Genomic DNA, 57671 nt, shown 5'->3' with positions numbered 1-57671 from the left:
GGCGCGTTCCATGGCTTGATTCTGTTCCTGGGCTAAGCGCTGTTGCGTCGCATCTCGAAACACCAAAACCGCACCCGCGATCGCACCGTCGTTATTTTTAATCGGAGCAATGCTATCCGCAATTGGGATCGCCTTTCCCTGCTTTGGGATCAACAAAATCCGCTCTTCCAGATAAATGATGGTGTCTTTTTCCAGTACCCCTTTAATCAAATCACCAACAGGCTGCTGGGTTTGTTCATCGATAATATTAAATACTTCAGTTAATTCCCGATCCCTGGCGTCAGCTAATTGCCAACCGGTTAACGATTCCGCCTGATGATTGAGAAACTGAACTCGACAGTCTTTATCCGTAACAATCACCCCATCTCCAATCCCCTTGAGGATGGCGCTGAGTAATTGCTCTCGTTCATATCGCTGTAATGCGGTTTCAATGGCTACGTAAAGGGCTTGTTCTTTGACGGGTTTGAGGATATAACCAAAGGGAGCGGTTATTTTTGCCCGTTCTACAGTACTCTGATCTGAATGTCCGGTAACATAAATCGTGGGAATTTTCAGGCGTTCCCAAATTTGCTGCGCCGCTTCAATTCCATCGATATTACCTTTAAGCCAAATATCCATCAAAACTAAATCGGGATGGAACTCTGTGGCTTTGTCAATCGCCTTTTCTCCCGACGCCGCGATCGCGGGGACTTTATATCCCAGAGATTCTAAACTTTCTTTGAGATTAATCGCGATAATTCTCTCATCTTCAACCACGAGAATTTTCATCGCTTCCTTTAATCTAGGGGTGGGGGGGTGTCTACTAAACATAATTGAGTTCTCCTTTTTTTTCGTTTTTATCTGATTTATTTTCTAGTTTTAACTTGACTCGCAAAAATGATTTTAAATTCAGTCCCCGAATCACAGTTGAGTTCCAAGGTTCCATCGAGCTGCTCAACTAATCCCCAAACCAGTGTCAATCCTAAGGAGGTTGTTGTTTCAATATCAAAGGATTTGGGTATCCCCACACCATTATCACGCACAATCAGAGTGATCCGGTGATCACAATTGCGCTGAAATGCAATATTAATTTCTCCTTGACGATTCTCTGGAAATGCATATTTGAGGGAATTAGAAACCAATTCATTCAAGATTAAACCACAGGGAATCGCCGTATCAATAGCCAGAGCAATATCCTCAACCTGATAGGCAATACGAACTTGACTGGAACTGATGTTATAAGAATCAAACAGATGGGTAATTAAATCTGGAACATATTGGGCAAAATCAATCTGGGCTAAATTCTCTGAGCGATATAATTTTTCATGAACCAAGGCAATAGAAGCAATGCGATTTTGACTATCCTGCAACACCAACGCCACCTCTTGATCCTGAGTCCGCCGCGACTGCATTTGTAGCAAGCTACTGACAATTTGCAAATTATTCTTAACCCGGTGATGAATTTCCTTGAGCAAGACTTCTTTTTCTTTCAGGGAGGCTTTTAGTTGTTCTTTAGCTTGTTTTTGCACGGTGATATCTTGTTGAACGGCGACAAGTACGGTGCCATAATCAGGATGATCAAATCGTGATGTTGTGGCTTGACACCAGAAAGGTGTGCCATCTTTCTTAACATTATGGACTTGGTAGGTATATTCACCCTTTTGCATCACGTTATGGCTAATAATCCTTTTCACCTCTTCCGCACTGATTTCATCATCGTCGTAATTGAGAATAGATACCGATTTTCCTATGAGTTCACCTTTGTCATACCCAAGCATCTGCTCAAACTTGGGATTCGCATAAACGATCTGCCCCTCATTCACACTAACCAAACAAATGCCTTCTGCCATATTTTTAGTGATCACAGCCTGGAGATTTAGCTCTTTTTCCGCTTCCTTGCGGTTGGTGATATCAGTAACCCGGACTAAATTTAAGGCACTATCAGTTACCTGGATTCGCTTCACCGCTAAGTTTCCCCAGAAGCATCTGCCTTTTTTGGTGATATATTCAACTTCTTTACTCCAAACCCCGTACTGATTAATGGCTTGATTAATGCTGTTTAACTCTTCTAGGGTGAATCGGTATTTTTGGAGAGTATGCCCTTCAATATTAATCAGTTCAGCTTCGTTCGCGGCTTCAAATAAATTAACGGCAGGTTGATTACAGTCGATGGTTAATCCGGTTTCTGGATTTACTAAAAATAGAGCATCGGTTGATTCATTAAAAATCGCTTCTTTCAATTCTCGGCTGCGACTCAGGGCTAATTCCGTTTGTTTGCGATCGCTGATATCCACGCAATAACCCACAACCTCAATCGGGTTGCCCATTTCATCCTGAATCAGTTTCCCTTCATCGCATAGCCAATGATACGTGCCATCACCATGGAGGAAACGGTATTCAAAGGAGTAATTTCCCTGTGCTAATTTTTGGGGTAATGTCTGGAGAATTGAGTTAAGATCCTCAGGATGAATATGATTTAACCATAAATGAGACCCGTTCAAAAATTCCTGTGCAGTGTAACCCAAAACATTGGCGACATTTTCACTAATGTATGTCAGCTTGTAATTCGGATGAGGCTGGGTGCTAAAAATCACCGCAGGGCTGGAGGTGAGGAGATATTGTAGGTGTTGCTGATGTTGACGTAATCTGTCTTCAGTGGATTTGCGATCGCCTGTACTATCACCAAATTCCTGAATCACTGTAAATTCTTCACCCCTGAGCGCCTGCAACTTCGCCTCAGCCTGCTGTAAGCGATCGCGCAGATCCCGTATTTCTTGTTGGAGTTTTGCTTTGACTCGCTGGTTCATATTCCTCCCAAACTGATTGAGACTTTGACTCTTCAAGTTTGAGTTTTAATCGTTATTATAAAAGAAGAATTTCTTTGATAATAATCATGAATTTATTAATTCAATTTAGCAAATTCCTTAATCAGATCGGGGGGAAATTAATAAATATTAATTTGCTTGATGATCAAAGATTATAAAATCAAAAAAGTTATTTATTTTAACCTTAAAAGGTGAAAAAATCGTGAATGAATTGCGCCGAATTAAGGTACCATCAAGGTAACAAACCCCACAGCCCACACCTCAAAGCCGACACCCCGTCTCTTTTTTAGCTTTATTGTCACCCCTTGAGCAGTGTACAATCTGGCTATATTGGACTTATAAGCTGGGAGTGCCTTGTGTATTATTTTCAGGAACCGCCTTATTTATTGTTAGTGATGGGTTTACTGGCTGGGATTACCTGTGGTGCAGCCTTTGAAGCCACGCTGAAACAAAAGGTGCAGGAATGGGCAAAGAACCGTTCCTCACGCAGTCTGGCTCAAATGCAAGGATTCCCCTTACTCATCCCATTCCTGGGAATTTCCGCCGGAATTTGCGTATTTCTGGCGGCTGGGCTAGAAATTTTTAGCTTTCCCACATTCTTGGCTTACACCATCTCCCTACCCCTAACTCTATTCATTGGTTGGTTAGTGTGGTATCAGTTGGGTAAACTTTTAGCACAGCTAGACCGAGGCGGCTCAAAAGCCATAGACCTCGACGCCTGGGAGTAACATCGAGTCAGATAAAATTTGTCATTTGTCATTTGTCCTTTGTCATTGGTAAGGCTTTGAGAGGGGTTGACCCTTTTGTTCCCTGGAGCCTTCTGCAATAACATCTTTCCGATGAGGGAAGTCAAAATGCATCCGGCGTATCACGCTTAATGACAGGTATAACTGGGAGGGTGAGGTGCGCCAACTGTTAATTCAAGTGCCACGAGGACAAGGAGATAAGGTTCTCGATATGGCTAAAGCTCATCAGGGGATGAATCTGGCTCGGTTTGAAGCGTCTGATACTGAGGGACAGCTAGATTTTGTAATCGCCTATGTTCCCAATCGTCAGGTAGAGGGCTTTCTGGAAGCCTTAGATACGCTCCCTGACTTACATGTTACGTTAGTGCCTCGGGGGATGATGCCCCTACAACCTCCTTCGTCAGAAGCCCCTGAACAAGTGAAGGAGGTGCAGTTACGCAGCCCCCTAGAGATATTTTTAGCCGGGTTGCAGAGTATTGGCTCTTGGAGGGGATTTCTGGGGTATGCAGCTTGTGCAGGTGTGGTGGTTTGGATTGGTTTATTTACCAATACCATTTATCTACTCACAGCCGCGATGCTGATTGCACCCTTTGCCGGACCTGCAATGAATACCGCGATCGCAACGGCACGAGGAGATTTATACTTACTTAAGCGCAGTATCATCCGCTATGGTGCAGGGATTAGCGTGACTGTAGTTGTGGCAGGGGTTTTGAGTTTAATTATGCAACAGGAAGCACCAACCACGCTGATGATGGCGAGTTTTAAAGTATCTTCAGTTACCATCCTCTTACCCTTAATTGCCGGAACAGCGGGTGCATTGAATCTGGTGCAATCTGAACGCAGTAGTCTGGTTTCCGGAGCCGCCATTGGTGTGTTAGTCGCCGCATCCTTAGCCCCAGCCGCCGGATTAGTGGGAATGGCAGCCGCGATCGCACGGTGGGATATGGTGGTTAATAGTCTGTTCCTACTTGTACTTCAGTTGGGCGGGATTAATCTTTCTGGCGCCATCGTCTTCCGTCTGGTTGGGCTTTCCGCCAAGGGCGCTCGGTATAACCGGGGAAAGCGGTGGCTGTTTCCAGTGGTGTTGGGGATTGTGGCGATTATACTGACTCTTTTGTTAACCGGGCAACTTTGGCAGGAACCCTATTTACAGCGAACGACGCTAGAACAGCGTACTGCAACTGAGATTCAGCAGGTGGTACAGGAGAGTGATTTGGCACAACTGGTGCAGTCGAATGTGCAGTTTACTCCGACTAAACTCCAGGATAAAAATACGCTACTGACAGTCGTTTATGTCCAGCGTAACCCGGAGGTAACTGCCTCTACGGAAGCGATTCAGATGCAGTTAACCCAAGCGATTCAAACTCATTTACTACAACAGGAGTTTAATGCCACACCCTTAGTGCAGGTGAATGTGTTGGAATTGCCAGAGGTTCCAGGACAATAGGGGAATGGATGTACAACTATTATTCGCGATCGCACAATCTTCGGTATTAAACTCATCAATAACCACGCTGCTTTCGTTAATCTTCGCCATACTCCTAGCGCTTGTTCATCTATTGGGTGAAAAAATGCGCTTTCTTGATGCGATTCCTCGCAGTCAGTGGTTATCATTTGCCGGGGGAGCATCGGTGGCGTATGTTTTTGTGCATTTGTTGCCAGAACTTAATCAGGGACAACGAACCATTGAGCAGACAGAAGGATTTGCTCTCGCATTTTTGGAAAACCATGTTTATTTAGTTGCGCTTTTGGGATTAACAGTATTCTATGGCTTAGAACATCTGGTTAAACTGTATCGGCAAAATCAGCACAAGCTTGGGAATCTACTCTCTCAAGGGATCTTTTGGTTACACATTGGTTCGTTTTCCCTTTATAATCTTTTAATTGGGTACCTACTCATTCATCGCGAGGAACCGGGATTAGAGAGTCTCTTATTCTTTTTTATCGCCATGGCATTGCACTTTTTTGTTAATGACTACGGATTACGGGAGCATCACCAAGACGCTTATCACCGCATCGGGCGCTGGGTTTTAGCTGGTGCAATTTTGTGCGGTTGGACGATTGGACAAGCCACGGAAATATCTCAAGCCGCCCTAGCCGTACTGTTTGCCTTTCTAGGTGGGGGAATTATTCTGAATGTGATTAAAGAAGAACTACCAGAAGAACGGCAAAGTCGCTTTTGGGCATTTGCTTTGGGGGCAATTGTCTATGCTGGGTTGCTCATTTTGGGTTAGATTTTTGGGCTATTCAGGACAAATAGTCGCGTCTTGAAGTATCGATGGCTAATCAAGCACTTTCTTCAGATTTTCCATATTTTGCGTAGACCTGTTGAGGGGTGGCTGGCATTACGTTATAGTATTCTTCGCTACCGTTGCTCTTGCCAGTAGGAGCTTGATATCCACAGACAAACTCCGCTGTGCCGTCACTGAAGATATAAGCCCCACTATAGTAGCCCTCTTGGTTAGGACTTCCAAAGGTTTCTTTGACAATTTTGGTTTTGTTGCTCATCGAAAATCTCCTGCTACTACTGCCTATCATCTTAAAAGTTTGAAAATTACTGTTGTCCCACAGGGAGGGACAACAGCGTGACTGCTCTCTAGGTGTAAATAATCTAGGTTTGACACTCCTCAGCCTAAAGGCGTGAGGATTCTTCTTTCATCGAACACTCTTACTATGAAATAGTCGCCTATTTCATACCAGAGGAGCATCTCTCCAGAAGCGTTTTGCTCCATTACAGAAGCTAGTTTCGATATGCCCTATCGTACTATTGAAAACAAGAAAGAATGTGTTTTGGGCGTGCTTGTTGCTTAGACTTTTTACCTGTACAAGCCTTTCTGTACAGAACCCTCTAAGCCTAGTTTTCAAGGTGCGATGCCTCTCGGCTCTGGGTTTTTATAGAGGTTTAATACCCTTTCCTCTAAGTGAATTTTAACACAAAGTCGTCCTTTAAGGACGAGGCTTTAGACCCAATTTTTCGGTAAATACGGCAAAAATGCCATTGCCAGCCTCCCTATCTAATCCCTTAAATGTTCCTGATGACTCATTCTCATCATAAAGCCTTTTATCTTATTTAACATTAAGTTTAATGTCAAGTCAATACAACTATACTTAAAGTATGATTCATTCAGCTTTAAAAAATGCCCGCCAAGTCAAGTAAGCCGCTCTCAGGGCTGACTCACCTGGAAAAGGGTTGCAGCCGACAGGATGGAGCTAAAACTCTGAAGCAATTAATAATTAAGAAGCCTACTTGCCCTTGTTGCTCAGATACCTTACTCTGTCATATACGTTTAGGAGGACTTTACTGGCGATGTAGCTACTGTGATCAGGAAATGCCAATCTAGAAACCAGCGTCGGAAGAGAATTCTCAAGTGCTAATAGTACACCCAACCGTAAGAGCGCAAGGATAGTGCCCTGACATAAGTAACTCATTCTGGATTATCTAAACTGGTATAATATTTCTATCCTTTATAGTTGATAAATGACCCTTAGACCAAAACTTTTCTCTTTCTTTTCTGGAATTGGATTTCTTGATTTAGGCTTTGAAGCCAGTGGTTTTGATATCGTATATGTGAATGAAATTAATCCCTCCTATGTAGAAGCTTACCGTTACTCTAGACAAGTTCTGAATCTGCCATTACCCGAATACGGATGCCATTATGCCGAAGATGGAGATGTTGAGCAACTGATAGAAGGTGAACAAGCCTTAAATCTCTGGTATTTAATCCAGGATGCTCGCAAATCTAGAGACATTATTGGTTTCATTGGTGGTCCTCCCTGTCCCGACTTCTCAGTTGGGGGGAAAAACCGAGGGAAAGACGGTGATAATGGTAAACTTTCGGCTGCTTATGTTAAATTAATTTGCCAATATCAACCGGATTTCTTTCTCTTCGAGAATGTTAAAGGATTGTGGACAACTAAAAAACACCGTCTTTTTTTTGAACAGCTTAAAGATCAGCTAAATCGAGCTGGCTATCTATTAACAGAGCGTCTAATTAACGCGATAGAATACGGCGTTCCTCAAGATAGGGAGAGGATTATCCTACTCGGATTTCATCGAAGTTTAGTCAAAGATATAGGACTATCGCCAACTGCCCAATTTATGCCTGAAGGCGTTTTTCCCTGGATGACTTCTATTGTATATCCTAAGCCAAGGGTTTTCGCTTGTCCTTGGGCTGCAACTGATCCCTTTCAGGAAAATTCACACCGCCCTTGCTCTAATGATATTATTCAGGAACTAACAGTTGAATATTGGTTTCGGAAAAACGATGTACTTAACCATCCCAATGCTAAACATCATTTTAAACCGAGAGCGGGACTCAAGCGATTTCTTTCGGTGGCGGAGGGAGATGATTCCCGAAAGTCTTACAAACGTCTTCACCGATGGCGTTATTCCCCGACAGCTTGTTACGGAAATAACGAAGTTCACTTACATCCTTATAAAGCGCGTCGTTTATCTGTTGCGGAAACGCTGGCTATACAATCGTTACCGAAAAACTTTGTCCTTCCCGATGACATGTCACTGACAAATATGTTTAAAACAATTGGTAATGGGGTTCCTTACTTAGCATCTAAGGCTATTGCTCACAGTATTCTGGATTTTTTATCCACAAGGGAATTGGATGACAATCAGCCAACGCCAAAGCAATTAGAGTTATCGTTAGGATAGCAATTTCGCTAGAATCAATATCTGATGATCCGATCGCGAATCTTTTTGTGAATCTCTATAGATGCATGATTAAAATTATTTGAGAATTATCTACCGCCTCCTCCCCTAAACAATGCCAGATCATCCCAACACCAGTCAAAATAGCTTACAACTGTCCCTAACTGCCTTCAGAGAGCAGGAATTGCAACGCCTGCGGAACAGCTTACGCCAGGGACAACAACCGATGGCAGATTGGCAGGGGGGAACTCTGGCGGTGTCGGCGGTACCGGGTGCAGGGAAGTCTACGGGAATGGCAGTCGCCGCAGCAATTGCGATCGCGCGATATCAACTCCATGGTAAACGACAATTGGTCGTGGTCACGTTTACGCGATCGGCGGCGGCTTCAATTAAGGCTTCGATTAAAGCTAAAATTCGTAAGGATCTCAAGCCCCTACGCTTACCCCAAAATAGTTTTGTGGTGTATACTCTTCATGGGTTAGCCCTAAATATTGCCAACCGCCATCCTGATTTATCAGGGATTAATTTAGATACGCTGACGGTTGTCACCCCCAATCAAACCCACCGCTTAATTCGTGCTTGTGTGGAACAGTGGATTGCTGCCAATCCGCGTCGCTATTCTATTTTGTTGGAAGGGATAACGTTTGATGGGGAAGAGACGGAACGATTGCGGCGACAATCGGTATTGCGAACCGAAGTGTTACCGTCTTTGGCATATACGGTAATTCACGAAGCCAAAAGTTCGGGATTATTACCGGAAGACTTATGGGGAATCAGTCAACAAACCAATGACCCTTATGGCATTTTAGCGATCGCGGCGGGATTATACGAGCAATATCAACGAGTGACGCGATCGCGAGACTTTATTGATTATGATGATATGATTCTAGCAGCGTTGCGAGTGCTAGAAGATAACACCGTGCGTCAACTCTGGCAGCAGCAATTTTTTGCCGTATTTGAAGACGAGGCACAGGATTCGAGTCCTTTGCAATATCACTTACTACAAACTCTAGCCGCTGATCCGACTAATCCTTACACACCCCTCAATTTAATCCGGGTGGGTGACCCAAATCAAGCGATTAACTCCACCTTTACTCCCGCAGACCCAATATATTTTAATCGCTTTTGTACCGAATGTCAGGAGCAGCAGCGCCTTGCTACCATGGATCAAGCGGGTCGCAGTACACCCATTATTATTGATGCCGCTAATTTTATCTTAAATTGGGTAAATCAAACTTATACTCAAAAAGAGGATGAATCCACTCGTCCCTTTCGTCCCCAAACCATCCATCCCGTACCCCCTAATGACCCACAAACCGACGCCAATCCTCAGCCAGAGGGACGAGGGTTAGAAATTTATACCCCCAGTGATATTTATCAAACCGTAGAACTTTTGGGACAACGGGTTATAGACTTATTCACCCGCAACCCCAAACATAACGCGGCGGTATTAGTGCGGGAAAATCGCCAAGGAAACTTTATCGCCCAGAAACTCGACTATCTCAAACGCCAGCATGGGATTGAGGTGTATGATGTACAGGGGAGCGATCGCCACTCTCACATTCCCGTTGAAATACTGGCATTATTGCAATTTATTGACCGTCCCCATTCTCCCGATTACCTAAAAGCGGCATTAGAAGTTCTCGTTAAACGCCAACTCATTCCCACCCAAGACTTAAACGCCCTCGCCACCTATCCCGAACAATTCCTCTATCCAGGACCCCTTGACCCCACTCAATCCCCTGGAGTGCGTCAAGCCGCCAGATACTGTCGCAGTCTATTACGAGCGCGTCTAGAATTACCCCATTACCAGCTTATTTCCTTTTTAGCCCTCACCTTACAGTACGACCAATCCGAACTCGCCACAGCTGATAAACTCGCCGAACGAGTCGTCAAACAAACCTACAGCAGCAGCGCCATGTCTGCTACCTTAGCCGCTTTGAGTGAAATTGTCTCCTCGGAACGGTTTGAACCCGTAGAAACCGAAGACGCCGACTCTCGCTATTTACGTCAACGTCAACTCACCATTATCACCATGCATAAAGCCAAGGGATTGGATTGGGACTATGTATTTCTCCCCTTTCTCCACGAAGACACCATTCCCGGTAATCCTTGGGTACCCACGGCGGCACAGTTTTTAGGGGATTTTACCCTAGCGGAAGTCGCGCGGGCGCAAATTCGGGCAAATTTGCATGATTTCCCCCTACCCACAGCCATGGAAGCCTGGGAGAAAGCGGGACAGCTTAAAACCGCAGAAGAATATCGTCTATTATACGTAGCAATGACCCGGGCAAAGCGATTGTTATGGATGTCGGCGGCGCACAAAGGACCCTTTCGCTGGAATACATTTAGTGGTCAAGCCTCGGATAACTTGCAGATGAAAAAACCTTGTCCTGTGTTACCCGTATTGAGTCGTCGCTTCCCGGAGTCAGTTCGTTCGTCGTAGGGGTTTGGTTACCAAACCCCTATTTGGTTACCAAACCCCTATTTGGTTACTGCGTGGTGAGGATGTCAAATGGGCAACTCAATCACAAACTCTGTTCCTTCCCCTAGTGTAGAACTAAAATTTAGGGAACCTTTATGCTTTTCGACCACAATCTGACGCGCAATAGACAAGCCTAAACCAGTTCCTTTACCCACGGGTTTGGTGGTAAAAAAGTTATCAAATATGCAGTCTTTTACCTGAGTTGACATACCTATACCATTATCGCTAATCCGAATAATCACGACTTCTTTATCTTCTGGAATGTAGGTGTCAATTTTAATGTGAGGCAGATAGTCTTGATTCAATTCCTCCAACTTTTTTACCTGTAATTCATCTAATGCATCAATAGCATTAGCGATGATATTCATAAAAACTTGATTCAGTTGCCCAGGATAACAGTCGATAGGCGGTAAATTGCCGTAGTTTTTAATCACCTTAAGGGCTGAACGTTTATCATTTGCCTTAATTCGGTGTTTTAAAATCAACAGCGTACTCTCAATTCCATCATGGACGTTGAAATTTACCTTATGATGAGCATCCAAGCGAGAAAATGTTCGCAAAGAGTTGCTAAGCTGAAAAAGACGGTCAACCCCCTGTTTCATTGAAGATAGAATATTGGGCAGATCCTCAATCAGATAATCTAGTTCAATATCCTGACTTTTTTGCTCAATTTCAGTGCCGGAATGGGGAAACTTTTCTTGATACAGACGCAGCAGAGAAATCAGATCTTGAGTATAGTCCTTGGCACAACTGAGATTTCCATTAATAAACCCCACAGGATTGTTAATTTCATGGGCAACGGCGGCTACTAATTGACCCAGTGTTGCCATTTTCTCAATCTGTACAAGCTGAACTTGGGCTTGTTGTAAGTCCTCTAGGGTTTGTTTTAATTGAGCCGTTCGTGCATCGACTCGTTGCTCCAAATCCTGGGTGAGTTGGCGAATCGTCAGTTGATGATCCACACGCGCCAAAACTTCTTCAAATTGAAAGGGTTTAGTAATATAGTCAGCCCCTCCCAAGGTAAAGGCTTTGACTTTATCAAAGATTTCATCTAAGGCGCTAATAAAAATGATCGGAATATCACGAGTAACGGGCGAAGCTTTCAGGGCTGAGCAAACATCATAGCCATTCATATCGGGCATTAAAATGTCCAACAAAATCAGATCAGGTGCTACCGCTTTTGCCGCCGTTAATGCCATGGCACCGTTAACTGTACTGCGAACTTCATACCCATACCTTGTCAGTGCGGCTTCCAAAAGACGTAAGCTATCGGGTGTATCATCAACAATTAAAATAATTCCTTTTGATGTCTTTGGCTGATAACTGTTCATAAGCAAGTCTGACTGCCAAGGGGGAGCAGGGGTTGTAGAGACGTGCCATGGCACGTCTGGGAGCAGAAATTAAATTAGAGTTTATCCAAGCTGTATTGTATTGTGGTCTGTCCCGTCTCTACAATGTCAGAAAAACGGGAGGTGTTGATCACGAGATAGCCTTTTGCGCTATATCCATAATGACATCACAACGAAAGTTATTAACTAAATCGGTTAATGCCTTCGTGAGTAACGTCTGTTCTGGAGGTATTTGTTCGATAAGCTGAACAATCTGTTTACTATTAAGCTGGATGGCGGCTTGGTGCAACTGAGTAATCCAATTCGTCGGCATCACCCTGAAATCCTCAGAGGTTAATACCGATGTATCGACATCGGATGAGGGTGGGGCAGAATCGTCATAACAATAACGGATACCTAAGTGTTGTGCCATTTTCTCTAAAATCGCCTCAGTGCGGAAGGGCTTGGCGACAAAATCATCACAACCTGCTGCTAAAATAGCCGTTCGTTCTTCATCAAAAGCGCTAGCGGTTAAGGCAATAATCACGGTTGTCTTTCCCTGAGGATGAGATTTAATCATTTTAGTGGTTTCATACCCATCCATCACAGGCATTCGCATATCTAACCAAATCAGATGAGGTTGCCAATGTTCCCAGCGAGCAACAGCAACTTGACCATTCTCGGCTTCTTGCACGTCTAATCCTAAGGATTCCAGAAACTTGACCAGGGGTTTGCGATTTGCCCATTGATCCTCAACCACTAAAATGCGATAGTTGGGTTGGTTGGGTGCGATACCAATCACCTGCCGACTTAAGGGTTGACTAGGAATCTGATCTTGGGGAACGATGCCGATGGGTATATCAAATTTTACCAATGTACCTTGACCAGGAGTGCTGTTAATGGTAATTTCTCCACCCATCAATTGCACAAACCGACGACTAATGGCTAAACCTAAACCCGTTCCCGAGTGCGATTGCTGACCCGTATTGGTTTGCACAAAGGCTTGAAACAGGGTAGCAAGTTCATCAGCACGAATGCCCACCCCGGTATCTTCGACTTCAAAAAACAGACAGGATTGAGCATTGATATTCGTTGGTGGGGTCATCGTATCGGATATCCCTTGCACACGCAAGATCACCTTACCTTGTGACGTAAATTTAACCGCATTACCCACTAAGTTAATCAAAATCTGCCGCAATTTCCCCTCATCTGCAATCCCATAGCGAGGCACATTGGCAGTTCGCTCAACCATAAGCTGTAACCCTTTCGATAGGGCTTTCAGGCGCAACATTTCCGCAATAGAATCAACCAAACTGTAGAGATCAAAGCTACTTTGTGACAGGGAAATCCTACCCGCCTCAATTTTGGACATATTCAGGACATTATTGATCAAATCCAGCAAATGTTCACCCGAACGGGTAATAATGCCCAAATAATCCTGCTGATTTTGATTGAGAGAAGCATCCCTTGCCATGAGTTGGGTAAAGCCCAGGATGGCATTGAGGGGAGTACGCAGTTCATGACTCATATTTGCCAAGAACTCGCTTTTGCCACGGTTAGCCGCTTCTGCTGCATCTAAAGCCTGTTGTAGGGCGGCTTCCGTTTGCTTGCGCTGTTGGATATCCTCAACCACGCCAATAATGTAATTGGGGGTATCCATCCAGGTTCGCACCAGGGATACAGCAAGATTCACCCATTGCCATTGACCATCTTTACGGATAAAGCGTTTTTCTCTAGAATAAGTGGAACGTTGACCTGCCAATAATTGAGTTAAATCATTGAGTTCTGCGGCTCGGTCATCAGGATGAGTAATGGCGGGGAAACTAAGCTGTAATAATTCCGACTCCTCGTATCCTACCAAGTCACAAAATCGTTGATTGACCCGAATTAACTCTCCCGATGGTGTCCCCAGGGCAATTCCCACGGCGGCTTGTTCAAAAATTGCCCGGAAGCGTTCTTCACTTTCCCGTAATGCGGCTTCCGCCCGTTGACGTTCGGTGACATCACGTAAGCAAATCTCAAAAACGGATTCACCTTCCCATTCGGTTTCAACTACACTCATTTCAGCAAAAGTGAGTTTTCCATCGGCGCGAACAATTCCCAATTCTGTGGTTTGATGTATACCAATAGGCAGTCCAAAGTTATAGTTGAGTAATTCCTCCACATCCTGATTTAAGAGGTTGGCGGCGGCTGGGTTGGTGAAACGAACTTGACCTTGGCTATCGACAATCATAATCCCGTCGGAGGTACTGGAGATGATCGCATTGAGTCGAGCTTCACTGTGGCGCAGTCGTTGTTCGGTTAATTTACAATCGGTAATATCCCGTCCCACCGCCTGGAATTCCAGTAATCGACCTTGAGCGTCAAAGATAGCGCGATCGCTCCATTGTTGCCAGCGAATCTCACCACTCTCTAGAATGACACGGTGTTCGACTGTACCTACAGGGTTATCTGGAGTCAACCGGGCGATAAAGGCTTCTAGCAGGGGTTTATCTTCTGGGTGGATCAGGGGGAAAAAGCGGTATCCAATGAGTTCTTCTGGTGTTTTACTAAAATAGCGACAATAGACTTCGTTAACAAAGGTGAGTCTGCCATCAGCGCTGTAACGACAAGTTAGTTCGCTTTGATCTTCAATAATGGCACGATAGCGGGATTCAGTGTGGTGTAACTGCTGCTTTTGCTGTTTTACAGTGTTCTCCAGAGTGCGTGAATACTGTTCGAGGTGTTCGTATGCTTGAGCATTCTGTAGTGCAGATGCAGCCTGGATGCACAGGAGTGGGACAATCGCCACGCGATCGCCCGTAAATGCGTCTCTGGTTTGATTATTTTCTAGGTAAAGAATACCAATTTTCTGGTCACCCACTGTTAACGGCGCACATAATACACTCAATTGGGGAAGTGTTGAGTGTTGAGTGTTGAGTTTTGACCCTTCGTTAGGATCGAGGGTATGGTTTTGAGGGTTCAGTGCGATCGTTGACCATCGTGTAACGTCTGTCGTATCATCACAGACGACTAAAATGTCGGGATGATGCCAAACATATTCAACCAGCGTCAGGGAAATCTCTGGGCTGGATTTGATGGGAGTCAGGGGCAAAATGATTGGGTTTGTACCCCTTACCCCCCTAGCCGCTATGACTAAATGCTCCGGCTTTTGCAAAATCAGGGTAACGCTTTGAGCATCTGTCATCTCAAAGGCTATCTGGATTAAGGTTGAGAGCAATGGCTGTAGTCGAATTTCTCTAGAGATGGCTTGAGACAAATCAATAACCGTCGCCATCGATAGACTATCTGAATTATCAATGAAACAAGAGACCAATGTTCTAGGGTTGAATGTTTTAACATCAAAACGGATGAACGGCAAGCAACTTAGCCCGCTCATCAGATGGTTATTTCTGAAGAAAAATGAATTTGACTTGACTTTTTCCGTTTACTGCTTTATTTACTAACAGACCCTTGGACTCGCGATCGCGCACGTCTTAGGTGAGCATTATTCGCTCTGGCTGATTAGCTTTTCCTTACCAAAGATTAATTTGGCTTTATATTAAGTGAAGCTTTTATGCTTTTGTCCTCTAGTCTATACTAGATTTCCTTTAATTGAAAACGGCTGTACGGGGGAAATCCTAGGTGACTCTATGCTTGGCATTTGACGGGGTGAAGTAGGGGCTTGGTTACCAAGCCCCTACTGATGGTTACCAAGCCCCTACTGAGAACGTTGTGCCAACTCTTCACCACTCACGGTCGAAATTTGCCAAACCATGATTTGCCGATCAAATCCGCCAGTAGCCAGGAGTGTACCATCAGGGCTAAAGGCAACGGAATGCACCCAATCTTCATGGGCTCTCAGTAATCCCAACAGTTCACCGGTTCTTAAATTCCATAACCGCACCCCGTCACGACTAGCACTGGCTAGAGTTTCACCATCGGGGTTAATCGCCACAGCCCACACTCGCCCGGTATGTCCCGAAAGAGTCTGTGCTAATCGTCCAGTTCTAAGATTCCAGACTTTAATCGTGCGATCATAGCTACCACTGACTAATGTTTGTCCATCAGGTGTAAACGCCAAGGCATTAACTGAACCGCGATGGGCGCTAATCTGATTGAGTGACGCCCCTGTGTTTAAATTCCAGAGCTTAATTGAACCATACTTATGACCACTTGCCAGAATATCTCCATCCGGGTGAATCGCCAACCCATAGGTTTGGTTATCAAAACGCGCCAAGGTATACATTCGACGTTGTTTGGTTAAATCCCACAGTCGAATTCCATCTAAAGCCCCCGTTACTAAGGTGCGACCATCTGGCGTGATTGCCAGGGACAAGACATTGCTGGTATGATCGCGAAACTGATGGATATAGTCTCCGGTTTTCCAGTTCCAGAGATTAACCGCAGAATCTGTACCAGAACTGACCAAGGTTTCTCCATCGGGTGATAAGCCAAGGACGGATACCGAAGTTCGTTGCGCTCGCAGGCTGTCGATTTCTTGACCTGTTTCTAGCTGCCAAAATTTAATTTTGCCATCGTTATAACTACCGCCGCTAATGAGAATTGTTCCATCTAGACTAAAGAACAAAGAATCAATGGCTGTGTTATGACCTGTAAAGGTGCGGACTAGTTGCGGATTTCTCCAGGCTTCAGGTGAAAGGAGAGGTTGAGGCGGAGATAAATTATTGGGATTTGGCGAATCGATGGGTATAGGAGGCGGTGGTTGAGCTGGATTTTCCGGATTGGGTGGCGCAATGGGTACAGGTAAAGGCTGACTCATTGCCTTATGGCTCACAGTCGCCCACACTATGATCATTCCTATCAAAACTGCCCTTATTTCATTGGTCATTTGTCATAATTATCGCACTCAAAACTGGGATGGGGCGGGTTTAGTTCCATCTGGGTGAGGGAAGAAACGATAATCGTGAAACCCGCCCCTACACACAACCAGGTTTCCTTGAGTGAAACGAAGGGTCACGCGCCATTCCCTTGAACGAAGTGAAGGGTCAAAACTCATTCCTCATTCATCAGAACTCCTCCGTTGCGGGAAACCCCGTGTCTTCAGACCGGGGAGGAACGCACGGTAGCGGTTTAAGAAGCCTCCAATATTCAAAAACCATAATTGTAACCATCCTTTTGATGAATTTGTTGACAGTATTTGTGGCTAATTCCTTGAATCAACCCACCTGTTGTTGAAATATTGAAGCTACCAGTAGAGCGAACTGCAACCCTCCCGGCGTAAGTTCCAAACTTTTTCCCAGAGGTAACAACTGCTTTTACAATGTCACCAGTCTGAAAACCTTTGACTCGCTTTAATCTAGGCACATATCGACAAGGAAACCCAAACTTGTCAGTACGACACATTTGCATAGAGCCATGACCAGTCGCTTTGATGCTCAAAGGCTGGCTTGCTATCACTAAAAGTTCAGGTGTATCACCAACGCAAGCAGCATCAAAAAAGTGATTTTTTGGTAAGTTTAATTTAGTTCTGTTAAACTTTGTTAATCCACCCGAACCAATACTGACTTCTAGCGCCGTCTCTTTTAGTCGATTGAATAAAGCCCAACGGGTCGAATTAACAGCAGCAGCATCTTTTAAAGGTCTTTTAGCTTGAGCGAGAACTCTTTTTAAAACATCAGGCTTCTTGGCTAGAAATACATCGATATCTTTAGCCCCTTTTTTGATGTTGCACTTTTCGCAAGCTAGGCACAAATTAGATATCCGATTACTACCACCTTTAGCTTTGGGCTGGATATGCTCTACCTGTAGAGGGACATTTTGAATGCCGCAGTAAGCGCATTTTCTTTCCCATTTATTAAGCAGGTACTCACGAACTTCGTAACCAGCCAGCTCCCCTTGTTGATATTCAACGCCGGATATTTCAGGGTTTTCCAGTTGCTGTAAATCAAACCTGACCAACTCCTGAACAACCACTTTTATTGGCGCTAACCTTGAGAGTTTATCAACCCAACTTAGACTTGTTCCTACACAATGTTGAAGACTTGGAGCTAACCAACCTTTAGGACGTGCTCTATTAAGAAATCGAGCCTGACGATAGCGTGTATGCCGATTTCGGCGTCCACGACGTAACGAGCGACGCGATTCTAGTGACATCTTGATTGCCTGTCCACGATGAGTTAATTCGGCTACCCAGATAAGATTTGAATCGGCGAGTATCGCCAATCCCGTCACTCTTGAGCCAGGATCAATTTTTAGGGTTAAAGGTTCGGGTGTGTCAACTACCTCCTTATTCAAAATGATTGTAAATGGATACAACTTAAAGACTTTGGCTTTGCTAGCCTTCAGCAACTTCCGTGCTACTGATGGTTTGCAAGGGGTCAAGGGCTTGCGGTTTGTATCAAGAACAAAAACGTAATTGGGTTGTTTAGACATTGTTGTGTCTCTCCTTTTCAGTAACGTTAGCTTCGCCAATGTTATCGGTCGGTAACTATCCAAAAAGCACTGTTTCAGTGACCTTAAAACTGTTTAACTTTTCGGTTCTAGAGCAGGGAACTAGCTACGCATCCACGCTCTAGGTCTTGAACACTTGCCGATAACGTAGACAATAAAGTCTTAGGCTGGTAAGCACGGCTTCAACTTACTTGGCTAAAGCCCCGCGTCTTTAGACCGGGGTTGCTTACTGAATGTTTGGACAGATCGTTTGAGCTATGCGATCGCGCGGCGGCTGCTCAAGCCATCCTGAGAGTAAGCCTAAAAGCTCTGACTTGAGCAGTTCTAGGGCTTGAATTTGCTGGTTAATGTCCTCGACTTTATGCAGTAAGTGTTGCTTCACTGCACCACAGGGTAACTCACCGGAGTCGTGAACGTCGAGGATTTCGTGGATTTCACTCAGGCTGAGTCCGAGGGATTGCGATCGCTTAATAAAGGCTAACCGATTCAGGGTTGGTTCGGTAAACAGGCGGTAACCTGACTCGGAACGGGTTGTCGTTGGTGTCAGTAAACCCACCTCTTCGTAATAACGAATCGTTTTTACCGATAATCCACTTTGATTGGCAACTTCGCCAATTTTATACAATCGCTCCAATGTTAATTTGCTTGTCATTCGGCGCAAATCTGCCTTCCCTTATCTTTCTCTTCTAAAAAATTACACCTGACTTGCTTTAAACCAGCATCAGCGATGGGGGTGGCGCTTGCTGGTGCTGAGCATCGGTAAGGGTGGACGGGAAGGGCTTGCTGGCAGATAATGGGTTACGGGTTGTTCAGCCAGTTCTGTTTGGCGACGTTGACTTTGCCACCAGCGTAAACCAACGGCTAACATGACCATCATTAACCCGAATGTTAGCAGCGACCAGCGTTCACCGACACCGCCAATGACGGCATCGACAGCGCCGACAATGACAATAAAGCTAGAAATTGGCTCTTTACGGTAGGCTAACTTCCAGAATCGAGGTCCTAAAGCATTCATCACGGTTTGCTATTTATCTCTATTCCACTTCAGTCAAGTACTTAATCTACTTCTAGGTTATCCGATCAATCGCTACATTAGCTGATAACCTATTATTCTTTACCATTTATACTCACTTGTTGCAATCAATATAGCGACTGACTTAATCCATCTGCTAGTATCTTTGGGCAGAAATTAGCGGCGGGACTCCGGGTGCACAGGTACACAGGTGATATCAATGGGCGGGCGCGAGTTTAAGTTATCGGTTTTTGCCAAACGTTATCTGTCAAACCCGCCCTGATCATACGGCTAGCGATGTTTTCGCCAGTAAGATGCTCCTACTGCCAAATGTTGATCTCAGAGTGTTATTGCAAACCTAGCCAAGTTAGCAGTCCTTGACCTGTAGCATATTCAATGCCCAGTGTCAAGACAAACCCAATCATAGCGGCTCGACCATTCAAGCGCTCAGCATATTCATTGAAACCAAATTTGGGTTCGGCGAGTTGGGGAGTGGTTGTGGGTTGGGGTTGTGTCATAGTTGCCAAGGATGGTGTAATGATTTAGTTATATTTCTTTACTAAGTTTAACATTTAAACAAGCAAGGGCAGAATTTATATCGGTAGGTTATACCAATTTCAACAACGATGTTGTGCGATCGCGTAAGGAGTATATGCTTAGTCCTTATGGCACAACGTCTGAAAACTGCACTATATAAAGGAAAACGATGGAAATCGGTGTACCAAAAGAGACAAAAGACCAAGAATTTCGAGTCGGATTGAGTCCTAGTAGCGTTCGCGTCTTACAGGAAGCCGGTCATCAGGTTTGGGTAGAAACCCAGGCGGGGGAGGGTGCTGGCTTTACTGATGAAGACTATCAGCACAATGGCGCTAAGATTGTCGCTACAGCAGCACAGGCGTGGAATCGGGAACTGGTGGTTAAGGTGAAAGAACCGCTAAGGTCGGAGTATTCATATTTACAAAAAGAACAATTACTGTTTACATACCTGCATTTGGCGGCGGATCGCCCGTTGACCGAGTGTTTAATCGATAGTGGTGTTTGTGCGATCGCGTATGAAACCGTGGAACTCCCTGATCACCGCCTCCCCTTGCTGACACCGATGAGCATTATCGCCGGTCGTCTTTCTGTCCAATTTGGATCTCGATTTCTGGAGCGCCAACAAGGTGGGCGCGGGGTGCTTTTGGGGGGTGTCCCTGGGGTGAGACCTGGTAAAGTTGTGATTCTTGGTGGTGGCGTTGTCGGGACAGAAGCGGCAAGAATGGCGGTAGGAATGGGCGCTCACGTTCAGATTTTAGATATTAATATTGAACGTCTAGCCTACTTAGAAACCCTGTTCGGTTCCAGAGTTGAACTACTCTACAGTAATTCAGACCAGATTGAAGCCGTTGTTCCCCAAGCGGATTTGCTCATTGGGGCGGTATTAGTTCCGGGGCGTCGAGCGCCGATTCTTGTCCCTCGTGGATTGGTGCAACAAATGCATCCGGGTGCTGTGATTGTTGATGTGGCGGTAGATCAAGGGGGATGTATTGAAACCGTGAAATCCACCTCACACACAAATCCCACGTATATAGAGGAAGGAGTTGTCCATTATGGCGTACCCAATATGCCCGGTGCTGTACCCTGGAGTTCGACTCAAGCCTTGAATAACAGTACGTTACCCTATGTTCTCAAGTTAGCCAATGAAGGGATAAAAGCTGTCGTGTCAGACTTAGCGTTGGCGAAGGGGGTGAATGTCCAGAATCATCAGTTAGTTCATCCGGCGGTGCGGGAAGTGTTTCCCGATTTAAGTAACACGAAACCGTAGGGGCGCAGGCTCCATCATTGGTGTCAACTTAAGCGCTAAAAGCAGGGGAAGCAGGGGAAGCAGGGGAAGCTATGTAGAGACGTGCCATGGCACGTCTGGGAGCAAGAGAATGCTCTTGCGGATTGCTCTTTCTCCTGTAATAGCTTAGGGAGAAAGCTTCACGATTAGTTTGTGTCAAACTGCTCGAAACAATAATTGGCAAGGGTTGTGGCTTAAGTTGACACGGATGAAGGCTTGCGCCCAGAAAGGCTTGCCCTTGGGTACATTTTCGTTCTATCCCTTCTGCCTTGTGACCCAGATAGGAATCAGCACAAGTCAACGCGATCGCGAAACTACCCTAACCCATTCTCCCACAATCCTTACCAAAAATAACCCGCTTCCACCACGGTTTGCCGTTCTTTGGGGTCATAATTCAGGCAATACTCTTGGGCAATAGCGTCTAGTTCCCGCAGGCGTTTCACCTCAGTTTCTCCAATCTCAGTATCCGTCGATAACAGGATAACTTGATGAGACGCCGTGGGGAAATACCGTTCCACTAAATTACTACGGTGAGAGGAATCCAGCCGTCCCAAGGGTGTATCAATCGCTACTGGAAGATGGCGCCCCGAAACACGGGCAAGTCCCCAGAGGAAGGAAATCGCTAACAGTTGTTTTTCCCCAGCCGAGAGACGGTGTTTGGGAATCGGTTGTCCTTCTGGATCATAGAGAGAAAGACTAAAGCTTTGGGTGTCAATGGCGACACGGTGAACTAAGTCAGATTTATGCAGCAGATAACGGAAGCATTCGGTGACTTCGATTTCCAGTTTGTTGAGTTTTTTCAGAGTTAACTTCTCTCGAAATAGTTCTAATGTGGTTTGAACCTTGGCAATCGAATTAATAATATGCTGATTATTTTTCAGTTTAATTGTTTCATCAGCATAAGTTTCTAACTCTTTTTTCGTTTCCTTAATTTGACGATCTATTTCATCACAGCGGCGAGAAGCATTTTCGTAAGCCGCTTTAACCTTAATCATTTCATTTTGGGCGTCAGTAAATGCCTGTTTCAGGGCATTATACGCTTCAGGAGACGCGGCGGTAGCAATTTGCCGATCCAAGGCATCAATATCCGTTTCTAGGGTTTGCAGACGTTCTCGTTGGCTTTGGGCGTTGGTTTGTGCGGTTGACAGTTCATACTTTAGCAGAGTTTCTAGGCGAGTGATAGCAGGTTCATCTGCTAATAACCACGGTTCCTCTTGGGCGGCAATTTCTTGATCCAGTGCTTGGTTATCACTCTCTATAAACGATTGAATCTGATTGACGCGCTTAGGTGTCAAGGAAATCTTTTTGATATACTGAATTAACCGAGCATCCCGTTCTTTTAATACATCCCGTGTCAATTTAACTTGGTGCTGTTTTTGTTCCTGTTCCGCTTGAGATTTCGCTTGTTCTAGTAACGGAGAAATCAAAGAGAGAGGAAGCACACCAGCCGCCAAGTCTCGCATTTCTTGACGCACCTGATTTGCCTGTTCAATCAGCGTTTCCGATTGGGCTTCCAGTTGACTGCGTTCGCTGGCAAGTTTACCGCCTTCGGAGACAAATTTATCCGAAGCTAACTCTTGCTGTTTTTCGGCACGTTTTAGCTTGCCTTCTAGAGCAGATAAGTCTTGCTTAACTATTTCTTTTTTTTCTTTTTGCTCAATTAATTTTGCTTCAATGTTATCTAATGTTTCCAGTTCTTTCTTGTTGGCAATTTCTCGACGCTTACGACTGGCGAGAATATCTAAATCTGTGGACAGGCGTTCAGCCAGTTCTAACCCAAGCAGGGATTGAATCGCACTCACCACCAGAGGAGGTGGGGTTTCTAATTCCGCTAGTTCTTTGACTTGTTCACCGTCAAAGAGAAATAAGTTTGAAATACCCAAGGGAAGCAGATTTTCGATATAATCATCCCAGGTATTTGCCAGAGCTATATCGGGCCACTCTTCATCGACTAAAATACACAAAGTATCTTTACCATCTTTGGGTTCTTTCGTCCAATAGCGGATAATTCTGATAATCCTGGGTTTATCGTCTTCTACGGCTTCAAAAGCCAATTCTATACGGCTTTTTTCCGTGGGGAGAATATTACGGTTAACGCACTGGTTGAGAAAGTCGCTATAGCTTAAATTGCCTCTGGTGGAACATTGGGCACGGGAACCATAGAGGGTAAGGCGAATAGCGTCCATCAGGGTTGTTTTACCACCACCATTCATCCCGCCCAGGAGAATAATTGGACGAGTAGAATCATTGGTTTCGGGACGGAGATTGATTGCTTGTCGCCCTAAATATGGACCAAAGTTTTCCAGGATGAGTTCCAGGAATATCATTTTAATTTCTTAGTTGAGATATAGGGTTATAATCAGGAAATTTGAAGAAGTGGGGTTAGCTCACAGCACCTAGTCGCAACAAGGTGAAAAACTAACTCCCCAGCCCCCTTACAAGAAAGGTATCTATGTCCTAAGCTGTTCAGCATTTAAACCATAATGTCAAGAATTGCGAGATCATTGTAATGCGAGCATCTTGCTCGCTGCTAATACCCAATTTAAATGCATTACAGCTTAATCTTCATCTTCAATATCCTCTGAATTTTGTTCTGGAAACTTCAAGCTAGCAAACGTTAACTGTTTGGGTTGAGTCTGCTTATTCTTGTTATCCCAAAATTCCCTAACATCATGACCTACTGAATCATTATTTTCAACATTTTTGGCGACATTTTTGAGTTGGCGCTGATAGTAGGCATGTTCAATGGCATCTTTTCTCGAACGAGAACTGCTTTCAAAACATTTTTCTATCGCTTCATAAATACCCCGCCGGGATTTAGTCTGATATTGGCGTTCGGTATCGAGGAGTTTTGCCATAAGTTCCAGATGCATTTCATCCGCATCACAGATTTCTTCTAAGACTGTCCATTCATCACTACCCAAAAGTTTACGTTCAGCACTAGGGCGGGAATCTTGGAAGGGTTCGCCTGTAACTTCTTTATAGATTCGGGGTAAGCTGTCTTCAAATTCATGTTTTTCTTCTAACCAGATACGGCGAATTTCACTAAGTTCTTCTGGAGTAATTAGAGTGATGTCGCGCATATCTGGGGGCGCAGTATTCCGGACATGGGTTTGGGCTTCTAAGACGCGCCTTAACCAATGTTCCCGCCAGTATTTCGTATATGGACCATGAATCGGTTTAACTGAGGTTTTGCCATCAACATTGCGTTCAAATAGTTCGACTTTACCATAAATGCGGCGGAAGTCTCTCTTATCATGATCATCTTTAATATCCAATTCATTGCGAATATCAAGGAGAGGCTGCATCCACTCTTTCTCTTCGTCATTTTGGATCATCGCCTCCATGGACTTATCTTTATTAACCATTGTGCAAACCCAACAGCCAAACCGCGAATCACCACAGCTAGGTGTTGAGGTATCAACAACTAAAGGACATTCATTATCGGCTGTTGCCCCCTGATACATGGAAAATAAGTCTTTGTTGTTATTACCCCAAGGATTTTGCCACTGCATCAAATAAAGCCAAACTTCATCGTTGCGCCAATCTTCAATAGGAGAGTAAATTAGAGAGTTTGGTAAACTACCATTAGGGCTGAGGCGATCGCGAAGTCTACCCGCTTGATACTTTTCCATTGTGGCAGCACGTTTAGCACTTTCTGCCTTACGAGTACCCAAAACCAGAATTGTTTCACCATTCGCTCGAACAACTTCACGGATAAAATGGTTCGCCGGATGAATTTTGAGACGTTCGGTACACCAACGAAATTGGTTGCGCGGTGCTGGATATCCTTTCCCAATTAAGTTTACCCAAAAGGTTTGTTCAGTTTTCGGGTAGAGCAAATGGGGTTCTATCGGCATTTCTTGCTCTTTTGCCGCCTGCTTCATTCTTTCCAAAGATTTACGAACCCAGGTAGAGACAATCGGATTTTCTACCCGTGTGTCTGTTGTGATAACGTAAATCGTTTTTGTCCGTTTTTCCGCTGGCAACGCTGCGATCGCATTCCAGATTAATTGAAGTACGGCTGTACTATCTTTTCCACCACTCCAGCCAATAACAAAGGGTATTTCATCTTGACAGTATAAATCTTGGATTTCTGCTGTTAGCTTCTGTATATCTTCCACTAACTCAGCCACAGTACGTGGTGGGAAGAGAGAAGTCTGATGAGCTTGTGTCATAGTTCAAAGTCCGTATTTTCCCAGTTTCCTTTTCTAGCGAGTCATAATTAGAATAGATACATAATGCTTCACTGATTTTATGGGTTTATATGTCTGATTACAACCTCCTCCAGTCTGAATCCAATCAGCCGCTTGATGAAGTGCTTGAGCCGTACTTTGCCAAGCATCACCGTCAAAAGTGCTATCCTGGGCTGATTTTAGAGATATGGCTCAAACTAAAGCATTGGATAAATCTTTACTTTTGTCCTTTGGTGAATTTGAAGGTACAGTTGGCATTACCAAAAATTTAATCAAGGAAGTTTCCATGTTTGAAGATAAGACGGAACGCATTAAGAATTCTCCATCTACGAAAAAGAAATTGATTTACACAACGAATTATATAGCTAAATTGGTAAGTTGTGCCTTTGTTAATGATCCGAATCATGCTCTAAAAGAACATGACGTTGAGCAAGCCTCTGATGCCTTAACAAGTTGCCTCAATCAGTTTTTCTCAGAATGCAGTCAAACGCAAGATATTTGTGAAACTAATGTTGAAGACTTGACCGTTGAAGACATTGGTGCATTCAAAGAAGACTGTATTTTAGGGAGGAGTGTCGGACTAGAAATTCTTGGACGCTTGCTCTACTTAACATTGAACCGAGGCATTTATACATTTGACATAGAAAAAGTATTACAACTTGCCCAACTTGATTGGTCAACAGCCAGTGAACTTTGGCAGGGAAATATTATAAAAAAAGACCCTAATCCCACAAACCCATCTAAACCTTATAAAATTTCAGCCAGTGCCAGCCCTATAAGAATAGCGGTGAATGCAGCCAAGGCAAAATTAGCCTGGATGTAAATAGTGGTGATCATTTTAATCTCATCCAATCTTCTAACTCCGTTTAACTAAACCATTAGCATTTTCTAACTCTTCCTCCTGTGAGGTTAACGGTAAACCCAAATACCCTTTCAAATAAGCCACCATCCGCCCTATACTGGTTCGCGATCGCGAAATCTGACCCTTGACCATAATTCGCCCCTCCCAATCGGGATTAGAACGTGACCAATCAATCCGCCGCAATTCCTGCAAACGTTCCTCCCAACTCTGGGGATAAACCGAGAGTAACACTGACCCTACCGCCCCTAATCCCAAAAGTGCGATCCCATCACTATGGACATAATCCTGTCGCATCTCCCTGGCGCTTACAGTCCGTTGTCTCACCGCCTCCCAATCTGGAATACAATAACTTACAGCTTGCCAATACCGAATTGCCAAATCAATCTGCTGATCCAATTCAGCCGTCTGCCAATCCGCCAACAGCATAGACGTAGCATTATATAGCGTATGCAGCGTAAATAGCTTCCCCGATCGCACGGCTAATGTCCGATGTTCCTTATCTGTTAGGCTTCGGAACACATTAATATTTCTAATCACTGCTTTGACTACAGTCGTCTGGGGATGGCGATGATCATAGAGAATCGCCAATGAAGCATCGGGATGAACCCCATAACCGTTGAGATCCAAAAACATCTGCTGGGAATAGCGCAACCCAATATCCAACACTAAAATAACCGCCACCGTCTCATACCCCAACGCCGGATTCTGCTTCAACGCCCACTCAAACGCCGCGCAGCGATGTTGTCCATCAGTAATCTGAAATCGCGCATCCATGGGAACACGCAAGCGCCCCATTTTTCGCCCTTCTTTATCTGTACCAATGGGTTCAAAATTAATATCAGCATCAATCGCGGCGGTAATCGCTGAAACGGTATAATTATCAGGATTATTCAAGATATAGTTAGCAATTTCTGGGACTCGTTTAAAATTTAGCGATCGCGCCACTCTCTGATCCGGCGGATTCTCTTCATCGTCCCTCGCAAACAGCTTAGGAATAAATCGCACTGGACACATGGACACATAATATTCCCGTCCCGCTTGAATCCCTCGGATTGCGGGTAAAACGTACTCAAAGGAAGGAATCAGTCCTTTGTTATTGGTCATTTGTCATTCGTTCTAGTTTGAGTAATAGTGACAAATCACAGGTATTTTGTTGATGCATTAGGGATAGTCCTCTGGTGATCCAAAGAGGACTCTGGAATACCCCCCTAACCTCAGTATGGCACACTTTCAGTTTTTAAAAACCTATTTGACATAAAAATATTAAATCAGTTATTTTTAAAAACAGACTAAAATATTATAAAACAGATGAGTAGCCCCGACAAGCCAAAAGCAGACATCGCCAGCCAAATCCTGGAACAAGACAGCCAGGATCGACAGGCGCTAGCCCTGCTATTGGATCGCCATTTAGCCAGAAGCGATCGCCTCCTCGTCCAAAAAACCCAGATGGGGAGTACCGAAGCCTTTATCGGGTCTGTCACCCTCGAATGGTTAGATAGCCGAGTCCGCTTCGCCTCCCAACTTCCCCTATTCCGGCAAAAATTCGACCCCCAAACCGACAACGTAATCCGGGATGAAGAAACCGTCGATGAAATCCTCCAACGACCCCTAGACTGGTCACGTCAAGCCCCCCTCACCCAATACCTCGCCGCCCGCCAAGCCCATAAATTCCCCGCCGTTCTCGTCGTCCACAGCCCCACTTGGGTAGATAATCCCAAAGCCAAGGAATGGGATAAACAAGGACGCGCCCGCCAATCCGCCGCAGATTTCATTCCCCTCGACCAAAACCAAACCGTGGGACTCTTAGATATCTCCCCCTCCGTGTCCATCTTCGCCCTCGATGGTCAACACCGACTCATGGGTGTTCAGGGACTAATGACCTTACTCAAAACCGGAAGACTGCAACGTTACAACAAAAACAAAAAACCCGTGGGCGGTGTAATTACCATAGACGACCTGATCGACGAATACCAACTCGACCCCGCCTACCTACAAAGTCTCGCCCAGGAAAAAATCGGCATTGAATTCATCCCCGCCGTCGCCAAAGGTGAAACCCGGGAAGCCGCCTTGCGGCGAGTCCGGTCTATTTTCGTCCACGTCAACTTAATGGCATTACGCTTAAGTAAAGGACAACTGGCGCTATTAAATGAAAATGACGGTTTTTCCATCGTCGCCCGCAAAATCGCCGTCAACCATCCCTTATTAAAAGAAGTCCCTGGACGCAATCCTCGTGTCAATTGGGATAGCGCCACCGTCGCCGCCAAATCCACCGTGTTAACCACCCTCCAGGCGTTAACTGAAATGTCTCAACGGTATCTAGAACATAAATTCCCCCACTGGAAACCGCCGGAGAAGAAAGGGTTAATCCCGATGCGTCCCGATGATGAGGAATTAGAAGCGGGAATTGACACCTTTAATCAGTTTTTTGACCACTTAGTCAGCTTACCCAGTTATCAACGATTAGAACAGGGGGAAGAAACTCCCCAGTTACGCCGCTTCAGCTTTGAGAACAATGGCGGTGAGGGGAATATCCTATTCCGTCCCGTCGGACAAATTGCCTTTACCCAAGCGTTAGGAATTGTGGTATTTCAGAAAAAGTTATCGTTAAAAACGGTATTTAAGAAACTCTGTAAATACGACGCCGAAGGGGGATTTAGTCAGATGGAGACGCCCCAATCGCTGTGGTATGGGGTATTATTTGACCCGAATAAGAAGCGCATCATGGTATCAGGACGAGATTTAGCCGCCCGATTACTGATTTATATTATTGTGGGGACAGAAGATGGGATGGAAAAAGCAGAACTGCGGCGAGAATTAGCCGAAGCCAGAACCATTGAAGGGAAAGCAGTAGGGTTTAATGGTAAGTTTGTCAAGCCTAGAGATGTGGGACTTCCGCCTGTGTTGTAGTCAACTTAACCGTTAACTGGGCGGTTGAAACCGCAGCTACACAAACCAAACCCGCCTGCGCGGGTTTTAAAACCCCTTCACCTTAGTTCAGCGACTCACCCCGACACCCAATAACCGATGAACATTTTCTTCGAAATTCATCACAACCTACCCAGAGAAGCCCCTGGTGACAACGCTTCCACCCGCCAAGCCTTTTCCCTACTAACCAATGTATCCCCACAACCCAAAATTTTAGACATCGGCTGTGGTCCAGGAATGCAAACCATTGAACTCGCCAAATTAACTGATGGAAAAATTACAGCAGTAGACATCTCATCAACCCTTTTTAGACGAATTGCAGCGTCGGGCGCTAGCTAAGGGCGTTTCTGATAACATTAATCCCCTCAATCAATCCATGTTTTCCTTAGACTTTGCCCCTCATAGCTTTGACATCCTCTGGTCAGAAGGGGCAATTTATATCATGGGATTTGAAACTGGACTAAAATCCTGGCAAACTCTTCTCAAAACAGGAGGCTATCTCGTTGTTTCTGAACTCTGCTGGTTACAGCCAAATCCCCCAACTGAGGTAAAAGAGTTTTGGCAAACTAATTATCCAGACATGAAAACAATTAACGATAATCTCCAGCTTATAGAAATGTCAGGATATCGCCAAATCGGTCATTTTGTGCTACATGAATCATCCTGGTGGGACAATTATTATACTCCCTTGAAGGAAAGGGTAGAGTATTTACGCCAAAAATATAACAATGATCCGCAAGCGAATCAGGTTCTCGATAATGAGTTCCAAGAGATAGAAATCTATCAGAAGTATTCAAATTGGTATGGCTATGTTTTTTATATCATGCAAGTCAAATGATTTAACTCCTTTATCCAAGCAAGATCCCCGACTTCTTCAAGAAGTCGGGGATCTGTGTACCTCATTTACTTGAAAAGCGTAATCCACTATTTAAGTGCTAGATTGTAAATCACAGTATCTTCAATATGTTTTTTTAAATATGTCTTTATCTTCTGAACAGATTGAAAATGTAATCAATGAGATTGATGGCATTGCTGATCCATCAAGCAAGCGATATGGTTATCTTCTTAACTGGCAAAACCTGTTTGATCCGTTTTGGCACTATGGTATTGGTCTATCAGATGCACAAATTTTTGACACAGGTCGTGGGTTATGTCCCTTTGAAAGAAAAGAGGCAAAGTTTGTTATTGGTATTGACACCATTGCTTTTGAACCGAAGCAAACGATTGAGCGGCTTAAACATGCTCTTCGTGTCTTTGGCAATTGGGAGTATACAGTTCCGGGATGGAATTGCGAACACCTGGGTCGATTAATTGCCACGGATCAACCAAGATGCTATCAGAGTCAATTTATCTGGTGGCTTTGCGATATGACTCCAGACGGTGAACATAAAACCGCTCATCAAGTTTTTTTCAATTACTTAACTGTTGTTGCTCCCAGTCTCAATCGTTAACCCACGTTTCAATCTATTTACTAGACCATTTACCGGATTGACACAGCTAAAATGATGGATTAGATTTTCCGATTTTATGGGCGCACGTCTGTGCGCCCATACGATTTATGAACGGAATCTTAATTCATAAAAAATAAGATGTGCAACGCCACTACATTAATTTAAACCCTGACTAAATTTCTGCAAAAAGGCTTCATAAGCCTGATTAATCGCTTGCATTTTGGCTATAGCAGTAGCTGAAGCGTTGATATCCGGGTGATATTGCCGAGATAATTGATGGTATGCTAACTTAACCCTGTTGATATCGGCGTCTATTTCCACGCCTAAAATTTCCCACCATTCACCCGATAATCCAGATTCAAAGGCGGTAGTCTCAACACCAAACTGGTTACGCCAAATCTTAATTGTCCCTGCTTTACCACTACTGACTAAGATTTGTCCATCCGGACTGAAAACCACAGGACTACATCCAGCAAGCGTACCAAGTAATTGATCTGTGTGTAAATTCCAAAGATGGACAGCATTGCTGTCACTACTCGCCAATAGTTGTCCATTTGGACTAATGGCAACGGAAACGAATCCCTTTAATTTTTGATCCAGAGTTTTGAGTAATTCTCCTGTATTGATATTCCATAATTTAACTGTACCATCGGCGCTACCACTTGCCAGCATTTTGCCATCGGGACTGATAGCAACCGATGTCACCCAGTTAGAATGTCCGGTAAGAATCTGAGGGCGTTGATACCCGCTTAAAGACCAAACCCGAATCGTTTTATCAGCACTACCACTAACCAGCGTTTGACCATCTGGACTGATAGCAACCGACCAAACTGTGTCTGAATGACCATTGAGAGTGCGTTTAATTTCTCCAGTGTATTCGCTCCACAATCGGATTGTTTTATCACCACTTGCACTAGCCATAATCTTTTGATCCGGGCTAAACGTCAGGCAGGAAATAAAACCTAAATGACTGTAAGTGGAATTCGGATAAAAGAAGGGACGTAGCAGGGCTTTACTGTCTATCTGCCAACTGGTAATTTTATTGTCAAATCCACCTGCAACCAGCTTTTTTCCCTGGGGGCTAATCGCCACAGCAAAAACTTCTTTAGCTTGTCCAAAGAAGGTAAAATAATGTTTTCCGGTTTTCAAGTCCCATAGACTAACGGTTTTATCTTCACTTGCACTTGCCAACGTTTGTCCATCGAAGCTAATCGCGATCGCGGCAACTTTTGATCGATGTCCTTTGAGAATGTTGACACATTTCCAAATCGGAGACGGTTGAGACTCAATGGAAATAGTTTTGACTGGATTTTCCGGCTTTTCAAAATTACTGGAAACTTGATCATCTGATAAAAAATTCGAGCTTGATTTAGCTTTTTGTTGCTGTTGAGCCTTTAGCGCCTCTAACTCTTTCTCAATTTCTAGAGCCGCGAATTTTTGTTCTACAGCATCACCTAATAACGTTTTTTCTAGTGCTTCTAGTTCTAAATCAAGAAGTGCTTGAGTATAGGCTTCCATTTCCAGCACTTTAGTTTCCATGCGCCCAAAAGCGTCTACAGCACCTGCCATTCGTTGTCCAGGTTCTGGTTTGCAGGCTTTATACAACCCATAAACACCTAATCCAACCACTCCCCCAGCCGCTGCCATTGTACCCATGCCAATGCCAACAGCGCCAAAACTTCCAGCTAATCCCATACCGCCAATTGTTGATGATATATAAGCACCACCGACAGCACCCATTCCAATTGCACCAAACGCTTTAGCATCCCCGGCTTCAATTGCCTTAAAAGCACCATACGTCGCCGCACCCGCCACCGCACCTGCTGCTGTAACTGGAGTCATACCAATGGCTACTCCGCCAAATCCTCCCACTAATCCCATCGTGCCGATTGTGGCAGATACACCAGCGCCAGCCGTAGCACCACTGGTAATAAATACTACACTATCTTTCATCGGTTATAAGTCCAATTTAGCTCATCTGCAGCTTGAGCTTACTATCAACTGATCAGGGCACGATAGTATCGTGCCCCTACTGAATTCAATAAACGGATTGGGAGACTTTCTACTCATTATTCATTACTTGTTAAGCAGCTTTGTTAATCCATAAGCTGCCAATCCCACAACAGCACCAGCCGCCCCAATAGGAGCCATCCCCACACTAACAGCCGTTCCTGCTACCGCTAAACCCATACCCCCAACAACAGCGGAAACACCTGCACCTGCGGCGGCTCCACCTGCTGCTGCACCGACAGCGAGAGCATCCTTCTGTTCGATTGCTTTTTTAGCTCCATAAGCTGCCAATCCCACAACAGCACCAGCCGCCGCAACAGGAGCCATCCCCACACTAACAGCCGTTCCTGCTACCGCTAAACCCATACTCCCAACAACAGCGGAAACACCTGCACCCATAGCTGCACCTCCACCAATCAGAGCTGCACTTTCTCCAGAGTTTTCTTGTGGGTTTTGTTTGCTTTGTGTCATTGTTGAATCTAATCTTTTTACACTTATTTACCTAGTTCACCCATTCGACACCCAAAGAATTTAGCGATCGCGAAGTCTTTACTCACACTTTACAAAGGCTTGTAATACGGTCGTTTGAGGTAATTTTTAAACGATGAAGTGTCTTTTTGTCATCAGTCAATTAGCGTAAAGCGATCGCGTGGTATAACAGAGACGATTATCCACCGTAAGCTGACTGTTCAAACCAATGAATCCTCTCATCCTCGGCTTTGGCGTCAAAGGAGAAAAGGGTGCTTTGTCCTAGACATCGCCGATAATAGAATTAATTCAGTTGGCTAACACAGTGATGGAAACTCTAACCCTGAACGTACCCCCCACCGTCGGCTTAACCGACGAACAATTTTATCAACTTTGTGTGGCGAATGAACAATGGCGCTTAGAACTCACCGCTGATGGAGAATTAATTATTATGCCCCCAACAGGTGGAGAAAGTGGTATTAGCAATGCGGGTTTGACCGCTAAAGTTTACAATTGGAATGAGCAAACCAGACTGGGAAAAGTTTTTGACTCCTCCACTGAGTTTCGATTACCCAATAATGCCAAACGTTGTCCAGATGTGTCCTGGGTAATCCTGGAACGATGGGAAGCTTTATCTCCGGAACAACGGCGACGCTTTCCTCCCTTATGTCCAGATTTTGTCATCGAACTTCGTTCTGAAAGCGATTCACTGAAAAATTTACGTGCCAAAATGTTAGAGTACCGGGATAATGGTGCTCGTTTAGGCTGGCTAATTGATCCGCAAACGCCCCTAGTGGAAATTTATCGACCATGCGTTGATGTAGAACAAATCAATTTCTCTGTTGATGAACCGCCAACACTTTCAGGCGAAGACGTGTTACCGGGTTTTGTTCTTGATTTAACAGTTATATTGAATCCTTAGATTTCTGATTCAATTCACTTTATAGCGTTTCTCATTGTGTGGGTGCAAGCCTTTATCTGTGTCAACTTAAGCCATAACTCATTGCCCATTCTAATTTTCAGCCACCGGAGAAGGGCGGGTTTAGTTAAGTTATCAGTTTTTGCCATAAGTTATCTGTAAAACCCGCCCCTACAGCACCCTTTGTATGGGTTCACCTCACGCATTGAAGAACCGTTATAGAAATCGGCTTAAATCAAACTCGTCTTCAGGAACCTCTTGTTTAAACCGTTGTGCATTCAAAACTAATAATAATCGCTCTGAATAATTCACCGCCCCCCGCAACTCGTCTCGCAATATCTCCAACCCCCCATGGGCATATTCTTCAAAAATATGAATCCTTTCCTCCTCTGCTTTGGCGTCAAAGGAGGATAGAATCTTAGCATCTTTGGTTTCGACAAGTGCCAAAAGTTTAATCAATGCGTCATATCCCCTCGACACAAATATCTCTAACCCAATCGGTGCGGGTTCTTTCTTCGCAATCGTCCCCAGAGGCGATCGCTTCTTGCGCTTAACCCCCAACGCCGCTGCAAATGCGATAACGTCAGCATAAGTTTGAAAGGGTCCGGTTGTCTCGGCTGATGCGGTTAACGCTTTGACTAAATCGGCTTGATCCTTGGCAATTCGGATGCGATTGACACCCATTCCCGTGACATCCTCTTTCGTCAGTGAACAGTGAACAGTGAACAGTGAACAGTTAGCAGTTAGCAGTGAACAGTTAGCAGTGAACAGTGAACAGTGAACAGTTAGCAGTGAACAGTGAACAGTTAGCAGTGAACTCCCCCTGCTTCCCCTGCTCCCCCATCTCCCTCATGGGGATTGGGCGAAGCATTTGCGTTGGGATATTGGCATAAAACCGAGACATCTGAGCGCAAATGCTTCGCCCCTACTGGGTTTGCTGAATGTAGAGTAAAATACCCCGTGCGATCGCCTGGGCGATTTGGCTGCGAAATTCTGGTGTGGCGAGTCTTGGCGCATCCTCAGCCCCGGTAACAAAACCCACTTCCACTAACGCAGAAGGCATAGAGGTTTGCCGGATCACATAAAATCTGCCTTGTTTCACGCCGCGATTCCGCATCCCTGTACTCTGTAATAAACTGTTTTGAATCGCTTCGGCTAGCCCTCGCCCATTGCTATAGTAATAGGTTTCCACGCCATTCACATCGGGACGACTCATGCTAATCGCATTCGCATGGATACTGATAAATAGGTCAACATTCGTTTGTTGTGCCAGTTGAACTCGTCCTCTGAGGCTAATAAATCGGTCATCCGATCGCGTCAATATCGTTTGTACACCCTGTTGTTCTAAAATGGCGGCAACTTGGAGAGAAATAGGCAAAATCACGTTTTTTTCCTGCAAGCCACCAATCCCCACAGCGCCAGGATCTTTACCCCCATGTCCCGGATCAAGCATCACCACAACGCGACTATTGCGAACCCCAGGAAATACAGTCGGGGGCGGTGAAATCTGCGGCGGTAACCGTTCTGGCGGCGGTACAGGAAGCGAACCCGTTGGCGGTAAAGAGACTCTCGTCTGTCGCAGGGGAAGTAACAAGAGTTGATCGCTGGGTTGATTGAGTTCCCCAACCTGGGTATTTCTATCCGGTTGGATGACAATCACAACCGTGCGCGGATCTTGCTGGCGCAGTCTCACCTGGGATAACGGACTATTCACGCCTAGCTGAGGTCCTTGAACTCCTTGTGCAAGTTGAGCATCTGGGATGGTAATTTGGAACTGGTTGGTGTTTGTATCCCAATTGCCCCTCGCCCGAATCCGTCGATCCGCCCGGATTAACAATTGAGTCCCATTTTGGGCGATGTCCACCGATTCAATGGTGGCGAGAGTCGTAGCCGCCGTCGGTTCCCGATCGGATCGTCGCGCTGATAAGCCATCAAGCTGCGACGCCGAAACTCCCCTGGGTAGTAATACCAAACCCCCAACGGAGCTATAATTCATCTGCCAGTCTGGACTCTCGCGATTCACGTTTAGCGTGATGCGAGTTGGGGATGAGGAACCCGACGGTTGAGATAATTGAATTTGGTTGACCCCATACCGATTCACCGACACCGTTTGATTTAGTAACGCTGGGGGTAGGGTAATTCCGTCCACCTCAAACTCAATTGTCCCGCGATCGCGACTCCGTTGCACCTGAATCTCTTTGGCTTCCCCTTGATTGGTGCGAATAAAAAACCCATCCCGTGTCACCTGAATCGGATCAAGTTGCACGCTTGACTCTGTTGTGTCAGGAGAGGGTTCTGGTGGTGTGGGACGAGGTGCGGGTTGGGGGGGAGGAGTTGTCGGCGGTACGGGACGAGGTGCGGGTGCACTGATAAGCTGCGGCGTGGGTAGTTGCACAAACCACTGTCTCGGTGATGCCCCACGAAACTGAATCTGTTGGGGGTCTATAGTATAACCCGGTGCAATTTCTACCACAATCCGAGTCGTCTGGCGGTCAAACTGTCCCACCCGAATTTCGCGAATCCCTCCTCCCACAGACTGGCTGACGCTGGGACGTCCCAACGTCGTACCAGGTAAATCGATAACCAGGCGCAGGGGATTAGGAATCAGTTGGGCTGTGGGTTGAACAGTACCATCTGTCGTAAATTCCAGTTGATTTTGACTTGCATCAAATCGCCACAACAGAAGTCTAGCGGCTTGTGCGGGTAATGAAACCAGAATTGTACTCCAGAAGCTAATAAGTAGCAGTAGCCACTGAATTTTCCTCATTCCCCTACCCTCACGATTAATCGTTTAACTGCCAATTGCTTGTTCAATTTCAGCCTGGTCTAGTTTACGTCCAATTAGCACTAACCGAGTTTGGCGAGATTCGCCGTTGTGCCACAGTCGATCATAGAATGAATCGAAGCGATTGCCGACTCCCTGCAAGACTAGGCGCATGGGTTTATTGGGTACAGACACAAAGCCTTTGATCCGGTAAATCTCCTGCTGTTGCACTAGCTGTTGCAGTTTCGCGATTAGGGTTTGGGGTTCAAAGGCTTGATCGGATATAAATTGGACGGAATTAATCTCCTCGTCATGGTCGTGGTCTTCCTCGGTATCATGATGACTGGGACGGCTGTCTAAATTATCTTCGACGGCGGCGTTAAAACCAAGCAAGAGTTCAGGCTGAATCTGTCCCTGATCACAAGGGATAACCTTAACGCCTGTGGGTAATTGATCCTGTAACCAGTCTTTGATCCTCCTCAGCGTCGCCTCATCGACTAAATCAACCTTGGTGAGTAAGACTAAATCCGCACAAGCCAATTGGTCTTCAAAGAGTTCCTCAATCGGGGTTTCATGGTCTAAATTCGGGTCAGCTTTGCGTTGGGCTTCTAGGGCGTTGAGGTCACCGACTAACGTTCCTGCGGCTAAAGCCTGACAATCCACCACCGTGATTACTCCATCCACGGTAGCACCGTTGCGAATGGGAGTCCAACGGAAGGCTTGGACTAAGGGTTTGGGTAAGGCTAATCCAGAGGTTTCAATTAGCATACAATCGATGCGATCGCGCCGCTGCAACAGTTGCTGCATTGTCGGGAAGAATTCTTCCTGAACCGTGCAGCACAAGCAACCATTGGTCAGTTCCACAATATTATCGTTAGGATTGTCCTCCTCATCGCAAATTTGACAGGAACGCAATAACTCGCCATCAATACCCACTTCACCAAACTCGTTCACCAGAACTGCTATTTTACGTCCTTGGTTGTTTTGGAGTAAATGGCGCACCAACGTGGTTTTGCCAGAACCGAGAAAGCCGGTAATCACAGTTACGGGAATTTTATGCATGATTATTTAACCTCAGGATAGGGGTGGAATTCGTGCCAAAATGCCTTTTTTTAGGGGTTCAGGTCGTTTCGACCAAGGCAATAAACCGTCGGGTTGGCTATGGTATAAACTGGCACAGTCTAAGATAGCTGCTGCTGTTTTGGGTAATGTCTCTACATCTACGGGTAAATCTCCAAACAGGTAAGTGTGTTTACCCAACCGGGCTAAAGAAACAGCACAAGGACGACTACAAGCACTCATACATTCAACAGGTTGAATTTTAAATTCATCCCGGAGTGACCAGTTTTGGTAGAGTTCCTGCAAGGGTTCTAGCAGTTTTTCGCCACCACTTTTACCAATGCGCTTGCCGTCTTTCCAGGTACTGGCGCAGGTTTTACAAACAAATAAAGTGTGTTGATTCATGTTGATTCATGTTGATTCTACATTCGTACATTCGTACATTCGTACATTCGTAGGGGAGAAGCATTCGCGCACAGATGTTTCGGTTTTCTATCAACCTCCCAACGCGAATGCTTCGCCCCAACTTAACCTGCAATCTGTTGTAATTGTTCTTCCAGTTGACGAATCGTTTTCGGAAACGGCATAGTGTTGGGTAAGGACAGACTTGACACCAATACCTGCCAAACCTCCCATAAAATGGGGACATCCAGGTGTAATTCAGCTAAACTACTGCGTTGGCTAAAAATATCTTGTGCTTCTCCTGACATGACCATTTTTCCTTCATGTAAAATCAAAATCCAATCTGCCCATTGATAGGCAAAATTTATATCATGGGTAGCAATCAATAGAGTGGTTCCAGCGGCGTGAATCCGTTCTAACTCCTCCAGGAAATTACTCGTTTGCACGCTATCTAAATAGGCAGTCGGCTCATCTAATAATAATAGTTCAGGTTGTCGTGCCATCACCCCCGCAAGAGCAACTCGCCGTTTTTGTCCTAAACTGAGGTGATGTAAGGGTTGATCGGCTAAGTCTTGTAAGCCAAATTCGGCTAAGATTTGCCCAAGCCGCTGCTTGATTTCTGCCTGAGATAATTTTAGATTATACAATCCATAAGCAATATCCTCTGCTACCGTTCCGGCGACTAATTGTTGTTCTGGATCTTGAAACGATAGTCCGATTTTTTGTCGCCACTGATTTAGGGAATAGCGGTCGTATTTTAATCGCTCCCTTGCCCAGCTAATTTGTCCCTTCTGGGGTTTATAGAGACCATCGGCTAAGAATAATAGTGTTGATTTTCCCGACCCATTTTGACCCAGTAAGGCGATTTTTTTTGTGGCTGTAATGGAAAAATTTAGTCCATTAAGCGCGGGTTTTTGTCCACCTGGATAGGTATAATAAACATTTTCAAATTTTAGTAATTTTTCGCTCATACAGTTATCATTTCCTTTTAGCTGGTAACCTGGATCTTGCCCTGGAGCCTTGTCTCTACCACAGTCTAAGTATTCAAGTTGTAAATATACAGGTGAATCAAGGGAAAACAGAATAGGGAACAGGGAATAAATAACGAATGACATAAGACGAATGAAAACTAACAAACTCAACTCCTAACAATCCCCCACAACCCAAAACTGCCTCCAGCGCGTAGCGTTTAGAGTAGCGATAGTGATGGAGTAAGCCAACCGGAAATTCCCCAGTAAAGCCCCGTGCAGCTAATCCCAGTGAAAATTGATGATAGCGTTGTAATGTCCGCAAAAATAGTTGTCCAACCAGTAGTCCTAAACTGTGCATAGTTAAACGCCAGTTGCGATAGCCATTTCGCGCCTGTTGTGCCAATTTCAACTCTTTTGCTGTTTTGAGTAAGATAAAGACAAAGCGATACATTAATAGAAGTAGATCCGTGAGGATAACTGGTACGTTCAGCCGTCGCATAGTCTGCACAATTTCGATAAAGGGGACAGTACAAAGGATAAAAAATAGACAAGACACACAAGCAAGCGATCGCATGACAACAACGCCAGCTTGTTGACTACCGCTGCGACTGATATAGAGATACCAGGAACCGAGATTAATACCACCCCATTGATCGGTTTGGGCAAACTCAATTTGAGTCATGGGGGCGATATTCACGACTAAAGCAGGTAAGCCCATGAGTAAGAATAGAGAAGCTAGTGCGATTAACCTCAAGTAAACTCGGCAGCGAATTCCGGCATAACCTACTGTCCATATCCCCATCCATAGAATAATCAAAAATTGAGTCGGTGCATGGCTAAAAAGAGCAATAAACAATACCACCAACGCGAAGATCAATTTCTGGGCGGGGGGAAGATAACGCAGACGATTCCGGTACGCGATCGCATCAATTTCGAGAGTCATGTTAATTTATTCAGACTTTTGATTCCGTTCCGATCGCCCTTTATATCGTCCAATAACAAAGCCGACAATTCCCGAACCAATTGCCCCCTGGGAAACAAATAACAGAGATTCCGTTTCGCCACCAGGCAGTTCAATTAAGGGTTCAAACCAAGGTTCATAGTCAGGATTAACCTCGCCAATTACGGCTTCAGCTTCACCATCAGCCCCGCCAAATTCTGAGTCCTGAACAATTAACAGTGGCACAACGGCTAGAACGACTACTCCCAATATCAATAACCAATTATTCCACCCTATTTTTTCCATCCTCACGTTTTAAGATCCTCCTTTAACCAAATTCAACAGGGCTAATTCCTCGCGACTATAAGACATTAGCCAGTTCCACACCAAAACGGTTAATAATCCTTCACTAATTGCCAGGGGAATCTGAGTCACCGCGAAAATTCCAGCAAACTTGATAAATGAAGCCATAATACCCCCAGTTGCGGCTGGAAATGCCAGCGCTAACTGGAGAGACGTAACCAGATAAGTGAGCAAATTCGCCAAAGCGGCGGCTAGAAAAATAGCGAATTTCTGCGCCCCACTCACTTGCATAATTAAGCGATAAGTGCCATAAGCCATAAAAGGTCCGACAACTGCCATAGAAAAAGCATTCGCCCCCAATGTCGTCAACCCGCCATGTGCCAGCAGCAGCGCTTGAAACAGGAGAACTAAACTCCCCAGTACACTCATACTTAATGGACCAAACAACACCGCGCCCAATCCCGTTCCTGTGGGATGGGAGGAACTTCCCGTCACCGAAGGAATTTTTAAGGCTGATAAGACAAAGGCAAAGGCACCCGACAGCGCCAGCAGCAATTTCAATTCCGGGTTTTGCTGCGAGATTTGTGTCATTGAACGCAGTCCGAGAAGAAAAAATGGCAGAAAGACAACCCACCAGAAAATTGCCCAACCTGCGGGTAAAAAACCTTCCATGATATGCATAGCAAAGGCAGGCTGTGGGGCGAAGATAATTAAACCCAAACTCAACCCAGCGATGAAAACTAGATTGATTGTCCGTTGTTTTCGCTTCATTGACAACACTGTTTTCCTCACTGATGTTGCCTGCGGTGAAGGCTTTTTCACCGTTTTATTGTTCATCATAATTTTCTTGGTTTGGTCAATTGACCAAAAGTTTCTTTTTCCCTAGGGCGATAGCTTCCCTAGTCATTGAGAGAGCAGGTTGTAAATAGCTTGATGCTAGGTGACTCTAAATCTGTAACTATCTAGCGATGGAGTCCCGATTAGACGGAAAGGGTAATCCTACCTCAACCTATTGGTCATTAATTCAAATTCAAGCCACCTCAGTTTATCTAATCGTGCCTCTGGCATTAGGGCGTTCTGTAGCGATCGCCTCACCCATTCTAATTGTGGCAAATTTAGACTATGCACCATCCGTACCTCGCAGATGAAGGTTAATGTTTCTTCCACGTCGGCGGGCATTCTGACTCAGAAACCCTAGCGAATTTCATCACAGTTGCGGGACAGCGCCGGATTTACACCGAACTTTCCCCATTACCTCTAATGGCTGATCCCCATTAGAACCGACTTAGATTAATACTCTACCATGTCGGTTCTGCGATTTGGGGATTGGGGATTGGGGATTGGGGATTGGGGATTGGGAATTGGGGATTGGGGATTGGGAATTGGGGATTGGGGATTGGGAATTGGCGATTGGGCGAAGCTTATGCGCTCTTGTGTTGGCATAAAACCGAGACATCTGGGGGCATAAGAAGAGCCCCTACAAATCTGCCAGACGTAGCATGCTACGTCTCTACATTGCTCCCTCATCTCCCTTGAATTACCACAAAACCTGTGTCAAAAGTATAAGCTGGTTTTATAGAGATGATTAGCTCAATCTATAAAACTTGGGATTATCACTCTAGAAGAGTAGTGGGATTTTGACCGGGGAAGAACATGATTAAATCCTGGATGGTAATTGGGACTGTAACCTTGTTAGTGGCGTTGGCTGGTAGCTGGTTAACATCGGATGATGTCCGATGGTTCAACCGCCTGCGCCGTCCCCGATGGTTAACCTTTGAGTCGGCGATTCCTTTCATCTGGACAGTTATTTTTATTTGTGGGGGATGGTCAGCTTATGTGGTATGGGATACTAATCCAGGGCGCCCTCAAACGTGGCAGATTTTGGGGTTATATTTGCTGGTGGAAATAGTAACAATTGCCTATACGCCAGTGATGTGCCGACTTCGCAGTCTCAAGGTGGGTACGATGATTGGGGGGACGGGGGCTATATTGAGTATTATTTTGGCACTTTTGGTTTATCCTATCTCAGTTTGGGCATCGGTTTTGCTACTACCTTATATGATTTGGAGTCCGATTGGAACCTATACGACTTGGGCGATGATTCGGCTGAATCCCGAAGCAGAATAGGTGTGGATTGAAGCGTATTTGATTGGAAATATATCACCTTTGGTTATCGTGTAGGGGCGGGTTTCACTACTATCTTTTCGGTGACACCCAGATGTGACTAAACCCGCCCCTACTTGACCCTTCGCTTCTCGTGAAAAGAGCTGTAGGGTGGGCAAGAGGTATCAAGTTTTAGGAAGTTGACGAGAATAGCACAGTGCGCGATCGCACCATTCGTAGTCGCCACTGTCTTCGCCCCACAGGACATGGATTGCTGCTCAAATTCAGCGGTTAACGATTGCCTTGTGCAAATGTTAGCGGTTTTGGCAAATAATAGTTGACCAGGATGAGTCTAGGTATTGTCAATAAATTCTATTTAATGCAAACTTAGTTGGGTATTGATCAAACCATTCATCCGACTTAATTGTCGTACCTTGACCCACCCTACCTTTGACGACTCGATTGGAGCATTCTTTGCTGATGAATTTACTCAGAGGTCGATTGCAACGCTTAACCCAACAGTTACCTAATTTAGTTGATCAACTCCCTGATGAAAGCTTGGCAGACGCCTGGAAAGTTCTACAACCGCTCTATTATGACTTGTATATGCTCTCCGCCATGCAAGAGTCCATGCGAATGATTCGACCCGGAGATGCGATGACCCGCGAAGAGGCGCTGCGACTGCTTAATCTGCCCTAAAATCTTCGCAGAAAGATTAGAATGATTCGTGGGGAATCAGAATATATCCTGTGAGCCTAGAAGTACGCTATGCGCGGTCTTTCCTACAAGATCTCAAAAACTTAGAGTCGGCTGCCTATCAGCAGGTCTATGAGATGGTTTTTGAGAAGTTCATGCATCTCAGAAGCATTCACGACCTGCCAGGGCTTCACCCCATCGGCTCAGATGCTATTTTTTACCGATTTACCATCGATAACTATATGGTGGGGATTGAAGTGACGGGTCACATCGTCAAGTTTTTGCGCGTGTTGCCCAAGCCGTATATTTGAGGACGCAGCAGGCTTTCAGAAGGCAGGGGCAGAGGGAGCCATTGGAACACCTGTTGGTAGGGGAGGGTTGAGGAACGTAGGCGAAGTATTCTCGAAGAGTTGCAACCTAGTAACCCAACTCTTCATACGGCTCATAAGACTAAGCCACTGAAAAAGGAAAACTGACAACTGATCCCCGGACAACATACACTTGTGATTGGTAAAAACAGGAATTTGAGAAGCTACTTATGGACGCCGCTGCACTCTGGCAACGCTATCAGGACTGGCTCTATTACCACCAAGGGTTAGACTTTTACCTCGACGTCAGCCGTATGCGATTTGATCATGCCTTTGTCGAGGCGATGCGACCTAAGTTTGAGAAGGCGTTTCAGGATATGGAGGCATTGGAGGGGGGCGCGATCGCGAATCCTGATGAAAATCGGATGGTGGGTCACTATTGGTTACGAGATCCTGACATAGCGCCAACCCCCGAACTGCGTCAAGATGTCCTCACAACCATAGAGAAGATTGAATCCTTTACCTCGAAAGTCCATAGTGGTGCGATTCATCCCCCAGGTTCATCTAAATTCACCGATATTCTTTCCATTGGCATTGGCGGATCAGCATTAGGTCCTGAGTTTGTCGCTGATGCCCTTGCCCCTAACATCCCACCCCTAGCAATTCATTTTATAGATAACACTGATCCGGCGGGAATTGATGCCACAATTGCTAAACTGCAAGACCGTCTGGCTAGCACACTCGTCTTAGTCATTTCTAAGTCCGGAGGAACGCCGGAAACCCGCAATGGTATGATTGAGGCAAAAAAAGCTTACGAATCCCAGAAACTAGACTTTGCTGCCCATGCCGTGGCGATTACGGGTGAAGATAGTACTTTAGAGAAACTGGCAAAATCCGAAGGGTGGCTGGCAACTTTTCCCATGTATGACTGGGTAGGAGGACGCACCTCAGAAATGTCAGCGGTGGGACTGTTACCCGCTGCACTGCAAGGGATTGATATCCGCCAAATGCTGGCAGGTGCGAAGGAAATGGATAGTGCCACCCGTGTCCATGATCTCCACGAAAACCCGGCGGCGTTGCTGGCACTCTCCTGGTATTTTTCTGGGAATGGTAAGGGTGAAAAAGATATGGTGGTTTTACCTTACAAAGATAGCCTGTTGTTATTTTCCCGCTACCTCCAGCAATTAGTCATGGAATCCTTGGGTAAGGAAAAAGACCTCAATGGTAATACTGTACATCAGGGAATTGCAGTTTACGGCAATAAAGGCTCAACGGATCAACATGCTTACGTGCAGCAGTTGCGCGAAGGGGTTCCCAATTTCTTTGTCACCTTTATTGAAGTATTGCACGATCGCGAGGGAAATTCCCCAGAGGTAGAAGCGGGGGTAACTTCCGGTGACTATTTATCCGGTTTATTACAGGGAACCCGAAAAGCCTTGTATGACAATCAACGGGATTCAATTACCGTGACAATTCCCCAAGTCAATCCTCGCACGGTTGGAGCACTGATTGCTTTATATGATCGGGCTGTGGGATTATATGCCTCCCTGGTTAATATCAATGCTTACCATCAACCTGGAGTAGAAGCGGGTAAAAAAGCCGCCGCTGCGATTTTGGATTTACAGAAACGGGTAATTCAGGTCTTGCAAGATCAAGGAGAACCCATGTCTTTATCAGAGTTGGCACACAAAGCAGGGGCGAGTGACCAAATAGAAGCCATTTATAAAATTCTGCGCCATCTCCACACCAATCAACGGGGTGTGGTTTTAGAAGGAAAACTGGGAGAACCGAGTAGCTTAAAAGTGTCTGCTGTTTAATGCCCAAACAACCACGTACCCGTAATAAACCTTCTGCCTTTTTCTATATAGCAGCAGACAGATAGCTTGAGACAAATGAATGTTTGGTAGAGACGTTCCGGCGGAACGTCTCTTATTTTTGTAGTTTGCTTAGAGTTTAGGTTGAATAACTTCCCCTAACCACTGCCACCAGCTACGATTAGCCTTCATCTTAGTTCTGAGAATGGATAAATTTTTCCGAAAAATAGCCGTATTAGGATGATCATCTCCTAAATGCTGTTCACTCAAACTTAATGCCTGAACCAATAGTGATTCCGCTTCTCTGTAGCGTTTTTGAGAATTGTAGAGTCCCGCTAAATTGTTGATGCTAGTCGCGACACCCGGATGGCAATTGCCTAAGAGATATTTTCTTAGCTCTAAGGATTGCAAGTAAAGGGGTTCAGCTTCACTGTAGCGACCTTGAGTATAGTACAATAATCCCAAATTGTTGAGGCTACTGGCAACATCAAGATGGTAATTGCCTAAGAAAGATTTTCTCAGCTCTAGGGCTTGCAAGTAAAGAGGTTCAGCTTCACTATAGCGACCTTGAGCATAGTAAAGTCCTGCCAGATTATTCAAGCTAGTAGCAACATCGATATGATGATTACCTAACAGATGTTTTCTCACCTCTAAGGCTTGCAAGTAAAGAGGTTCAGCTTCACTGTAGCGACCTTGAGTATAGTACAATCCTGCCAAATTATTCAAGCTAGTAGCAACATCAAGATGTTCCTCGCCAAAAGCGGCTTGGGCGATGAATATGCAGTGCCTAAACCAGGATTCTGCCTGCTCAACCATTCCCTGATGCTGATAAAATCTGCCTAAGCGATCAAATAGCCAAAGTAAATCTGTTAATCCTTGACTATAGAATTTGCCCAAACTGTCAAATAAGCAGAGTGAATCCTCATCCCTTACGGCTGATTCTAGGGTTTGAACTATTTCTTGAATGTGAGGCAGTATCTCTTCCAAGAACGTGATCTGTTCTGGGGTAGGAGAATCAGGAATTGGCTGAACCAGTTCAACAACAATAGCGGTAAAAGCCTGCCTGAAGTCATCAGCATGGAGTTTTTTGAAGGGTGGTGCTTTGTTCTTGCTTTTTGGGGAAACTCCTGAATTGGTAATTTGAGAGTTGTCTCGTTGACACGAACAGGTGGGATTCGTAATCGGAAAATGGAGTTGCTGATCAATAGGGCAATTTTCACCGGAACCAGGGACGTCAGCATAAGAGGAGAGGAATGAATGCCATTCTCTGGGAGGTGGCGTCTGCTGAGTTGAGTAGTCGTGGGAAATTGGTTTTGGCAAAGGCTGACTATCCGGTTGAGGTGGCTTGGGGATTGGCTGGGACAACGGTTTGGGAAAAGGATAAGGAGGATGAGACACAAAAATGGCGGGTGAATCTAACGCCTCCAATTTTTTGCGAAAAAACTCCCGAATTAAGGGCTGAACTTTGTAGCAACCTTGGCGATTTGCCACCGACTCAATCAAACGCCACTGATCAAGTTGAGTTTGAGCTTGGTTGAGATCTGCCTGTCTCCAGTGCAAGAAGTCACTAGCAGATTCTAACCATTGCCAACGCCAGAGGGTTGGGGCAAATAAGCTCAAAAGTTGACTTACTTGTTGGGTGATGGGATTGAGTTCTCTCCAGACGTATTCCAAAAGGGTATTGATTCCCCACTGGAGTGTCGGCTGGCTTGGCGGTTTAGTTGTTTGATCAGGATATCGCTGCGCTTCCAGCCGTTTGAGTATATCGGTTAAAGATAAATCGGGGTGTTGTGCTAAGTATCGCCCGACTAACTCTATGCCTAACGATAGATACCCCAGCCATTCACACAGTAGAGGTAAAACTTTCTGTGCGCCCCGATCCTGCAACATGCGTTCTTTACCCAGTAAGGCTGTCAAAAGTTTCCACGCTTGTTCTGGTGACAGCACATCTGGGGAGTGATCCCCTTTCCCGCCTTGATCTGGCTGCTGCATTGTCATATTTAATCGTTCAGATAGAGTCTGAGCGCCATTTGGGTACTCAATGAGCTTGTGCGATCGCTATTCCTCTAATCGCTCGCATCAATGGACATTTCTTTCCTTTGTGGACATAAGTGTAACCGTCAGCTTTCCAGATTAGCTCGAAATACTTCCAGTTGATGCTTTGCAGTTTTCCTTTAACTGTAGTCAAGTCAAAGACCCGACCGGCTCTCACTGTCACTCGTCCAACATGTGTTCCTTGATTCTTCCCGGTGGGGACAATGGCACGAACTATATCGCCTGTCTTAAATCCATGAAACTCTTTGGTGCGAGTTCTAACGCTATGACTGCCATCTTTCTTCTGACGCGGGAAGCCAAATTTATTGATTTGTGCCATTTGCCTCCTCCCATGTCCCGTTGCCTTGATTACCAAGGGATTAATATTTCGAGTTATTAGATTTTCTGGGGTTGATTGTCCAACGCTTGCAGCATCGAGCCAATGGGTTTTCGGTAAACCTAAGCGGGTGCGGTTGAACTTTGTCATTCCACCTGTCCCCGTTTCAACTGGTAAACCCGTAGCTGCTAGCTGATGATACAACGCCCATCGAGTCGAGTTGACGGCAGCGGCGTCTTTAAGGGGGCGTTTGGCTTTTTCTAATATCCGCTGTAAAATATCAGGTTTCGATGCTATAAACTGTTTAATCGGTTGGGTTCCTTTTTTGATGTTACATGGTTGACAAGCCAAACATAGGTTAGAAACCCGATTGCTGCCGCCCTTGGATTTGGGGTGGATATGTTCCACCTGTAAAGGAACGCCAGAGGCTCCACAGTAAGCACATTGACGGTTCCATTTGGTCAATAGATACTCCCGGACTTCGTAACCAAAAAGTTCTCCTTTTTGATACTCGATACCAGCTATTTCCGGGTTATTGAGTCGCTGAGTATCGAACCGTACCAGTTCCATTGAAATAAAAGAAATTGGAGCCAACTTTCTCAACCGATTTACCCAAGTTAGAGTAGTGTCTACCCGATGTTGGAGACTAGGAGCCAACCAACCGATGGGACGGAAGCGGTTGAATCGAGGCTTGCGGTATCGAGTATGACGGTTTCGGCGTCCCCGGCGAATAGCACGACGACTTTCTAGAGCTGCCTTTATTGCGGGCCCTCGGTGGGTTAACTCAGCCCCAAATAAAACTCGACTTCCTTCTAAGATGGCTAGTCCAGTTACTTTTGAACCGGGGTCAATTTTCAATCGATGTTCTCTGTTCACAGGATTTTTCACCTCCTGTTTCATGATGATGGTAAAAGGGTATCGCTTCCACACGGCTGCCTTACCACAAGAAAGTAGCTTTCTGGCTTTGGCGGGGTGGCAAGGAGAGAGTGGTTCCAAGTTTTGGTTGATTACGAAAACTCGCATAATACGAAAACTCCTGTTTCCAGGGTAAATTGTGCCTCGTCAATGTTATTAAGGCTTGTTGTGCCTAGGTCACTGGGCTATACCTAAATCACCTGTTTAAACCTAAACGGCTTTTAGACTATAAGCTGGCAAGCACTTATAGATTCCATGACCCTGATAACGTAGCGTTTGCTGAGACTGGCTATCCATAACTGGAATGGTTGTGTTATCCACAGTTGTCCAGTGTTAGGCGGATAGCATCCTCTGGGATAGCCATGCTGGTGTCTGAATTGGATGAGCTGAACCTTGCTTAGCTAAACCGCGTCCAAGCATTCTCCCCTACAAAGCGTGACAATCTACTCAGCAAGGAGTAAGGGTTCTGGCTTGCTGTTACACGATGGTAACTCGCTCTTTTTTAGTGATGAGTGGTTTCCATTTTCCAGCAAACGCGGCGAGCCTCCCACCCTTTTACCCGCTTTTGTGCCAAGCGCTAGAGGAGTTGCCCTCTCAAAGGCGCTCAAAACCGTAAGACACTGTAAAACTGGTAATACAGTTAACATTGTATGATAATTTACTCAAACGCTGCAATCAACTTCGCGCCGAGAAGCCATTCAAGTATTCGGGAATAATCAATACAGCACTTTTCAGTTGAGTAGAACACAACCTGAGTCAGCTTGTATAAGGTTTTAGACTATAAATTTATGTGACTGAATACTTTGAATTAAATCTATTGGCGATCGCGCACAAACGCTGATCAAGAATAGTCAAGCTTTGTTGAGCTATTTCCTGAGGAACACCGCCATAAAATGCCTGAGCAATCCCACCTGTAATACAGGCAAGCGTATCACTATCCCCGCCAATAAAAATAGCATTCCGAATAATTGCACAACTAACTCACCTAAAACCAAAATATTAGGTTTCCCGATTCAATGCGGACATCATCGCCTGTTGACTAACCAGTTGATAAACTTCCCGAAAATATTGCATGACACGACTATCAGCCGCTGCTAAGGGGAGCGCCCCTAAAACATCCAATACAGTGCGATTGTCTGGAGGAGGAGTAATTACAACCAGAGAGGGATCAAGAGGTTCTTCGTATTGCCAAAATTGCTCAAGTTTAACTGGAACAGAAACGGCTGGTTTTCCTTCATTTTGCTGATTATCATCTAATCGACTGGATTTAACCTCTGATTGACTTGATTTGGACTCAACCTCTGCTTTCTCCTCAGGTTTTAGTTCTACACCCCCCGTACTGCGTAAGCGACGCAAATCATCCAGAATTTGCGCTTTAGTGCGTCCCCGTAACTGGAATAATACAAAGGGATCTTCACTAAATCGATCGCCTAATTGATAGTAAATTGCACCAATATGTTTACAGGGGTTTTGCGGATCAGGGCAACTACATTTTGAATGAATATCCGAAAGGGTGAATGGAAATAAACTCAACCCATTAGCGGTGAACACCTGTTCAATATTTTCCGGCATTTCTCCGGCTAATAATTGAGCCGAATAAATACATTCTTGCGCCATAGTTTCCACCACATAACCCCAGTCTTCATCGGTAAACGGGTCAATTGATAGAGAAACTTGATAGGGATCGGGTTCTGTTCCTTGTACCCGTGCCAACACCTGAGGACCTTCAAACTCAATACTGAGGACATTGCCTTCTTTGGCGTATTTGCGGGCGCGTTCCAAACGCTTTTTAAAGCGATAGGAATTGAGTAAGTCTATCCAGCGTTGCACCCACCAGGGAGGAGTTTCAATTTCGTAGGACTGCATAAATGATTTATAAATACCGTAGGGTGGACACTGCCCACCAGTCTGGCAGGAGCGTGCCATTCAGCTTAAGAGTATAATCTACTAATATCATATCAGTTTGGGTCGTTCGTCTATCATACCCATAGTTATGGGGACAAAAAGTTACTCTTCTATCGAAACGTGGGGGGAGAGGGGGAGCTATAGAACCCCATCCTCTACGCAACGTATCTTTGAAGCGGGACGCGATAGCGAGAGCGTGGAGTAGGTTGGGGGTACATTGGACTCCCCCAAGGTAAATTCAATTCGGTCAAACCCGATTGAATTTACAGATGCATTGGTTTTTTCTACAAAGTGTTATATGATTTTGTAGAAAGGAGGTGAGACTTGTGTTGACATTAACTTACGAGTACAAAATTGAGCCAACAATTGAACAAGTAGCGGCAATTGAGCGTTATTTGGAAGTTTGTCGTAAGGCATGGAATTATGCTTTACGCGAACGTAAAGATTGGCTCAATTCTCGGAAATCTGATCTTAACGCTTGCTCTCTCATCTGTGAATACATTATACCGGCTGATGCACCATTTCCTAACTACAACTTGCAAGCCAAGTCTTTAGCTGAGGCAAGAAAAAACAATCCTGAACTTAAATCAGTAAATGCCCAAGTTTTACAACAAGTGTTGAGGAAACTTGAAACAGCGTTTCTTGATATGAGTCGGAAAGGGATGGGTTTTCCTAGGTTCAAAAAACCATGGAGAATGCGCTCCTTTGTGTTCCCTCAGTTCAAGACTAATCCAGTCAATGGAGAATCAATCAAGTTGCCTGAGTTGGGATGGGTCAAGATGAGGTTATCTCGTCCAATTCCAGACGGGTTCACCTTAAAGCAGGTTCGGATAGTTAAAAAAGCCTCTGGGTATTTCGCCATGCTGTCATTACAGTGTGATGTACAAATACCTGATGTAATGCCAGGTGGTCATCCGATTGGGATTGACTTGGGATTAGAAAACTTTTTAGCAACATCTGATGGGGAGTTAATCGCAAGACCTCGATTCTTTGATTCATTGCACCGTAAGCTTAAATTGCTACAACGCCGATTGAAGCACAAGAAAAAAGGGTCTAAGAACTGGCGAAAACTCAATCTGAAGATTGCTAGATTGCACCAACGAATTCATGACACCCGCAAAGACTTTCATTTTAAACTAGCTCACCACCTAGTCCAAGATGCCGGCATGATATTTGTTGAAGATATCAACTTCAGGACTTGGGCAAAAGGGATGCTAGGAAAGCATACCTTGGACGCTGGCTTTGGTCAGTTTGTCAATATCCTGCAATGGGTTTGTTGGAAAGAACAAGTTTACTTTGCCAAGGTAGATGCTGATTATACCTCGCAGCAATGTCCTCGTTGTCAAACCCACACAGGCAAGAAGGATTTATCAGTAAGAATCCACAATTGCCATGAGTGCGGGTACACCACCCATCGAGATGTTGCTGCGGCACAAGTCGTGATGATTCGAGGCTTCGCCGTGAGCGTTCAGCCTCACGGTGTAGGTGCGACTGGGCAAGCCGTACCCGAAATTGCCTGGCTAGACGTACTGTCGGGGGTCATTGACCTAGATAAGTGTCCGCGAACCAGGAAATCCTTAAAGCGATTTAAGGAATCCTCAACTAATACGAAGTAAGTTGGGGAGGATGTCAAACACAACTGATATTACCGAACTTGATATGATTCATGAGAATTTATGGAAACCGACAGCTAAAAACTTTACCTGGACTAGAAACCCGCCCGACACCCGCACGGGTACGGGAGGCGGTATTTAATATCTGGCAAGGTGCGATCGCACAATGTCGTTGGCTGGATCTCTGTGCGGGTACAGGTGCTATGGGCGCTGAAGCCCTCTGTCGCGGCGCATCTTTAGTGGTAGGCATTGACATAAAGGGCAAAGCCTGTTCTATTATGCAACAGAATTGGCAGTACCTTGCTCAACCTGAGCAAACTTTCCAGGTGGTGCGGGGAGATGTGGTGGGGCGATTAAAAACCCTGGCTGATCAGCAATTTGACCGGATTTACTTTGATCCCCCTTATGCCAGTGATTTGTACAATCCGGTTCTAGAAGCGATCGCCCATTATCAACTCTTGGCGGATCAAGGTGAATTAGCGGTGGAATATAGCCCTAACTACTGGACACCTCAACCCATTACCCCCCTAGAAATTTGTCGCCAGAAAGTCTACGGTAACACAGCCTTAGCTTTTTACCGCCTCAGGGGGAAGGATGAGAGTTTTGAGCCTTGACGACTTTCGAGGGCATGGCGCGTGAGTTAACTCCCCCATCTCCCCCATCTCCCCCATCTCCCCAACCCCTAACCCAAGGGCTGGGAGTGTTGTTGATTATAATCCCAATTCGTTCCCCCGCTTATATTGGAGGTAGGCGGCGACAAATAATCCAGCCAAAGTCACAGGGATTAAGCCGAGAACAATTCCCGACAGCAGTGGTTCGATCATGATCGTTCTCCAAAGACTAAGTTTTTTTACTTGTTTCTCATCCTACTAGGTGAGATGACCCAATTGCTACTCAATACCAGCAAGACCAGGGAATCAGCCGCTTCCAGATTGCTGGCTGCACTACATCCATGATTCCAACTTGCTTACTGAGTCTATAAATTTTAAGCTATGTTTATTAATCGACATACTTCTTTCCAATCTGTTACACTATTACCCTCCTGGGTAACTCTACCTGTGTTGCAGTGTAAGTCCAGTTTAACTTTGTTCAGAAATTCTCAACTTGGCAGGAGATCCCTTGGAGAACCAGCTTGACCAACCTCAAGTCCTAGTTCGGCGGATTACCATGGTGGTACTCGCGCTACTGTTCGTGTTCGGCATCAGTATCTTCGGATTTCAGATGCTGCAAGTTTCCGATCCTTATATGCAGAAAGTTTTGTCCCTCAACGGTGATCCAGTTCGAGGACAGGCTATTTTTGAAATCAATTGTGCCGATTGTCATGGTATGCAGGCTGATGGTAAGGTCGGACCTAGCTTACAGCATATTTCTAAACACCGATCGCCGAGTGGTTTGATTGAGCAGGTGATTAGTGGTCAAACCCCCCCGATGCCAAAGTTCCAGCCTAGTCCTCAGGAAATGGCAGACTTGTTAACTTATTTGGAAAAACTGTAGGTTGAATGATGAATTCCCTTGTCTTTTGTGTACTACGTCTGTACGGATGAATCGCCTTTGTTTTGATGACTTCTGGAAGCCGTCACCCCAGCGATCGCGGATAGAAGTAGCCATCCTAAGGTATTCACCCGTAGGTCAAAGAGCGTGACATCCAGCATATTGAATAGGATACAGCCACCGAATGCGACTAAATAACTAAAGACGATTAATCGATCGCCACTTGAGAGCGATCGCGCTTTGTTGATCCAGAGAACGCCTTGCCCGAAAATCCAGCCAACTAAGCCACAAAATAGGATTGTAGCCGGAATACCCGCTTCAGCCGTCAACATCAGGATAAGATTATGGGGATGACCTAGCCACAGATCCATCTGCTGTTCGTAAAGTAGCGTGAAATTCCGCAATCCCCAACCAGTCCAAGGGCGCTGCTGAGTCAGGGACAAAGCAAAGCGCCATTGAGTTATCCGCATCAACGCCACGGGGCGATCGGGATGAAGCTGATCCGTGAGTCGCGCCCAAAAGTAAGCCGGAACAATCATTCGCAACCCTTCCCGTAAGGGTGAGGGACTAAACGCCGCTGATGGTACAGCGACAGCCGCAGCGACGACTATCCCCACTAAGGGGCGCCAGCCTTGGTAAAGTGCAAAAGCCAGACTCGCAACAATCACCCCACCCCAAGCATTTCGGGAATGAGTAAGGATAAGCGCGATCGCATTAGCAATTTCCACCCCAGTTAAAAATAAGAGGACTCCCCCTGCTTCCCCCAGAAGGGCGGGTTTAGTTAAGTTATCGGTTTGGCGCCATAAGTTATCCGTCAAACCCGCCCCTACACCGCCTGCTCCCCCAGCTTCCCCAGCTCCCCCGGCTCCCCCTGCTCCCCCTGCTCTCTGCTGTCGCCAAGCTTGAAACGTCTCAATCCAGAGCCCTAATCCTAAAGTAAAGACAATTTGCAGATAAGCCGCCAGAATATTGGCGTACATGAATACCGAAGCCATCCGCCCCGGTGGATTTCCTTGGGCTTCTAATACCCAACCCAACAAGGCGGGAAACTGCGGCGGATGCACCCAACCGAGAAATAACTGCCCGAAGCCGAGAATGACAACCAGTACAGAAGGAATCACCAGAATCCAGGCGAGACGCCGTAGCTGGGCTGGTGTTTGAATTAAGGCACTGAATGCGGCAAAAAAAGCTAAGAATGGCAGGAAATTGGCTAAACCGAGGAATGCTTCCGTGGGGTTATAGGCTTGCGTCGCGCTGAAAATTAGCCAAAGACTCAAGATTCCCAGTCCCCAGTTTAGAGGACGCCGAATAATCCGGCGATAGTCTTGCCACCAGGTTCCGATTAAGGCAAAACCCACACCCACAGCCCCCACAGCCGGAAACCAGGGAAAGATAAAAAATCCGACTTGGGCGCAATTCCAAGCGCCCTGCAAGCGTGGTTGAGGGTGGCGAGTGAATAGATATTTATCGATTTTTTCCAACACAAGCCAGAGGGCAGACAGCCAAATAAGCTTACTGTAGCAAAATTGTAGACACAACTCTGGGCGGTTGAAACCGCAGCTACACAAACAAAACCCGCCTTCGCGGGTTTCAAAACTTAGCTTTTCGTTAGTCCGCGTAGGCGGACTTTGTTTGTATAGCCGTGATTTCTAATCGCCATAGCTTAAGGGCTGTCGTTTTTCCAGGCACACTCTCGTTCCCAGGCATAGCCTGGGAATGCCTCTCTTGAGGCTCCGCCTCCTTTGACAAGCGGCTCCAGCCGCTTAAGGAATTTCCACCCTAAAGCTGGAAACGAGAATGGGTAAGGGTTGTGACTTAAGTTGACACCAATGCACGTCAATACGCCCCTACTATCGTTTTTCCACGACGCCGATTTTCTAACTGATGATGGTAAAATCCGCTTCTGTCAAGAGGTTAGCATTCACTCCCTGGAGAATGGCTAACTTCTCTTGTTCAACACTAATCAGCGTATTTTTTCCATTTTGAGTAATCGATAACTGACCAAAACTTAGACCATCGGCTAAGCCAATTAAATCTTCACCTTTGCGGAAGTCAACGATTGTATCTTTACCTTCATTAATTGCCAGGACAAAGGTATCGCTACCCTTCCCGCCGGAGAAGTCATCACCGACGAGGGTGTCGTTACCTAAACCGCCGCGTAGGATATCATCGCCGTCATCCCCCCAGATTTGGTCGTTACCTGCTTCGCCAAAGAGTTGGTCATTACCGCCTTTGCCGCCAATGCGGTCATTACCAGCACCACCGAAGATGATATCATCGCCACCGATAGTACCACCGGGGGAGCGACTGTTGAGGTCGCCGCGCAGGACATCATTGCCGTCACCGCCGAAGATAGTATCATTTCCGAGTCCGCCAGCGAGCGTGTCATTACCGCCGAAACCGTTGATTAGATCATTATCTGGAGTGCCAACTAAGGTATCTTTTTTGGGTGTGCCATCGATGGGAGGTTGAGTGGAGTCGATGGTAAGGGTGGTGGTGGCGAAGGTACTGAGGTTACTGTGCGCTTCTCCATCATTAACCGCAAATTCGATAATCCGGTCAGTGGTATCGGGGGTGGCGGCAGTATTGTTATAGGTGACGGTTCTGAGGACTTGTTGGTAGTTGGCGACGGTATCCTCACCGCTGAGGATGAGCGTGCGAAGAATCGGATCGTAATTGGCGGTGATATTGGTATTGTTAGTATCAGCAGCAAGGATTTCGGCTGCACCATCTTGGAGATTGGTGATTTTTACGGTAGCGTTGGCGAGGGTGGTGCTGTTGGGGTCGGTTAAAGTTAAGTTAGTGCGATCGACGATGGAGACAGCACTTCCGGTAAAAGTGGTGGTAAAGTTAATGCCTGCTGCACTGCCATTGAGGTCAAGTTCTGGGGGAATGTTACCGTAAACCACATAAGTTTCCCCTGACCCCCTTGTCCCGATAATCAAGTCATCAATACCATCACCATTAATATCTCCAGCGCTGCTGACCGAACGACCTGAGAAGTCACGCTCATCAATACCGTTAAGAACAAAGCCATTGCTACCATTAAGTTGAGACAGGTTAAGATTGGCATCGAAACCTTCAGAGGAGCCAAACACGATGTATGTTTCTCCTGCACCATAGTCAGCTGATGGTGCGCCGATAATCACGTCATCAATACCATCACCGTTGATATCTCCAGCAGAGCTGACCGAACGACCTGAGCTATCAGAGCTATCAATACCGTTGAGGATAAAACCGTTGCTACCATCGAGTTGAGACAGGTTAAAATTAGCATCGAAACCTTCAGAAGAGCCAAACACAATGTAGGTTTCCCCTGCATTTATGTTAAAAGGTGCGCCGATAATCACGTCATCAATACCATCACCGTTGATATCCCCAGCTCCACTGACCGAGTAACCTGAGCTATAAGAGCTATCAATACCGTTGAGGATAAAACCGTTGCTACCATTGAGTTGAGACAGGTTAAAATTGGCATCGAAACCTTCAGAGGAGCCAAATACGATGTATGTTTCTCCTGCGGAGTAAAAACTCCTTGTTCCGATAATCACGTCATCAATACCATCTCCATTGATATCTCCAGCAGAGCTGACAGAATTACCTGAGCTATCAAAACTATCAATACCGTTGAGGATAAAACCGTTACTACCATCAAGTTGAGACAGGTTAAGATTGGCATCGAAACCCTCTTGTGCGCCGAATACAATGTATGTTTCCCCGGTAGGGTCAGCAAAAGGTGCGCCGATAATTAGGTCATCAATCCCATCTCCATTGATATCTCCAGCCGAGCTGACCGAACTGCCTGAGCTATAAGAGCTATCAATACCGTTGAGGATAAAACCGTTACTACCATCGAGTTGAGACAGGTTAAGATTGGCATCGAAACCCTCTTGTGCGCCGAATACAATGTATGTTTCCCCGGTAGGGTCAGC

Annotated in this window: 51 protein-coding genes, 1 pseudogene and 1 riboswitch (1 of these 53 running past the window's edge); of the genes and pseudogenes, 22 read left to right on the top strand and 30 right to left on the bottom strand. The window is 45.5% G+C overall.

The annotated features are described in order from the left end of the window. Positions 1 to 810 carry the start of a response regulator gene (locus tag ACLGGO_RS17120; RefSeq protein ID WP_446420205.1) on the bottom strand. Its footprint begins 930 nt before the window's first position, so 810 of the gene's 1740 nt are visible here — the first part of the coding sequence; its start codon is at positions 808 to 810; its stop codon lies beyond the left edge, outside the window. Positions 811 to 845: 35 nt separating this feature from the next. After that, positions 846 to 2786 (bottom strand): PAS domain S-box protein, encoded by a 1941-nt coding sequence (locus ACLGGO_RS17115; protein ID WP_446420204.1) that lies wholly within the window; start codon positions 2784 to 2786, stop codon positions 846 to 848. A 374-nt stretch (positions 2787 to 3160) separates the two neighbouring features. On the opposite strand from ACLGGO_RS17115, the gene ACLGGO_RS17110 reads away from it, so the two are divergent. The 3 genes from ACLGGO_RS17110 to ACLGGO_RS17100 all read left to right on the top strand — a co-directional run bounded on the left by ACLGGO_RS17110 (position 3161) and on the right by ACLGGO_RS17100 (position 5784). Next, positions 3161 to 3532 carry a hypothetical protein gene (locus ACLGGO_RS17110; protein WP_446360249.1) on the top strand — a complete coding sequence of 124 codons (372 nt, stop codon included), beginning with the start codon at positions 3161 to 3163 and terminating at the stop codon, positions 3530 to 3532. A 175-nt stretch (positions 3533 to 3707) separates the two neighbouring features. Continuing rightward, a complete protein-coding gene (locus ACLGGO_RS17105; protein ID WP_446420203.1) occupies positions 3708 to 4997 on the top strand; it encodes a DUF389 domain-containing protein in 1290 nt (429 codons plus the stop codon). 4 nt (positions 4998 to 5001) lie between these two features. Next, positions 5002 to 5784 carry a hypothetical protein gene (locus ACLGGO_RS17100; protein WP_446420202.1) on the top strand — a complete coding sequence of 261 codons (783 nt, stop codon included), beginning with the start codon at positions 5002 to 5004 and terminating at the stop codon, positions 5782 to 5784. Between the two features lie 52 nt (positions 5785 to 5836). Here the strand turns inward: ACLGGO_RS17100 and ACLGGO_RS17095 are convergent, their stop codons facing one another. Beyond that, positions 5837 to 6058: a hypothetical protein gene (locus tag ACLGGO_RS17095; protein WP_446335345.1), complete on the bottom strand. Its 222-nt coding sequence runs from the start codon at positions 6056 to 6058 to the stop codon at positions 5837 to 5839. 970 nt (positions 6059 to 7028) lie between these two features. On the opposite strand from ACLGGO_RS17095, the gene ACLGGO_RS17090 reads away from it, so the two are divergent. Further along, positions 7029 to 8216 (top strand): DNA cytosine methyltransferase, encoded by a 1188-nt coding sequence (locus ACLGGO_RS17090; RefSeq protein WP_446420201.1) that lies wholly within the window; start codon positions 7029 to 7031, stop codon positions 8214 to 8216. 112 nt (positions 8217 to 8328) lie between these two features. After that, positions 8329 to 10659 carry an ATP-dependent helicase gene (locus tag ACLGGO_RS17085; protein ID WP_446420200.1) on the top strand — a complete coding sequence of 777 codons (2331 nt, stop codon included), beginning with the start codon at positions 8329 to 8331 and terminating at the stop codon, positions 10657 to 10659. A gap of 65 nt (positions 10660 to 10724) precedes the next feature. Here the strand turns inward: ACLGGO_RS17085 and ACLGGO_RS17080 are convergent, their stop codons facing one another. From ACLGGO_RS17080 to ACLGGO_RS17050, 7 genes are all read right to left on the bottom strand, one after another. After that, the gene (locus tag ACLGGO_RS17080; protein ID WP_446420199.1) at positions 10725 to 12029 is read right to left on the bottom strand and encodes a sensor histidine kinase; all 1305 of its coding nucleotides are present in this window, start codon (positions 12027 to 12029) and stop codon (positions 10725 to 10727) included. 148 nt (positions 12030 to 12177) lie between these two features. After that, positions 12178 to 15303, bottom strand: a complete 3126-nt coding sequence (locus tag ACLGGO_RS17075; protein WP_446420198.1) for a PAS domain S-box protein — start codon at positions 15301 to 15303, stop codon at positions 12178 to 12180. A gap of 423 nt (positions 15304 to 15726) precedes the next feature. Beyond that, entirely contained in the window at positions 15727 to 16788 is a 1062-nt protein-coding gene (locus ACLGGO_RS17070) for a WD40 repeat domain-containing protein (RefSeq protein ID WP_446420197.1), read from the bottom strand. A gap of 329 nt (positions 16789 to 17117) precedes the next feature. Continuing rightward, complete coding sequence (iscB, locus tag ACLGGO_RS17065; protein ID WP_446420196.1) at positions 17118 to 18401, bottom strand: RNA-guided endonuclease IscB; 1284 nt, start codon at positions 18399 to 18401, stop codon at positions 17118 to 17120. Positions 18402 to 18645: 244 nt separating this feature from the next. Further along, positions 18646 to 19071 (bottom strand): heavy metal-responsive transcriptional regulator, encoded by a 426-nt coding sequence (locus tag ACLGGO_RS17060; RefSeq protein WP_446420195.1) that lies wholly within the window; start codon positions 19069 to 19071, stop codon positions 18646 to 18648. A 69-nt stretch (positions 19072 to 19140) separates the two neighbouring features. After that, complete coding sequence (locus tag ACLGGO_RS17055) at positions 19141 to 19434, bottom strand: hypothetical protein (RefSeq protein ID WP_446336681.1); 294 nt, start codon at positions 19432 to 19434, stop codon at positions 19141 to 19143. Positions 19435 to 19778: 344 nt separating this feature from the next. Further along, entirely contained in the window at positions 19779 to 19949 is a 171-nt protein-coding gene (locus ACLGGO_RS17050) for a hypothetical protein (protein WP_446336663.1), read from the bottom strand. 188 nt (positions 19950 to 20137) lie between these two features. Here ACLGGO_RS17050 and ald point away from each other — a divergent pair, with 188 nt between their 5' ends. Beyond that, positions 20138 to 21235: an alanine dehydrogenase gene (gene ald, locus ACLGGO_RS17045; RefSeq protein ID WP_446420194.1), complete on the top strand. Its 1098-nt coding sequence runs from the start codon at positions 20138 to 20140 to the stop codon at positions 21233 to 21235. Between the two features lie 359 nt (positions 21236 to 21594). Here ald and dndD read toward each other — a convergent pair whose 3' ends face one another. Both dndD and dndC read right to left on the bottom strand, forming a co-directional pair. Continuing rightward, positions 21595 to 23580: a DNA sulfur modification protein DndD gene (gene dndD / locus ACLGGO_RS17040; protein WP_446420193.1), complete on the bottom strand. Its 1986-nt coding sequence runs from the start codon at positions 23578 to 23580 to the stop codon at positions 21595 to 21597. Between the two features lie 231 nt (positions 23581 to 23811). Further along, positions 23812 to 25431, bottom strand: a complete 1620-nt coding sequence (dndC, locus tag ACLGGO_RS17035) for a DNA phosphorothioation system sulfurtransferase DndC (RefSeq protein WP_446420192.1) — start codon at positions 25429 to 25431, stop codon at positions 23812 to 23814. Positions 25432 to 25636: 205 nt separating this feature from the next. Between dndC and ACLGGO_RS17030 the strand changes: the two genes are divergently transcribed. After that, complete coding sequence (locus ACLGGO_RS17030; protein ID WP_446420191.1) at positions 25637 to 26272, top strand: DNA sulfur modification protein DndB; 636 nt, start codon at positions 25637 to 25639, stop codon at positions 26270 to 26272. Positions 26273 to 26305: 33 nt separating this feature from the next. On the opposite strand, the gene dndB is transcribed toward ACLGGO_RS17030, so the two are convergent. Then, a complete protein-coding gene (gene dndB, locus ACLGGO_RS17025) occupies positions 26306 to 27415 on the bottom strand; it encodes a DNA sulfur modification protein DndB (protein ID WP_446420190.1) in 1110 nt (369 codons plus the stop codon). Positions 27416 to 27619: 204 nt separating this feature from the next. Between dndB and ACLGGO_RS17020 the strand changes: the two genes are divergently transcribed. From ACLGGO_RS17020 to ACLGGO_RS17005, 4 genes are all read left to right on the top strand, one after another. Beyond that, a complete protein-coding gene (locus tag ACLGGO_RS17020; RefSeq protein WP_446334751.1) occupies positions 27620 to 29218 on the top strand; it encodes a DGQHR domain-containing protein in 1599 nt (532 codons plus the stop codon). 117 nt (positions 29219 to 29335) lie between these two features. Further along, positions 29336 to 29575 (top strand): class I SAM-dependent methyltransferase, encoded by a 240-nt coding sequence (locus ACLGGO_RS17015; protein ID WP_446334750.1) that lies wholly within the window; start codon positions 29336 to 29338, stop codon positions 29573 to 29575. 37 nt (positions 29576 to 29612) lie between these two features. After that, positions 29613 to 30074 (top strand): hypothetical protein, encoded by a 462-nt coding sequence (locus ACLGGO_RS17010; protein ID WP_446420189.1) that lies wholly within the window; start codon positions 29613 to 29615, stop codon positions 30072 to 30074. 139 nt (positions 30075 to 30213) lie between these two features. Further along, complete coding sequence (locus tag ACLGGO_RS17005) at positions 30214 to 30687, top strand: hypothetical protein (protein WP_446420188.1); 474 nt, start codon at positions 30214 to 30216, stop codon at positions 30685 to 30687. Positions 30688 to 30843: 156 nt separating this feature from the next. Here ACLGGO_RS17005 and ACLGGO_RS17000 read toward each other — a convergent pair whose 3' ends face one another. Together ACLGGO_RS17000 and ACLGGO_RS16995 are read right to left on the bottom strand one after the other, a co-directional pair. Continuing rightward, positions 30844 to 32640 (bottom strand): WD40 domain-containing protein, encoded by a 1797-nt coding sequence (locus ACLGGO_RS17000; protein ID WP_446420187.1) that lies wholly within the window; start codon positions 32638 to 32640, stop codon positions 30844 to 30846. Between the two features lie 123 nt (positions 32641 to 32763). Then, entirely contained in the window at positions 32764 to 33168 is a 405-nt protein-coding gene (locus ACLGGO_RS16995) for a hypothetical protein (protein ID WP_446420186.1), read from the bottom strand. Between the two features lie 138 nt (positions 33169 to 33306). Between ACLGGO_RS16995 and ACLGGO_RS16990 the strand changes: the two genes are divergently transcribed. Then, positions 33307 to 33486, top strand: coding sequence for a hypothetical protein (locus tag ACLGGO_RS16990; RefSeq protein WP_446420185.1), 180 nt, complete (start codon positions 33307 to 33309; stop codon positions 33484 to 33486). A gap of 7 nt (positions 33487 to 33493) precedes the next feature. Then, complete coding sequence (locus ACLGGO_RS16985) at positions 33494 to 34087, top strand: Uma2 family endonuclease (protein ID WP_446420184.1); 594 nt, start codon at positions 33494 to 33496, stop codon at positions 34085 to 34087. 213 nt (positions 34088 to 34300) lie between these two features. On the opposite strand, the gene ACLGGO_RS16980 is transcribed toward ACLGGO_RS16985, so the two are convergent. From ACLGGO_RS16980 to ACLGGO_RS16945, 8 genes are all read right to left on the bottom strand, one after another. Continuing rightward, the gene (locus ACLGGO_RS16980) at positions 34301 to 34768 is read right to left on the bottom strand and encodes a DNA phosphorothioation-associated protein 4 (protein ID WP_446334740.1); all 468 of its coding nucleotides are present in this window, start codon (positions 34766 to 34768) and stop codon (positions 34301 to 34303) included. A 241-nt stretch (positions 34769 to 35009) separates the two neighbouring features. Then, entirely contained in the window at positions 35010 to 36851 is a 1842-nt protein-coding gene (locus ACLGGO_RS16975; RefSeq protein WP_446420183.1) for an N-acetylmuramoyl-L-alanine amidase, read from the bottom strand. A 24-nt stretch (positions 36852 to 36875) separates the two neighbouring features. Continuing rightward, positions 36876 to 37910, bottom strand: a complete 1035-nt coding sequence (gene cobW, locus ACLGGO_RS16970) for a cobalamin biosynthesis protein CobW (RefSeq protein WP_446420182.1) — start codon at positions 37908 to 37910, stop codon at positions 36876 to 36878. A gap of 12 nt (positions 37911 to 37922) precedes the next feature. After that, positions 37923 to 38312 carry a DUF1636 family protein gene (locus tag ACLGGO_RS16965; protein ID WP_446420181.1) on the bottom strand — a complete coding sequence of 130 codons (390 nt, stop codon included), beginning with the start codon at positions 38310 to 38312 and terminating at the stop codon, positions 37923 to 37925. A 122-nt stretch (positions 38313 to 38434) separates the two neighbouring features. Beyond that, positions 38435 to 39280 carry an energy-coupling factor ABC transporter ATP-binding protein gene (locus tag ACLGGO_RS16960; protein ID WP_446420180.1) on the bottom strand — a complete coding sequence of 282 codons (846 nt, stop codon included), beginning with the start codon at positions 39278 to 39280 and terminating at the stop codon, positions 38435 to 38437. 97 nt (positions 39281 to 39377) lie between these two features. Then, positions 39378 to 40223 (bottom strand): cobalt ECF transporter T component CbiQ, encoded by an 846-nt coding sequence (gene cbiQ / locus ACLGGO_RS16955; RefSeq protein ID WP_446420179.1) that lies wholly within the window; start codon positions 40221 to 40223, stop codon positions 39378 to 39380. Between the two features lie 6 nt (positions 40224 to 40229). Next, positions 40230 to 40526 (bottom strand): energy-coupling factor ABC transporter substrate-binding protein, encoded by a 297-nt coding sequence (locus tag ACLGGO_RS16950; RefSeq protein WP_446334734.1) that lies wholly within the window; start codon positions 40524 to 40526, stop codon positions 40230 to 40232. 9 nt (positions 40527 to 40535) lie between these two features. After that, entirely contained in the window at positions 40536 to 41294 is a 759-nt protein-coding gene (locus ACLGGO_RS16945; protein ID WP_446334764.1) for an energy-coupling factor ABC transporter permease, read from the bottom strand. Between the two features lie 197 nt (positions 41295 to 41491). Here ACLGGO_RS16945 and ACLGGO_RS16940 point away from each other — a divergent pair, with 197 nt between their 5' ends. From ACLGGO_RS16940 to ACLGGO_RS16915, 6 genes are all read left to right on the top strand, one after another. Next, entirely contained in the window at positions 41492 to 41671 is a 180-nt protein-coding gene (locus ACLGGO_RS16940; protein ID WP_446334733.1) for a hypothetical protein, read from the top strand. A gap of 5 nt (positions 41672 to 41676) precedes the next feature. Further along, a riboswitch (cobalamin riboswitch) is annotated at positions 41677 to 41823 on the bottom strand. A gap of 3 nt (positions 41824 to 41826) precedes the next feature. Continuing rightward, entirely contained in the window at positions 41827 to 41991 is a 165-nt protein-coding gene (locus ACLGGO_RS16935) for a hypothetical protein (protein WP_446420178.1), read from the top strand. Between the two features lie 185 nt (positions 41992 to 42176). Continuing rightward, on the top strand, positions 42177 to 42650 hold the full coding sequence (locus ACLGGO_RS16930) for a TspO/MBR family protein (protein ID WP_446334731.1): 474 nt from the start codon (positions 42177 to 42179) through the stop codon (positions 42648 to 42650). 456 nt (positions 42651 to 43106) lie between these two features. Further along, on the top strand, positions 43107 to 43325 hold the full coding sequence (locus tag ACLGGO_RS16925) for a hypothetical protein (RefSeq protein WP_446334730.1): 219 nt from the start codon (positions 43107 to 43109) through the stop codon (positions 43323 to 43325). A 50-nt stretch (positions 43326 to 43375) separates the two neighbouring features. After that, entirely contained in the window at positions 43376 to 43633 is a 258-nt protein-coding gene (locus tag ACLGGO_RS16920; protein WP_446334729.1) for a cytotoxic translational repressor of toxin-antitoxin stability system, read from the top strand. A 227-nt stretch (positions 43634 to 43860) separates the two neighbouring features. After that, a complete protein-coding gene (locus ACLGGO_RS16915) occupies positions 43861 to 45447 on the top strand; it encodes a glucose-6-phosphate isomerase (RefSeq protein ID WP_446420177.1) in 1587 nt (528 codons plus the stop codon). Positions 45448 to 45576: 129 nt separating this feature from the next. Here the strand turns inward: ACLGGO_RS16915 and ACLGGO_RS16910 are convergent, their stop codons facing one another. From ACLGGO_RS16910 to ACLGGO_RS16895, 4 genes and pseudogenes are all read right to left on the bottom strand, one after another. Next, positions 45577 to 47442: a tetratricopeptide repeat protein gene (locus ACLGGO_RS16910; RefSeq protein ID WP_446420176.1), complete on the bottom strand. Its 1866-nt coding sequence runs from the start codon at positions 47440 to 47442 to the stop codon at positions 45577 to 45579. A 40-nt stretch (positions 47443 to 47482) separates the two neighbouring features. After that, the gene (iscB, locus tag ACLGGO_RS16905; protein WP_446420175.1) at positions 47483 to 48838 is read right to left on the bottom strand and encodes an RNA-guided endonuclease IscB; all 1356 of its coding nucleotides are present in this window, start codon (positions 48836 to 48838) and stop codon (positions 47483 to 47485) included. Between the two features lie 678 nt (positions 48839 to 49516). Next, a pseudogene (locus ACLGGO_RS16900) lies at positions 49517 to 49696 on the bottom strand (ADP-ribosylglycohydrolase family protein); the annotation flags it as partial. Between the two features lie 33 nt (positions 49697 to 49729). Further along, a complete protein-coding gene (locus ACLGGO_RS16895) occupies positions 49730 to 50596 on the bottom strand; it encodes an SWIM zinc finger family protein (RefSeq protein WP_446420174.1) in 867 nt (288 codons plus the stop codon). A gap of 365 nt (positions 50597 to 50961) precedes the next feature. Between ACLGGO_RS16895 and ACLGGO_RS16890 the strand changes: the two genes are divergently transcribed. Next, positions 50962 to 52251, top strand: coding sequence for an RNA-guided endonuclease InsQ/TnpB family protein (locus ACLGGO_RS16890; protein WP_446420173.1), 1290 nt, complete (start codon positions 50962 to 50964; stop codon positions 52249 to 52251). Positions 52252 to 52301: 50 nt separating this feature from the next. Next, on the top strand, positions 52302 to 52862 hold the full coding sequence (gene rsmD / locus ACLGGO_RS16885; protein ID WP_446420172.1) for a 16S rRNA (guanine(966)-N(2))-methyltransferase RsmD: 561 nt from the start codon (positions 52302 to 52304) through the stop codon (positions 52860 to 52862). A 96-nt stretch (positions 52863 to 52958) separates the two neighbouring features. Here the strand turns inward: rsmD and petG are convergent, their stop codons facing one another. Next, on the bottom strand, positions 52959 to 53072 hold the full coding sequence (petG, locus tag ACLGGO_RS16880; protein ID WP_446334724.1) for a cytochrome b6-f complex subunit V: 114 nt from the start codon (positions 53070 to 53072) through the stop codon (positions 52959 to 52961). Positions 53073 to 53367: 295 nt separating this feature from the next. Between petG and ACLGGO_RS16875 the strand changes: the two genes are divergently transcribed. After that, on the top strand, positions 53368 to 53742 hold the full coding sequence (locus ACLGGO_RS16875; protein ID WP_446420208.1) for a c-type cytochrome: 375 nt from the start codon (positions 53368 to 53370) through the stop codon (positions 53740 to 53742). Between the two features lie 32 nt (positions 53743 to 53774). Here ACLGGO_RS16875 and ACLGGO_RS16870 read toward each other — a convergent pair whose 3' ends face one another. Then, positions 53775 to 55223, bottom strand: a complete 1449-nt coding sequence (locus ACLGGO_RS16870; protein WP_446420171.1) for an O-antigen ligase family protein — start codon at positions 55221 to 55223, stop codon at positions 53775 to 53777. Between the two features lie 393 nt (positions 55224 to 55616). Next, positions 55617 to 57671 (bottom strand): hypothetical protein (locus tag ACLGGO_RS16865; protein WP_446420170.1); only part of this gene is annotated, 2055 nt, incomplete at its 5' end.

The organism is Coleofasciculus sp., assembly GCF_046565525.1.
In the GTDB taxonomy this organism is placed as follows: Bacteria; Cyanobacteriota; Cyanobacteriia; order Cyanobacteriales; family Coleofasciculaceae; genus Coleofasciculus.
This window is presented reverse-complemented; position numbering and strand designations above follow the sequence as displayed.

What these genes read in the sequence shown, in the direction of transcription:
- ACLGGO_RS17115 (WP_446420204.1), bottom strand. Translation starts at nt 2,786, where the DNA reads ATGAACCAGCGAGTCAAAGCAAAACTCCAACAAGAAATACGGGATCTG.
- ACLGGO_RS17100 (WP_446420202.1), top strand. Translation starts at nt 5,002, where the DNA reads ATGGATGTACAACTATTATTCGCGATCGCACAATCTTCGGTATTAAAC.
- ACLGGO_RS17095 (WP_446335345.1), bottom strand. Translation starts at nt 6,058, where the DNA reads ATGAGCAACAAAACCAAAATTGTCAAAGAAACCTTTGGAAGTCCTAAC.
- ACLGGO_RS17090 (WP_446420201.1), top strand. Translation starts at nt 7,029, where the DNA reads ATGACCCTTAGACCAAAACTTTTCTCTTTCTTTTCTGGAATTGGATTT.
- ACLGGO_RS17085 (WP_446420200.1), top strand. Translation starts at nt 8,329, where the DNA reads ATGCCAGATCATCCCAACACCAGTCAAAATAGCTTACAACTGTCCCTA.
- ACLGGO_RS17080 (WP_446420199.1), bottom strand. Translation starts at nt 12,029, where the DNA reads ATGAACAGTTATCAGCCAAAGACATCAAAAGGAATTATTTTAATTGTT.
- ACLGGO_RS17075 (WP_446420198.1), bottom strand. Translation starts at nt 15,303, where the DNA reads ATGGCGACGGTTATTGATTTGTCTCAAGCCATCTCTAGAGAAATTCGA.
- ACLGGO_RS17070 (WP_446420197.1), bottom strand. Translation starts at nt 16,788, where the DNA reads ATGAGTCAGCCTTTACCTGTACCCATTGCGCCACCCAATCCGGAAAAT.
- iscB (WP_446420196.1), bottom strand. Translation starts at nt 18,401, where the DNA reads ATGTCTAAACAACCCAATTACGTTTTTGTTCTTGATACAAACCGCAAG.
- ACLGGO_RS17060 (WP_446420195.1), bottom strand. Translation starts at nt 19,071, where the DNA reads ATGACAAGCAAATTAACATTGGAGCGATTGTATAAAATTGGCGAAGTT.
- ACLGGO_RS17055 (WP_446336681.1), bottom strand. Translation starts at nt 19,434, where the DNA reads ATGAATGCTTTAGGACCTCGATTCTGGAAGTTAGCCTACCGTAAAGAG.
- ACLGGO_RS17050 (WP_446336663.1), bottom strand. Translation starts at nt 19,949, where the DNA reads ATGACACAACCCCAACCCACAACCACTCCCCAACTCGCCGAACCCAAA.
- ald (WP_446420194.1), top strand. Translation starts at nt 20,138, where the DNA reads ATGGAAATCGGTGTACCAAAAGAGACAAAAGACCAAGAATTTCGAGTC.
- dndD (WP_446420193.1), bottom strand. Translation starts at nt 23,580, where the DNA reads ATGATATTCCTGGAACTCATCCTGGAAAACTTTGGTCCATATTTAGGG.
- dndC (WP_446420192.1), bottom strand. Translation starts at nt 25,431, where the DNA reads ATGACACAAGCTCATCAGACTTCTCTCTTCCCACCACGTACTGTGGCT.
- ACLGGO_RS17030 (WP_446420191.1), top strand. Translation starts at nt 25,637, where the DNA reads ATGGCTCAAACTAAAGCATTGGATAAATCTTTACTTTTGTCCTTTGGT.
- dndB (WP_446420190.1), bottom strand. Translation starts at nt 27,415, where the DNA reads ATGACCAATAACAAAGGACTGATTCCTTCCTTTGAGTACGTTTTACCC.
- ACLGGO_RS17020 (WP_446334751.1), top strand. Translation starts at nt 27,620, where the DNA reads ATGAGTAGCCCCGACAAGCCAAAAGCAGACATCGCCAGCCAAATCCTG.
- ACLGGO_RS17015 (WP_446334750.1), top strand. Translation starts at nt 29,336, where the DNA reads ATGAACATTTTCTTCGAAATTCATCACAACCTACCCAGAGAAGCCCCT.
- ACLGGO_RS17010 (WP_446420189.1), top strand. Translation starts at nt 29,613, where the DNA reads ATGTTTTCCTTAGACTTTGCCCCTCATAGCTTTGACATCCTCTGGTCA.
- ACLGGO_RS17005 (WP_446420188.1), top strand. Translation starts at nt 30,214, where the DNA reads ATGTCTTTATCTTCTGAACAGATTGAAAATGTAATCAATGAGATTGAT.
- ACLGGO_RS17000 (WP_446420187.1), bottom strand. Translation starts at nt 32,640, where the DNA reads ATGAAAGATAGTGTAGTATTTATTACCAGTGGTGCTACGGCTGGCGCT.
- ACLGGO_RS16995 (WP_446420186.1), bottom strand. Translation starts at nt 33,168, where the DNA reads ATGACACAAAGCAAACAAAACCCACAAGAAAACTCTGGAGAAAGTGCA.
- ACLGGO_RS16985 (WP_446420184.1), top strand. Translation starts at nt 33,494, where the DNA reads ATGGAAACTCTAACCCTGAACGTACCCCCCACCGTCGGCTTAACCGAC.
- ACLGGO_RS16980 (WP_446334740.1), bottom strand. Translation starts at nt 34,768, where the DNA reads ATGGGTGTCAATCGCATCCGAATTGCCAAGGATCAAGCCGATTTAGTC.
- ACLGGO_RS16975 (WP_446420183.1), bottom strand. Translation starts at nt 36,851, where the DNA reads ATGAGGAAAATTCAGTGGCTACTGCTACTTATTAGCTTCTGGAGTACA.
- cobW (WP_446420182.1), bottom strand. Translation starts at nt 37,910, where the DNA reads ATGCATAAAATTCCCGTAACTGTGATTACCGGCTTTCTCGGTTCTGGC.
- ACLGGO_RS16965 (WP_446420181.1), bottom strand. Translation starts at nt 38,312, where the DNA reads ATGAATCAACACACTTTATTTGTTTGTAAAACCTGCGCCAGTACCTGG.
- ACLGGO_RS16960 (WP_446420180.1), bottom strand. Translation starts at nt 39,280, where the DNA reads ATGAGCGAAAAATTACTAAAATTTGAAAATGTTTATTATACCTATCCA.
- cbiQ (WP_446420179.1), bottom strand. Translation starts at nt 40,223, where the DNA reads ATGACTCTCGAAATTGATGCGATCGCGTACCGGAATCGTCTGCGTTAT.
- ACLGGO_RS16950 (WP_446334734.1), bottom strand. Translation starts at nt 40,526, where the DNA reads ATGGAAAAAATAGGGTGGAATAATTGGTTATTGATATTGGGAGTAGTC.
- ACLGGO_RS16945 (WP_446334764.1), bottom strand. Translation starts at nt 41,294, where the DNA reads ATGAAGCGAAAACAACGGACAATCAATCTAGTTTTCATCGCTGGGTTG.
- ACLGGO_RS16940 (WP_446334733.1), top strand. Translation starts at nt 41,492, where the DNA reads ATGGAGTCCCGATTAGACGGAAAGGGTAATCCTACCTCAACCTATTGG.
- ACLGGO_RS16935 (WP_446420178.1), top strand. Translation starts at nt 41,827, where the DNA reads ATGTCGGTTCTGCGATTTGGGGATTGGGGATTGGGGATTGGGGATTGG.
- ACLGGO_RS16930 (WP_446334731.1), top strand. Translation starts at nt 42,177, where the DNA reads ATGATTAAATCCTGGATGGTAATTGGGACTGTAACCTTGTTAGTGGCG.
- ACLGGO_RS16925 (WP_446334730.1), top strand. Translation starts at nt 43,107, where the DNA reads ATGAATTTACTCAGAGGTCGATTGCAACGCTTAACCCAACAGTTACCT.
- ACLGGO_RS16915 (WP_446420177.1), top strand. Translation starts at nt 43,861, where the DNA reads ATGGACGCCGCTGCACTCTGGCAACGCTATCAGGACTGGCTCTATTAC.
- ACLGGO_RS16910 (WP_446420176.1), bottom strand. Translation starts at nt 47,442, where the DNA reads ATGACAATGCAGCAGCCAGATCAAGGCGGGAAAGGGGATCACTCCCCA.
- iscB (WP_446420175.1), bottom strand. Translation starts at nt 48,838, where the DNA reads ATGCGAGTTTTCGTAATCAACCAAAACTTGGAACCACTCTCTCCTTGC.
- ACLGGO_RS16895 (WP_446420174.1), bottom strand. Translation starts at nt 50,596, where the DNA reads ATGCAGTCCTACGAAATTGAAACTCCTCCCTGGTGGGTGCAACGCTGG.
- rsmD (WP_446420172.1), top strand. Translation starts at nt 52,302, where the DNA reads ATGAGAATTTATGGAAACCGACAGCTAAAAACTTTACCTGGACTAGAA.
- petG (WP_446334724.1), bottom strand. Translation starts at nt 53,072, where the DNA reads ATGATCGAACCACTGCTGTCGGGAATTGTTCTCGGCTTAATCCCTGTG.